This window comes from Flavobacterium panacis (assembly GCF_024649945.1).
In the GTDB taxonomy this organism is placed as follows: domain Bacteria; phylum Bacteroidota; class Bacteroidia; order Flavobacteriales; family Flavobacteriaceae; genus Flavobacterium; species Flavobacterium panacis.
In genome coordinates this window covers 173,015-230,013 of record NZ_JANKMS010000007.1, presented here as the reverse complement: position 1 = coordinate 230,013, position 56,999 = coordinate 173,015, and the positions used below count along the sequence as shown (strand labels likewise).

The window sequence follows — 56,999 nt, the reverse complement described above, 5'->3', positions numbered from 1 at the left end:
GTTCCGTCAAATGGAGCTCTGATTTCTGTGAATGATAAATGCAATTTTGCTAATGCTACTTCCGCTTTTGCAGACTGCAATTTTGCTTGAGCTGAACTCAATTCGTTTTTTGAAACGATATTTTTATCAGCCAAAAGTTTTGAATTTTGCAATTCGATTTCTACTGATTTTTGTTCAGCCTGTGCTTTTAATAATTCAGACTGATACATGTTTGGCATAATTCTGAACAACAACTGTCCTTTTTTCACAAACTGTCCTTCATCAACATAGATATTTTGCAAAAACCCTTTTTCCTGGGCACGGATTTCGATGTTTCGAACAGATCGAATCTGCGAAACGTATTCCTTCGTAAACGAAGTATCAATTTTTACTGGATTAGTTACAGTGAACTTTTCCTCTTCTTCTTTTTCTTCTTTTTTTTGTGTACAACTGGTTAAGCACACTAAGGCCATAAAGCCTGTGATCAAGATGATTCTTTTCATGATGTTTAAATGGAAATTAAGCGATTGAATGCTTGGAATACAAAGATTCCTTAAAGATGGAATGGAACATCAGTAAGCTTTAGCCTGACCTTAATTGTCATATAAGCGGAAGTAAGAAAAAAATATACATCAACAAGATATGCAGGATCGCAACTTAGGCAACCGATGTATATTTTAAAATCAAATTCTTAATACTCGTTGAGTAATGTATAAAGGATTTGAATGCCCTAAAGAAGGCGTAGAAATTTTAAAACGATTGATCTCATTTGCAGCAGATTGATCTGAAAGTGCTTGATACAAGTCATCTACAAGACTGTAAGAAACTGCAAAAAATTTATTCGTAAGTCCATCAACATCATCATTTCCTAGAAGGTCTTCTTCTATATCAACATCTGTAGCATCTTCAATAGTCGAAGATCCACGATCTTGATTGGTGAATTTAACTCGATGTTTCTTTTCAAGATTATGGTGTTGAGGTAAGCCAAAAGTATTTGCATTAAGATATTGACCTCCGCCTAGCAGAAGCATATTCATGAATACTAAAAATACTATTAACTTTCTCATTTGGGTGCGAAAGTAATAAAAGATTGGAATAAAAAAAATAAAATAAGAAAGTCTTAACATGGAATCGTAAACGAAAACGTTTTCACTTTAAAACAAATTTAAGAAGTGTAGATTTTAGAGAAACAAAAACAACCTAAAACACTCAAAAACAACAATTTAAAAACAAACCTGCATAATAACAAATTCATGTCCAGCTTTGGTAAAAGTTTCTCCAATAGCTTTCATTCCGAATTTTTCATAGAATGCTGTTTTCTCTTTTCGTGCATTGCACCAGATTTTCTGTACTCCTTTTTCTTTCGCAGTTTTAAAAATATGATTTAATAATGCCGAAGCAATTCCTCTACCTTGAAATGAATCTAAAGTGGCTAATTTTCTAAATTGCATTTCATCTCCTGTAATAAAACAAGAAACTATAGAAACTAACTGATTGTCTAGAAAAACGCCATAATGCAGTCCAAAATCATCTTCTTCCAGCTGAACAAATTCAAAAGGTTGATCAGGCCACATCACTTCATGTCGGATTTTCCAAGTGTCAGATGCCTTTATGTTTTTAATTTCCATGGTTGTTCTATTTTCAACTAGATCAAAAGTAATTCATTTATTATTGAATAGAAAAACAAAAAGATTCTGTTTATATTTTAAGTGTAGAAAAATTACAAAAAAATAAATCAGATAAATCATTCAATCCAAATTGCTTGTGATTGTTTTTATTCAACCCAATAAAATCTATTTTAAAAAAATCTGGTTATCATTCTTGCGTATATCTAGAAAAAAAGGGAATCCTCAGATTCCCTTTTCATTATATCTTAACATAATACGTTTCTAAATTATCGGTATTAATTTTCTCTACACCTTGTTCTGTTTGGACTGCGACATTGATCACATGTAAGACATCTGCTTTTTCGTTCAGACTACAATTCCAAATTGTTCCGTCTGAAAGTACAATTTCTGAAAATAAAGAGACTGCACTTTTCTGATCATTGTAAACTAAACTTTCTTTTTTTAAAATTTTCTTTTCTTTTGTTTTTTTATCTACTTCAAAAAAGAGAATTTCATTTTCACTAATTTCAATAAACTCATCCGCATTAGTTGGATTTTCATTATTTACAGCTGTACTTGACCAAACGGGCTGGCTACCAGATTTTTTCCAGACACCTACTGCTAGATCTAGAATTTCTTTTCTTAAAAATTCACGAAGCGTGTCTACTTTTTTAATCGATTCCTGACCGATTTCATTCTCAGGCTTAATATTAGCAGCCAGTGAAAATAAATCGATAGCTTTAACAAAATCAGCTTTTTTGTAATAGGAAACAGCTAATTCATATTTACTTTTTTGAAACGCGTTTTTTTGATCATCCTGTCCGAAGATCTGAAGAGTAATCAAAAAAACAATTAGGGGGAATGTTTTTTTCATTAATTAATTTTGATTTGTTACTTTACAAACCTAATTTTTTTTTGAATAAACTTTCTTACTTTTTTATATATTTTAAATTATTTAAAATCAATCAAAATAAAAAAACGTCTATTTTTCATTGGAAAAGAAACGTTTTTTTTATTCTATGAATGAAATATAGTTATTTAGCCTGCCACTGATTATTTTTTGGAGTTGCATCCATAAAAATACCTCCATCCAATTCTACTAGTTTGATTTTTTTGGTACTTTTTAAAACAATTTTAGCTGTCTTCTGATTCTTTTCCCAAATTGCAGGTGTTTGGTGCAATGTCACTTTTGAGTTGTCAGTATAGGTTATGATTACATCAAAAGGAATCGCAAAACCTCCAATGTTTTCAACAGTAATACTTTTATTATCAGTAGCAACATTTTTAACTGCAATATCTAAGTAGTTATTTGTAAAAAACCAATTATTGAAAAACCAATTTAGATTTTTTCCTGCTGAGGTATTAAAAGAATTAAAATAATCCCACGGAATTGGATGTTTTCCATTCCAGGTATCCATATAATCGTGTAATGCTTTTTTAAACAAATCATCTCCCAACATATCTTTTAATGCCAAATAAGAAAGAGAAGCTTTTCCGTAAGAGTTATTTCCGTAACCAGCGCCTGAAACCTGAGTTGACATTGTGATAATAGGCTGATCTTGTTCTGAAGATCGGTCTGTTATATATTTTTTCACTCTGAATTCCTGATAAAATTTATCTGCAGCTTCTTTACCACGTTCGTCAATTCCGATTAAATATTCAAAAGTAGTTGCCCAGCCTTCGTCCATAAAAGCGTAACGCGTTTCGTTAATTCCCATATAAAAAGGGAAATAAGTATGCGCTACTTCATGATCTTGTACCAATTGTGCAAAAACCGGATCTCCCATTTCAGAATCATTACACATCATTGGATATTCCATATCTGCAAAACCCTGAAAAGCAGTCATTTTAGAAAACGGATACGGAACGCCTGGCCAATTATTTGAGAACCAATCCAGGGCATATTGATTATTTTTTACCGAATTAACAAAATCTTTCCCCTTAACATCATAAGCCGCTTGAACACTGGCGCGGCGATTTGTTTTCTTATCTACAACAACGCTACTGGCATCCCATAAATAATGATCACTTAAACCAAAACATACATCTGAAATATTTTTAGCCTCAAACTTCCAAACATTCCAGTCGTATTGTTTGGTTACGATTCCGCTTTTCATTTCCTGTTCATTGGCAATATGCAGAATTTCATCTGTTGTATAAGATTTCTTTAAACGAGTAGCAAAATCGGGTTGCAAAACCTCATCTGGATTCAACAAATCTCCTGTTGCATAAACGACATAATTTTTAGGCGCTTTAACCGAAAAAACATAGTCATTAAAATCATTATAAAATTCTTGACGATCTGTATGTGGCAACATATCCCAGCCGTTATAATCATCGTATACCGAAACTCTTGGATAACTGTAAGCTACAAAAAAAGTAGTTTCGTCAATTTGCCCTTCTCTCCCACTTTCTTTAGATAAAGGATAATTCCATTGAATATTTAAAGTTACTTTAGAATGTGGTGCAATTGCTTTTTTCAATTTTACAGTTCCCACAGTTCCCCATTTTCTGGCATTTTCCTTATAGACTTCATTTTCTATTTTTAATGAAGTGATGGTTAGTCCTTCACTTAAAAAATCGTCGTTTACTTCACTCTCACGAGGAGATGATGGTTTATGAAGATTGTTGACAAAACGAATAGCAAGATTTCTTAGCGTATCTTTACTATTGTTTTCATAAATGATGGTTTCTGTTCCGCTTACTATTTTTGTAGCAGGATCAACCGTAATTTCCATATTGTATTTTCCGCGATTCTGCCAATAGTTTTTTCCTGGTTTTCCATCTTTAGAACGAGTTTCTTTTATATAAGCTTCTTTTATATTTCTTGGCATATAAAGCTCCTGAGCAAAGATATTTTGAGTAAAAAGAACAAATGCGAGTACTGCAAATTGCAATATTTTCTTTTCCATAAGTAGATCTTAGGTATTATAAATTAATTTTTGATAACGTATTAGTGGATTTTTATCTACAAATGTTACAAATTTAGTTATTAATTGTTAATTGTTGATGGTTAATAGTTTTTGGTTGGTGGTGAAATGTAAAATACAAAAACCGTATGCAGATAATATTTTTCCGCAAAAACAAAAACTTAGAACCTTAGCATCTTAGCAACTCAGCCCCTTTAAAAGAAAAAACCGTCTGTCACCAAAAGCAACAGACGGTATCTACAAATAATATATAACTTTTGATTACTACAAAATATAATCAGTATTAATAAAATTCGATTCTTTGCTATTAAGCAATTCCTGCAGAATCTCGTTATTATAATCGATATCTTTTGAAGCTACAAACGTACGGATTGAGAAAGAACGCAAAGCATCTGGAATACTCAAAGTTCCTACAGCAGAATCTTTACGACCTGTAAAAGGGAAAGCATCCGGTCCTCTTTGACAAGAACTGTTGAGGTTTACTCTGCAAACTAAGTTCACCAAAGCATCAATAAGCGGAGCTAAAGTTTTAATATCTTTACCAAACAAACTTACTTGTTGTCCGTAGTTTGATTCTGCCATATCTTTCAAAGGCTCTTTAATATCTTTGAATGAAAGAACAGGAACCACAGGTCCGAATTGTTCTTCATGATACACTCGCATTTCTTTGTTTACTGGATATAAAACTGCTGGAAAAATATAATTATCAGTATGTTTTCCTCCTTTTTCATTGATGATTTTAGCTCCTTTAGAAGTGGCATCATCAATTAATCCCTGAATATAAGCTGGTTTTTCAGATTCTGGAAGCGGTGTTAAAGAAACTCCTTTTTCCCACGGATTTCCAAAAACTAAACTATCTACTTTTTCAGCAAAACGTTTATTGAATTCTTCTTTGATAGATTCGTGAACATACAATACTTTTAAAGCCGTACAACGTTGTCCGTTAAAAGATAAACTTCCTGTAATACATTCCTGAATAGCCAAATCTAAATCGGCATCTGGAAGAATAATCGCTGGATTTTTAGCTTCTAAACCTAAAATCAAACGCAATCTATTTTTGTTCGGGTGCTGATCTTGTAAAGCAATCGCCGATTTACTGTTTCCAATTAATGCCAAAACATCAATTTTTCCAGATTTCATAATTGGCGAAGCTACTTCACGACCTCTTCCATAAACAATATTGATTACTCCTTTTGGGAAACTGCTTCTAAAAGCTTCTAACAATGGCGAAATACATAAAACACCATGTTTAGCAGGTTTGAAGATTACAGTATTTCCCATAATCAAAGCAGGAATCAATAATGAAAAAGTTTCATTAAGTGGATAGTTGTATGGTCCAAGACACAAAACAACTCCAAGAGGCCCACGACGAATCATGGCATTTACACCTTGCACTTTTTCAAAGTGTGAACTACGACCGTTTAATTCTTTGTAACTAGCAATTGTATCGTAGATATATTCTACTGTTCTGTCGAATTCTTTTTGTGAATCTCCTAATGATTTTCCAATTTCCCACATCAAGTATTTTACTACCTCTTCGCGGGTTTCTTTCATTTCTTTCACAAAATTTTCCATGCTTTTAATACGGTCGGCTACTTTCATAGTTGGCCATAAACCTTGCCCCATATCGTATGCATTGGTCGCAGCTTCGACAACTTCTGCGGCTTCTTTTTCTCCCATAAAAGGAATAGATCCTAATAAAGTCGGCGAATATTTTTCTGTTGAAGAAATAGTTGAAAACACAGGTGTGGTTTGCCCTGTCCATTGTTTCAATTCTCCATTTACAAGATAAGTATCTTGATTTATCAGCGTATTAATCTGATATTCTTCTGGTATAAAGCTCATAGTTTGGTTATTTAATGGTCTGGTAATTCTATTTTCAAAAGAAAAAAGAGGCTTTTTTATGCCTCTTCTTCTTTTATGGTTGTACTGTTTCGCCTTCCCAATCCAGGATTCCTCCTAGCAGATTGTAAGCATTTTGTATACCCAATTCGTTCATAATCTGGCAAGCTTTTGCACTTCTTGCTCCAGAACGACAGTATACATAGTAATTTTTATTTTTGTCTAATTCTTCGATTTCGTAAATGAACCCCTGCCCTTTATTGATATCAATATTTAAAGCATTCTCAATGTAGCCGTCATTAAATTCGTCCTCAGTTCTTACGTCAAGTATAACTGCATTTTCGTCAGCTTCTAACTGAGCAACCCAATCTTCTTGTGATAAATTCATAATAAAATGTGTTTTTGTAAAATTACGACGTTTCTATATATAAAAAACGTACCAAATGCGATTTCGATTATTATTCTCAGAAAACGTTTTAGAGAAAGTATTATAATCAGTGAATTACAAATTTAGTTACTATTTTTAAAAATTCAGTCTACAAAATCGGTAGAAAATAGGATTTTTTCATTTACGTAAAATACATCTTAAATCTAGGATTCTGACAATTAATACCAAATCAAACTATTATCTTTGTAAACAATTATAATTTTTAATTCGATTTCGACAAAAATATCCGTCACGAATTACATCAATTTTCAATAAATCGTTGTGGTTCGAGTCAAAAAAAACTATAAAATGCAAAATTCACTAAAAACCATCTTTCCCAATTTCTCTAACGACCTTATTGCAACTATAGAAGAAAACGGAAGTCTGCAGGATTTTGAAGCGGGAACTATTTTAATGCGTACCGGACAATACATTAAAAACACAGCTTTAATTACCAAAGGCAAAATCAAGATCTATCGTCAGGGCGAAGATGGAGGCGAGTTTCTATTGTATTATTTACAGCCAGGCCAAGCTTGCGCAATTTCTATGATTTGTACTGCAAAAAGTGAGAAAAGCCAAATCATGGCCAAAGTAGTTGAAGATGTATCTGTCATGATGATTCCGCTACAATCTATGGACAAATGGATGATGGAACACAGAAGCTGGTACGAATTTGTAATTGAAACTTACAGAAGCCGTTTTGAAGAAGTACTGGAAGTTGTAGATAATATTGCGTTCCGTTCAATGGATGAACGATTGGAATTTTATTTAAAAAGACATTCTGATGCCTGTGGTTGTTCCGAAGTAAATTTATCACATCAGGAAATCGCAACCGAATTAAATACTTCTCGTGAAGTTGTTTCAAGATTGTTAAAAAAAATGGAACAACGCGGTCTAGTAAAACTTAATCGAAACCAAATTGAACTCATAAATTTTTAACCATTAAGATAGTAAGGCAATTAAGTTGGATCGCTTACTATTTCTTAATTTTTAAAAAGCATCATTAAGACAGTATAGCGTAATTAACTTACTATCTTAATGGTAAAAATTATTTCGATTCTGTGATAAATGTTACTGTAGGATTCTAATTTCCGAAGCACCTTTGCATCAAAATAAATGCAATGGAATATTTAGGCTTTTTTGCTTCAATCATAATCGGAATCACACTTGGCTTAATTGGTGGAGGCGGTTCCATTTTAACTATTCCTATTTTAGTTTATTTATTTAAAGTAAATCCAGATCAGGCTACTTCTTATTCTTTATTTATTGTTGGATTAACGGCTTTGTTTGGTAGTTTTAGCCATTATAAAATGGGAAATCTAAAACTAAAATCGGCTTTGTATTTTGCTGTTCCGTCTGTTATTTCTATTCTGATTATTCGCGAAGTAATATTTCCGCAAATTGCTAAAACCTTATTTTGTGTAGCATCCTATACGGTATCAAAAGATTTTCTGATTATGGTAATCTTTTCGATATTAATGATTACTGCTGCCATTTCTATGATTAAAAAAAATCAGCCTGCAATAAAAACTACGGAAACGAACTATTTACAATTAAGCATCATTGGCTTTTTAGTTGGAATTGTAACGGGATTTCTTGGAGCTGGAGGCGGATTTCTGATTATTCCTGCATTACTTTTCTTTGCCAATTTGCCAATGAAACAAGCTGTTGGAACTTCATTATTAATTATCACTATTAATTCATCAATAGGTTTTGTCGGAGATTTATATATCGGAACGCCTATTAATTATACTTTTCTTTTAAGCGTCTCAGCTATGGCTCTAATCGGAATGTTGATTGGAAGCCAGCTTTCTAAAAAAATAGATGGCGCAAAGTTAAAACCACTTTTTGGGTGGTTTGTACTTGTAATGGGATTTTACATCATTACTAAAGAACTTTTCTTTTAGAATTTAATGTTCTCACAGATCGTGTTGATCTTTGTAGATTTTAAATATTTTGAATTTAGTTTTACTTGTAGAGTAATCTTTGTCAAAGTTTTACACTTTGACAAAGATGAAACTAAAATTGAGATTGTATTCCCTCAAATTTCTCCAAACCTAGTTTTGTAACGACTGAGCTCAATCTCTGTTATGTTCAAAAGTCTTTCTAGTAATTGGATTTTATCTTCATACAGCTCCTTCAAAACCGAAGTACTATCTGTATTAATCATTATACTTCCGTTGTTATTTCCAGTTATTTTACTGTTATTATTGTTGTAATTGGTAAAATATTTATCGTAATCGAAACTAATTATATCTTCTACAGTGACATCTAAAATTCTTCCTATTTCGCAGAGTTTTTCATAACTAAGGGAAGTTTTGCCTTTTTCAATTTTGCTGTAACCCGCCTGAGTTACGCCTAATCTTTCTGCCATGTATTCCTGAGTATAATTTTTTAACTCTCTAATGTTTCTAATCTTGTTTTTAATTGTTGCGGCCATAATTTTTTTGAATTGGGGTCATGCATAGTTAAAACAGCCAACTGCTAATTTTTTTTAGCAGCATAACTACACTTCTATTTTTGGGAAATCTAAAGCTACTTTATAATTGGGAATTTATGAAGTAACATGACGTTAATTTTTTTCTTTATTGATAAATAACCGTCTATCTAAATTGCTTTTGTAAAAAAATTCACAAAGAACAATATAAAACGTAAACATTTCTGACTTAAGCGGTTCTTTTAATTTTTCTCTCAAACTGAAGCTCTTGATAATGATCAATCTGTCTACGAATTACAAAACGATCTTTTACTTCGATTTTAGTTCTTATTTCCTTTTGATAAATATCTTTAACAATAATAAAATAAACAAACTCTTCGTCGTTTTTAAATCGAATTGAAATAATTAGAGTATAACATAAAAGTGTCGGAATGATATAATACAAATCCATTATATCAGAAAAAACCATGCAGTAATAAGCCACTGCGGTAACGGCAATAAAAGCACCGTTTTCAAGAAAATACTTTTTCTTTTTTTTTAGCAGACCAAGTTTCTTTATCTCATCAAAATGGTACTGCCAATTCTTAGATTTGTAACGAAATCTAATCTTGTCTGGAAAAATTGTTAAAGGCATAATAAATTGTAGGTAAAAATGATTTAAGCTCTCTTAGTAAAAATCAATTTCTAAAAATTCTTAGGGGGAGAAAATCTTAGATACGCAATATTAACGATTAACTCTTTTTTTTTCCTACAATAAAAATTATAGAATATAACTATTGGTTGTAATTAAATCCTAAATAAACAATTTTGCTAATAAAATGGGCTTATTAAGGACATTATATCTTTTGATTCTTTCAAAAATCAAAAGAAAAATCTGTTTATTAACTTTTTTATTGTCATTGTCTAATTTTAACTTTAAAATCTTTTTGATTCAAACAAAAATACATCTTTAAGTTTTGAATTTCCTTCAGCTTTAGCTCAAGGTAAACAAATCTACATAAAAAAAGCTTTAGCCAAACTACACTATTTTGGCTAAAGCCTAATTCTCTTGAACAAAAAACCTCCAGTTAAAACTGGAGGCAATTCATTTTCAAACTTATTAAATTCTAAATTTCAATTATTTGTATCTTACTATTTTCAAAATATTTTATTATTTCTAAATAATTATTCTCCTTTTTTTCATGAACATCTTCTATTTGTCCAGGATAAAAATCAATCCATCTATTATGATCCCTATACAACTTTGTCCTTCTAATAGAGTTAGAATTCTTCTGCTGACAGATGGAATAAAAACTTTTTGAATTTCAAGATTACTTTCATTAAACAAAGTAATAATCAATTTCAGATCTTCCAGATTATAACAAACATTTCCAACTAAAACATCCTTATTTAATTTGATTATTTCCTGAACTAAGTATTTAAATTTAATTTGATAGTTATCTACAAGCATATCATAATTACATTTTTCGATTATAGTATTAATACTAGCTTTGTAAAAACCAGAAAAATCATCAAAAACTTTGTCACCTATCTCTAAATCAATCGTTAAAAATACATTCATCACATTTAATTTAGATTCTTAATGCTCTCCATACCCAATATCATCCATTTTCCCACTGAAAACACGATATTGAATAATAAAGTAAATAATAACTAGAAACAACGCCACAAAAAACCAGCTTAAACCAGCATTTAATCCGTATTCGTGAGCTGCAGTATTATAAATAGTCAAAGACGGATTTACGCTATTGGTTGAAGGCAGAACATTCGGAAAAATTGAAACCGCTGTTGAAGCAAATCCTCCAACTAAAAACAAAGTCGAAAAAATAAACCCTTGACCGTCTTTTTTAAAGGAACGAACTTTAAATAATCCGGCAATTCCAACAAAAGTCATTAATGGAAAAAACCAAAGAATCGGATTTTCAACAAAATTGTGAAATGGTTTGGGCTCGATAAAATGCCAAATTCCTAATGAAATAAAAACCAAAACGAGCAAAACAAAATTCAGTTTAAAAACTACATTTTTCAACTTCGGATTTAGCGCCGAATTTGTTTTATAAATAATCCAGTTTGCGCCGTGAATCGTCAGCGCGACAACACTCACAATTCCTAAGAAAAGTGTAAACCAATCAATAATCCCCAATTCATTTGCCTGCGGACTAAAAGTTGGATTCCACAAAGGCAGAAAGAAAAAATGCGGTTCTTGTGTTGAAACACCATTTTGAACCATTCCGAGATTGACACCACGAACGATATTTCCTAAAGCAATTCCGAAAAACAAAGCCAAAAGTAAACTTGCAATTCCGAAAGCCTTATCCCAAATCGCTTCCCACATATGATTGTGTACTTGTCCGCGCATTTCTAATCCGATTGCACGAAAAATCAGAAGCCATAAAATCATAATCAAAGGCAGATAAAATCCGCTGAAAGAAGAAGCATACAAAGTAGGGAAAGCAAAAAACAAAACACCTCCTGCTGCAATCAACCAAACTTCATTAGCATCCCAAAACGGACCAATTGCATTTGTAATTGCTTTTTTATCTTTTTCTGTATCGGCAAAAAATAAATGAATAATTCCTGCACCAAAATCATAGCCGTCTAAAACCAGATAAACCGCTAGAATTCCCATTAAAACTACGTACCAAAAAAATTCCATATTTATATTTTTTCTGTTGAAAGTTCCACATGATGCGGTCCCTTATTGATAATTTTTCCAATCAAAAGCAAAAACAATACTCCAAGTAAAAGGTATAAACCGATAAAACCAAGTAATGTAAATAACGTATTTCCTGAAGAAACCGTTGGTGAAGCTCCTGATGCTGTTCGCAACAAATTATAAACCAACCAAGGTTGTCTTCCTAATTCTGCCGTGTACCAGCCAGTTGTATTCGCAATGTACGGAAACGGCATCATGAACATCAATGACCATAAAATCCATTTGGTTTCAAACAGTTTCCCTCTTATTAATTGAAAAAGAGCCAACATCATTAAACCAATAAAAACAGTTCCTAATCCAACCATAATATGATACGCGTAATACAAACCTGAAATATTAGTTGGATGCAAATCTTCTTCAAACTGATCTAAACCTTTAATTTCCTGATCCCAATTTCCGTAAGTCAGGAAACTCAAAATGTTAGGAACGGCAATTTTATTATCTAGCTTTTTATCTTTTACATCGGGTTGACCAATTAAGACAATTTCTGAGCCTCTTTTCTCTGTATGAAAAATCCCTTCCATTCCAGCAAAAGTTACAGGTTGGTATTTAACCACATTTTTAGCTAGCAAATCTCCTGTCGGAACTGCAACTACAATACTTGAAATCAATCCGAAGATTACTCCTGTTTTCAAGAACAGTTTCCCGAAAGAAACATTCTTTTTACTTAAAATATAAAAAGCTCCAATTCCGGCAACAACAAAAGAACTTGTTACCATAGAAGCCGCCTGATTGTGCAAATAAGAAGGCCAAAGCCACGGATTTAAAAATAAAGCCTGAAAATTATTCAGAACAAATTTTCCGTTTTCTAAAATTTCATAACCAACCGGATTCTGCATCCAAGAATGTGTTGCGATGATTAAAAATCCGCTGGCCCAAGAACCAATCATAATTAATAATCCGGTTACAAAATGCCATTTATGTCCGAGAAGTTTTTCTCCAAATAAAAATAATCCGAGGAAAGAAGATTCGAGGAAAAAAGAAAACATTCCTTCCATAGCCAGAGTTTGACCAATGATTCCTCCTGTTAATTCAGAGAACTTTGCCCAGTTGGTTCCAAACTGAAACTCCATCGGAATTCCGGTGACAACACCCATTGCAAAATTAAGGGCGAATATCTTCATCCAGAAATGGGTGGCATGATTGTAGTGTTCGTCTTGAGTTTTTAGATATTTCCACTTGAAGTAAACAATGATGAGCGAAAGTCCCATTGTAAGTTGTGGAAAAAGATAATGAAAAGTAATGGTGAACGCGAACTGCATTCGGTCATAAAAGAGCATTTCTTCCATAAGTGGTAATTTGTTTATGAAGTTCCACAAATTTAACCATTAGAACCCGAATTAACGCCCTTTAAAAAAAGTTTATCGCCTGATATTTGTTAAACTTTTCAACAATTAAAAGATAGAAATGAAACTAGTCATTTTTCTTTGATTTACGACCAGTTTGTCATTTCGACGAAGGAGAAATCTCCGTAAGAAGCTCTACAAAGATTGACGATTTACTTTGCGGAGTTACTTGCGGAGATTTCTCCTTCGTCGAAATGACAAGATTGTGGATAATAATCGTTTTATAGAGCAAAAAAACTACTTCTCTAAAATCCCTTTTTCAACACTTTCATTAATCAAACCTTCAGCATAATTCCAGATTGATTTCGAACCTTCTTTTATAACACTTTTCTTTTCGTAGACTTTATCATATTTCACTCCAAATTCCTTCCAAGTTCCGCCGTTGTTGGATGTATTTTGTAATAAAGGCTCTAAACGATCCATTGATTTTGCGAATTTAGCCTCTTTGGTTTCCCCTGCTTCAAATTCTTCCCAAATTGAAATAAATTCTTCGGCTTGATTTTTCGGCAATAAACCGAAAATTCTGTTTGCTGCTAATCGTTCTTCATCGGTATTCGAATGATTTTTTACGGTATCATAAATAAAAACATCTCCCGCATCAATTTCAACAATATCATGAATCAAGACCATTTTCACGACTTTCAAAACATCAATCGATTCATTGGAATGTTCGGCGAGAACAATGGCCATAAGAGCCAGATGCCAACTATGCTCTGCATCATTTTCGCATCTGTCACTATTAAACAGTTTTGTTTTGCGCTGAATGTATTTTACTTTATCAATTTCTTTTATAAAAGCGATCTGATCTAATAAATTTTGTGTGTTCATTTTATTTTTATTTTGAAATGACATTCGTCATATGCAAAATTAAAGCTTAAAGCGTAATTGCTCAACTTTAAATTTAATTTATCTCAATCAAATATGACAAACTCCACATTTTTTTACAAAAAAACCTAATTTCTGTAACATTAGTCACCCAATTTATTGAAAAACAAACTTACCTTTGTATCCCATCATTTTACAATACCCTATCATGAAAATAGAGCAAATTTACACCGGATGCCTTGCGCAAGGTGCATATTATATCACTTCAAATGGCGAAGCGGCCATTATTGATCCGCTTAGAGAAACGCAACCTTATTTAGATCGTTTGGAACGCGATGGCGTGAAATTGAAATATATTTTTGAAACGCATTTCCATGCTGATTTCGTTTCTGGACACGTTGATTTAAGTAAAGAAACTGGAGCACCAATCGTTTACGGACCAAATGCAGCTTGCGAATTTGACTGCATTTCTGCAAAAGACGGTCAGGAATTTAAACTTGGAAACATCACTATTAAAGTATTACACACTCCAGGTCATACAATGGAAAGTACTACTTTTTTATTAATCGATGAAAATGGAAAAGATCATGCGATTTTCTCTGGAGATACTTTATTCATTGGAGATGTTGGTCGCCCTGATTTAGCTCAAAAAGCAGCTGGAATGACACAAGATCAATTGGCTGGAATTTTATTTCATTCTTTAAGAGATAAAATTATGACGCTTGCTGATGATGTAATCGTTTATCCGGCTCACGGTGCGGGAAGCGCTTGCGGAAAAAACATGAGTAAAGAAACGGTTTCAACAATCGGAAACCAAAAAGCGACTAATTACGCATTACGTGCTAATATGACCGAAGAAGAATTCATCAAAGAAGTAACGGATGGATTATTGCCTCCTCCAGCCTATTTCAGTATGAACGTTGCCATGAACAAACAAGGTTACGAAAGTTTTGAAACTGTTTTACACAACGGAATGAAATCAATAAGTGCAAAAGAATTTGAAGCAATTGCAGAAGAAACTGGTGCTTTAATTTTAGATACAAGAAGCGCTGCCGATTTCAGCAAAGGATTTATTCCACAATCTATTAATATCGGAATCAATGGTGATTTTGCTCCTTGGGTTGGAACTTTAATTGCTAACGTAAAACAACCGATTATTTTGGTTACAACAGTTGGAATGGAAGAAGAAACCGTAACTCGTTTAAGCCGTGTTGGTTTTGATACCATTATTGGACATTTAGAAGGTGGATTTGAAGCTTGGCAAAAAGCTGGTTTCGAAACAGATTCTGTTAACCGAATTACAGCAGAACAATTTGCAAGCGAAGCAGACATTCAAAAAGACAAAATTATCGATATCCGTAAAGAGACGGAATATGCTGCAGAACATATAGAAGATGCTTACAGTAAACCTTTAGCCTATATTAATGACTGGGTAAAAGACATTAATCCAAATGAACATTTTTATTTGCATTGCGCAGGAGGTTATAGAAGTATGATTGCTGCTTCTATTCTTCAAGCAAGAGGTTTTAGAAATTTCTCTGAAGTTGAAGGTGGTTTTGGAGCAATTTCAAAAACGAATATCCCAAAATCTGATTTTGTTTGCCAGAGTAAGGTTTTGAAAGCATAAATATAAGTTTCACCATTAAGGCATTAAGTTAATTAAGTTGGAATGCTTAATTTTTCTTAACCCTTTTGAAAAGTTTCATTAAGTTAGATTGGCTTAATTTTCTTAATATCTTAATGGTTAAAAAACAAAACACTTAATTTTAATTATGAGCATATTAGAAATTATAAGAGAACCTTGGCCTTGGTACGTTGCAGGTCCGTTAATTGGATTAACTGTTCCAATTTTATTAATTATTGGAAATAAATCTTTTGGAATTAGTTCGTCATTGCGTCATATTTGTGCCGCTTGTATTCCTTCTAATATTTCGTTTTTCAAATACGATTGGAAGAAAGAAAGCTGGAATTTATTTTTCGTTTTAGGAATTTTCTTTGGTGGTGCTATTGCGGCCTATTTATTATCCAATCCAAATCCAGTGGAAATTGCTCCAGAACTTTCAGAACAATTAGCTGGTTATGGAATTACAGATCATACTGGTTTAGTTCCTGCGCAATTATTTTCTTGGGAAAGTCTATTGACGCTTCGCGGATTTATTATGATGGTTGTCGGTGGATTTTTAGTTGGTTTTGGAACTCGTTATGCAGGCGGATGCACCAGCGGACACGCGATAATGGGATTATCAAATTTACAATGGCCTTCATTGGTCGCTACAATCTGTTTTATGATTGGTGGTTTTGTAATGTCACTTCTGATTCTACCTTATATTCTTTCACTTTAAAATTTTAAAAATGAGTTTAGAAAATAAAAATATCGACGGCGAAGGAATCAATGCAAGTCAGAAAAAAGAAAATGCATTAGCAAATCTTAAATATTTAATCGTTGGAATCTTTTTCGGAATTGTATTCGTAAAAGCTGAAATCATCAGCTGGTTTCGCATTCAGGAAATGTTTCATCTTGAATCATTCCACATGTATGGCGTAATTGGTTGCGCAGTTGCTGTTGGATTAATTTCAGTTCAATTGATTAAAAAATTCAACATCAAAACTCTAGATGGCGAAAAAATCGAAATTCAGCCAAAGACTTTCAGTAAAGGACAAATCTACGGCGGACTGATGTTTGGTTTTGGATGGGCAATTACGGGAGCTTGTCCTGGTCCTCTTTTCGCTCAAATTGGTACTGGAGCAACTGTAATTGTTGTGACTTTGGTTAGTGCAATAGCCGGAACTTGGGTTTATGGTTTAATTAAAGATAAATTGCCACATTAATAAATTTGTTTCAAGTTTTATTTGTTTCAAGTTTCAGGTTGATATACTTTGAGCATAATTTAAACGCAAAGCACACAAAGACATACGCAAAGTTCGCAAAGTTTTATTTCAAAGCTTTGCGAACTTTGCGCTTTATAAAAGTCTTATTTGTAAAAAACCTTGCGCCCTTTGCGTTTAAATTATGTTCAAAGTTAATCAACTTGAAACCTGAAACTTTAAACAAAAAACAACTTGATTTTTTTCTTCATCAATTTTTAATTTCATTTCGTTAAGTTTGCTTTAAACAACATTTCCCAAAATAAACACCAAGAATAAAGAATGAATCGCTCCGAACAATTATCCAAACTACAAAACACCAAAAATTGGGACGTAATAATAATTGGCGGAGGAGCAAGCGGACTTGGAACTGCTGTGGATACTGCAAGTCGTGGTTACAAAACTGTTTTATTTGAAGCTGTAGATTTTGCAAAAGGAACTTCGAGCAGAAGTACCAAATTGGTTCATGGTGGTGTGCGTTATTTGGAACAGGGAAATGTGCATTTAGTGAGAGAAGCATTAAAAGAAAGAGGATTATTAGCTCAAAATGCTGCACATTTAGTCAAAAATCAATCTTTTGTTATTCCGAATTACCATTGGTTAAGCGGTTATATTTATACCATCGGATTAAAAGTTTACGATTTACTGTCGGGTTGTTTGAGTTTAGGAAGTTCCAAATATCTTTCAAAAAAAAGAACTATTGAACTGCTTCCAAACGTAGAAGAAAATGGTTTAGTAAATGGCGTAATCTATCATGATGGCCAATTTGATGATTCTCGTTTAGCACTTAATCTTGCTCAAACGGCTGTAGAAAACGGAGCTTGTCTTTTGAATTATGTAAAAGTTGTCAATTTATTGAAAGACGAAAAAAATCAAATTATTGGTGTTCAGGTTCAAGATCAAGAAAGCGGAATTAAATATAATGTAAAAGGTACGGCCGTAGTTAATGCCACAGGCGTTTTTACAAATGCGATCATGAAATTGAATGATAACGTTTATAAAAAATACATTGTTCCGAGTCAGGGAATTCATTTGGTATTTGATAAATCTTTCCTTCCAGGAGAAAACGCCTTAATGATTCCGAAAACAAAAGACGGAAGAGTTTTATTTGCGGTTCCGTGGCACAATCGTATTGTAGTTGGAACTACTGATACTTTAATCAAAAAACAAAGTTTAGAACCCATTGCCTTAGAAAGCGAAATTCAATTTGTTTTGGAAACTGCTCAACGTTTTCTAGCCAAGAAACCAACAAGAGCCGATGTACTTTCCGTTTTTGCAGGTTTGCGCCCGTTGGCGGCTCCGAAAGAAGAAGGCAAAAGCACTAAAGAAGTTTCTAGAAGTCATAAAATTATAGTTTCAGAAACTGGTTTGATTACGATTACTGGCGGAAAATGGACAACGTATCGAAAAATTGCAGAGGATATTATTGATAAAGCAATCAAAACTGGTAAGCTTCCTAAAAAAGATTGTAAAACAGAACATCTTTCCATCCATGGAAATCAACCAACTACTTCTTTAAATAGAGAAAATCACCTTTATATATATGGTTCTGATATTCCGAAAATAATGGAATTACAAGAAAGCGAACCTGAATTAAAAGAAAAACTTCACCCAAATCACGAATTTACAATGTCAGAAGTCGTTTGGGCTATTCGTTATGAAATGGCTAGAACAGTTGATGATATTTTGGCAAGACGTGTTAGACTATTATTTTTAGATGCAAGAGCTGCAATTGAAGTTTCGGAGAAAACAGCAAGAGTAATAGCCAAAGAATTAGGACACGATGAAGCTTGGATACAGGCAGAAATTACAAATTTCAAGCAAATTGCAAAGGGTTTTCTTCTACCAGAATTTCAATAAACCATAAATTCAGTTGATTTTGAGCCTTTTCTACTTTTTAATTGTCTTACAAAAAGTCATTCCCCGAATATTTAGAAATCAAAATTGCCACTCGACTTTAAAAAAACATTAATTAACAATATATCAATACGTTATATTCAAAAATTACTTTAATTTTAATATCAGAAAACTACTCTTTTAGTTCTTTCAAATAGCACGCTTAATCATATTAACAAAAAATTAACACAACACTTGTATATACAACTATTAAAAGTTCTACATTTGTATATACAAATTATACACTTACGACTATGACAATTGAAGAAGTTATTAAGAGTACGGTTAAGATGGATAATGCGAAAAAAGTTATTCTGAATATCATGTACACGCAAAATGTGATTCAGGATCATTTCAACGAGTTGATCAAACCGTATGATTTATCTGGAGAACAGTATAATGTGTTACGTATACTAAGAGGACAAAAAGGAAAGCCTGCTAATATGTGCGTGATACAAGAGCGAATGCTTGCTAAAACGAGCAATACAACACGTTTGGTAGACAAATTATTATTGAAGGATTTTGTTACACGAAATGTTTGTCCCGATAATCGAAGAAAAATTGAAGTTTCGATTACACAAAAAGGACTAGACGTTTTAAAAGAATTAGATCCAAAGATAGATGAGCATGAAAGCGCATTTGCAAATAATTTAAAACCAGAAGAATTAGTTTTCTTAAATCAATTATTAGAAAAATATAGAACCAACAAATAAAATAATAAATATTATGAGCAATTTCGTAGAAAATCAAAATTGGCGTTACGCAACCAAACAATTTGATGCTTCAAAAAAAATATCAGATGCAGATTTCAACACTTTAAAAGAAGCAGTTAGATTAAGCGCATCTTCTTACGGATTACAACCTTACAAAGTAATCATTGTTGAAAATCCAGCTTTAAGAGAAGAATTAAAAGCAGCAGCATGGGGACAAACTCAAATCACAGATGCTTCTCACCTATTTATTTTTGCCAACGACTTAAATCTTGATGCGACTTCTGTTGACAAATATATAGAAAACATCAGCGAAGTAAGAGGTGTTCCTGTTGATGCTTTAGGTGGATACAGCGACATGATGAAAGGTGTAATCGCAAATTTATCTGCAGAAGCAAAACACATCTGGACTGCAAAACAAACTTATTTAGCTTTAGGAAACTTATTAAATGCAGCTGCTGAATTAAAAATCGACGCAACTCCAATGGAAGGTTTTAATGCTGCAAAATTCAACGAAATCTTAGGTTTCGACAAATTAGGTTTAAATGCTTCAGTAATTGCAACAGTTGGTTACAGACACGAAGAGGACAAATCTCAACACAGTAAAAAAGTTAGAAAATCAAACGAAGAATTATTTATCACACTATAATTATTTATTAATCAAATTCAAATTTTAATTTTAAAAACATGAAAAATTTAAAAACAATTGCAATAGCATTATTCGTAGCAGTAGCTGGAATCTCAGTAAACGCTCAAACTAAAAAAATCGACGTAAAAGCATCTACTATTAAATGGGTAGGTAAAAAAGTAACTGGAGAGCACTCGGGAACTGTAAACTTTAAAGAAGGTTCTTTAGTTTTCAAAGGAAAAAAATTAGCTGGTGGTAGCTTCACTGTTGACATGACTTCATTAACTGCTACAGATTTAACTGGAGAATACCAAGGAAAATTAAACGGTCACTTAAAAGCTGACGATTTCTTCGGAACTGACAAATTCCCAACTTCAAAATTAGTTTTCAAAACTATCGGTGCAAAATCTGCTGACGTTTACACTGTAACTGCAGATTTAACGATCAAAGGAATTACTAAACCAGTAACTTTTGATATCACTGTAAAAGGAAACACTGCTACAACTGCTTTCAAAGTTGACAGAACTAAATACGATATTAAATACGGTTCAGGTAGCTTCTTCGACGGTTTAGGAGACAAAACTATCAATGACGAATTTGAATTAGCAGTAGCTTTAAAATTCTAATTTTTAGACTTACTAATTCATAAAATATACAAAACCCCGAAAGTTTAAAACTTTCGGGGTTTCTTTTTTTATATACTTTTCACAACCTTAACATTCTTAATAGTATAATAACGCTTTCGTAATAAGCATCGGGACTTTGATTAACATTCGGCTTCTATTTTTGGGGAAATTAAAAAAATCAAAAACTAGAAATTAAAATCATAGTTATGAAAACAAAATTACTTATTTCTTCTATTACATTCATTATCAGCTTTTTCGTACACGCCCAACAACAACCAAAAGGAATTACAGGAAATTCAAACTGGATGGCCAACTGGACCAACTTCAAACCATCTGCTAATGACTATAACGAAGCAACCAATATAATTGCCGGAACAATTGATAAAGATACTCGTTTACTAAAGCGTAATACTTACCATTTAGTTGGCGTTGTGTATGTTACTAATAATGCAACTTTAACTATTGAACCTGGAACTGTCATTAGAGGTGATGATAAAACCTGTGGAACTCTTGTCATTACTAGTGGCGCAAAAATTATAGCTGAAGGTCTTGAAACAGATCCAATTATTTTTACATCAGAAAAAGAAATAAACAACAGAAAACCAGGTGACTGGGGTGGAATTATCGTTTGTGGAAAAGCACCAATTAATACTTTAGGTGGTATTCATACTTTACCTTTTGACTTAGAGGCTAATTTAAATCATTATGGAGGTCAGGATCCAGAAGATAATTCTGGAATTTTAAAATATGTTAGAATTGAATATGCTGGAAGAAAATTAAGCGCTTCAAAAGAATTAAACGGACTTTCTCTTGCAGGTGTTGGAAGAAAAACAATCGTGAGTAATATCCAAATCAGTTTTTCAAACGATGACTCTTTCGAATGTTATGGTGGAGATTTGAATATGAGTAATTTAGTTTCATTTAGAACAACTGATGATGATTTTGATTTTACACAAGGTGCTCAAATTAACCTAACTAATAGTATTGCAGTACGTCACCCGTATTCTTCTGATATTTCAGGTTCTAGATGTTTTGAGGTTGACTCTTATGAAAAAGTTGCCAATACTGATATGACCAAAAAAATGACCAAAATCAATGCAAGCAATATTACTTTGGTTAATTTGGAAGAAAATAATCAAGGCTTAGTTAGAGAATCTATTTACGTTAAAGAAAATACCTTTTTCAACTTAACTAATAGCGTAGTTTCAGGATTTGAACCTTTTGTTTTACTAGAAGGAAATATTGGAAATGGAGAAGCTAATTTATCTAAAATCGCTTTTAAAAATGTAGTAGTGAATAACTGTAAAGGTGAAATTGAAAGCGAATCTGCAAGCAACACTCCTGGAATAAAAAACTATTATAATAATCCTGCAAACGGGATAGATTTTACCAAAATGAAGCTTAGTGAGCTGTTTACATTTCCAAATATTAAAGGAAATCCAGATTTTAGATTAAATATAAACAATACGATAGCGATTGGAAACTAAAGAGTTAGTATACTTGTATTGAATAAAATTTAACAAATTTCATAATTTCGAAAAGATTTTTTTTAAATTTTATATACTTCAATTCAAATTACATTTATATCTTTGTCACATCAAAATAAAGAAATGAGAACAATATTAAACAATACTTGGTGGTGGAGTAATTTACGTCAGACGTCGTGAACGAAGCTTCCTATGGTATTGTTAAAACTATAAATTTAAAGGGCTTGTCATCACGACAAGCCCTTTTTTTTGATCAAAACTGAAAAACAAATTAACGAACAACATAAAACTATATATTTTGAAACCTTTTATTCTTAATACACATTACAAACAAATTCTGGCAGATACGGTTACTCCAGTTAGTATTTATTTCAAAATCCGAGATAAATTTCCAAACAGTTTATTATTGGAAAGTAGTGATTATCACGGAAATGACAACAGTTTCTCTTATATCTGCTGTAACCCGATCGCTACAATTAAAATCGAAAATGAAGTAATTTCAAAAACTTTTCCAGACGGAACTTCTGAAAAAATTGCAATTGATAATTCGACGAATATTCCCCAGGTAATACAGGAATTTTCAAGTCAGTTTAAATCAGAAAAAAACGATTTTAAATTCATAAATAACGGTTTATTCGGATATATTTCTTACGATGCTGTTCGTTATTTCGAAAAAGTTTCAATTGCTAAAAAAGACAATGCTACTTCAATTCCAGATGTTTTTTATGCTGTTTACCAAAACATTATTGCCATTAATCACTTTAAAAACGAGGCTTATATTTTCTGCCACAGTTTAGACGGAAAAAACAATATTGCAGAAATCGAGCAATTATTACAATCAAGAAATATTGCTTCTTATAAATTTTCTAAAGAAGGTGAAGGTTTCTCAAACTTAACCGATGAAGAATTTAAAGCTAATGTAGCTTTAGCTAAAAAGCACTGCTACCGCGGAGACGTTTTCCAATTAGTACTTTCTCGTCGATTTACTCAAGGTTTCAAAGGTGACGAATTTAATGTGTATAGAGCTTTAAGAAGCATCAACCCTTCTCCGTATTTATTCTTTTTTGATTATGGAGATTTCAAAATATTCGGTTCTTCGCCAGAAGCACAAATTATCGTAAAAGATAGAAAAGCCGAAATTCACCCAATTGCTGGAACTTTCAAAAGAACTGGAAATGACGAACGTGACGCGCTTTTAGCAAAAGAACTTTCGGAAGATAAAAAAGAAAACAGCGAACACGTTATGTTGGTTGATTTAGCAAGAAATGATTTAAGTAGAAACGGACATGATGTAAACGTAGAAAAATATAGAGAAGTTCAGTTTTTCTCTCACGTAATTCACTTGGTTTCGAAAGTTACAGGACATTTACACGAAAAAGCCACTACGATGCAAGTTGTTGCAGATACTTTTCCAGCAGGAACTTTGAGTGGTGCGCCAAAACACAGAGCGATGCAATTAATTGAAGACTGCGAAAAAACAAATCGTAATTTTTACGGAGGTGCCATCGGAGTTATGGATTTTGACGGAAACTTTAATCACGCCATTATGATTCGAACTTTCCTTTCTAAAAACCATCAATTGCACTGTCAAGCTGGAGCTGGAATCGTAGCAAGTTCTGATGAAGAAAGCGAAATGCAGGAAGTTTATAATAAGTTAAGAGCATTGAATACTGCGCTGGAAATGGCAGAAAACATTTAGTCGCCAGTCACAGTTTTTAGTCACAGACTTGAAACCTGAAACTTGAAACAATTAACAAACAAACTATAAAACCATGAAAAGAGCAGTATCTATTTTAGTTTTAATAATTACGCTGACTTCTTGTAATTCAGAAAAGAAGAATCAGATTGAAGGAACCTGGCGTCTTATATCGGCTGAAACGACAGAGAAAGATTCTACGTTTTCGACTTTCAATTCAAAAACAAAAATGATTAAAATTATAAATGATACACATTTTGCTTTTTTGAACCATGATTTAAAAAACGGAAAAGATTCAACAGCAGCATTGTATTTTGCAGGAGGCGGAAAATATACTTTGAAAGACAGTATTTACACAGAAAATCTAGAGTATTTCAACAACCGCGATTGGGAAAACAGCAAATTTGAATTTGTAGTGAAAGTCCAAAACGACACTTTAATTCAAAAAGGAGTAGAAAAAGTAGAAAAATTAGGCGTAGATCGAGTTATCATCGAAAAATACGTTCGAGAGAAATAATAAAAAAATTAGTTGCCAGTCTCAGTCTAAGTTTTAAGTAAAAAACTCAGCATCTTAGAACCTTAGCAACTTAGCACCTTAAAAAAAAATGAAAAAGATTTTAGTTATAGACAATTACGATAGTTTCACTTACAACTTAGTGCACTATTTAGAAGATTTAAACTGCGAAGTTACCGTTTACAGAAACGACGAATTTGATATTGATGAAATTGCATCTTTCGAGAAGATATTACTTTCTCCAGGACCTGGAATTCCAGATGAAGCAGGTTTATTAAAAGCAGTAATCGAAAAATACAGTCCAACAAAAAGTATTTTGGGAGTTTGTTTAGGACAACAAGCAATCGCAGAAGTTTTTGGCGGAACACTTTCAAACCTTGATAAAGTATATCATGGCGTAGCGACAAACGTAAAAACACTAGTTTCAGACGAAATTTTGTTTGAAGGTTTAGGAAATGAATTCGAAGTAGGAAGATACCATTCTTGGGTCGTAGACGCTAACTTACCAGAAGATTTAGAAGCAACTTCTGTTGACGAAAATGGTCAAATTATGTCTTTAAGACACAAAAATTACGATGTAAGAGGCGTTCAATTTCACCCAGAAAGTGTTTTAACACCAAACGGGAAAAGGATTTTAGAGAATTGGATTAATAGCTAGTAATCAGTCTCAGTTTACAGTCACAGTCACAGTAAAAACTTAGAATCTTAGTATCTCAGAACCTTAGCAACTTTAAAAGAATGAAAACTATATTAAACAAATTAATCAACCACGAAGTGCTTACCAAAGAAGAAGCAAAAAACGTATTGATTAATATTTCAAGCGGTCAGTATAATCCAAGTCAGATTTCGGCATTTTTGACTGTTTTTATGATGCGAAGCATTACAATTGATGAACTTTCTGGCTTTCGCGAAGCTTTATTAGAATTATGTATTCGTGTTGATTTATCAGCCTACAACACTATCGATTTATGCGGAACGGGTGGTGACGGAAAAGACACTTTCAACATTTCGACTTTAGCCTCTTTTGTTTCAGCAGGAGCTGGAATAAAAGTCGCAAAGCATGGAAATTACGGAGTTTCGTCTATTTCTGGATCAAGCAACGTGATGGAGAAAATGGGAATTAAATTTAGCAACGATCCTGCATTTCTAGAAAAATGTATTGATCAGGCAGGAATCTGCGTGTTACACGCTCCCCTATTTCACCCAGCTATGAAAAATGTTGGCCCAATTAGAAAAGAATTGGCTGTAAAAACCTTCTTTAATATGTTGGGGCCAATGGTAAATCCTGCATTTCCGCAGAATCAATTGGTTGGTGTTTTCAACTTAGAATTGGCAAGAATGTATGCTTATTTGTATCAAAATACAGATACGAATTTCACGATTTTACATTCGCTTGACGGATATGATGAAATTTCGTTAACTGGTCCAACCAAAACGATTTCTAACCATATGGAAGGAATGTTGAATCCAGAAGATTTTGGTGTTCGTCTTTTATCTCAAACAGAAATTGAAGGCGGAAAAACTATTGAAGAATCAGCAGAAATTTTCACCAACATCATTTCAGGAAAAGGAAACGAAGCCCAAAATAATGTGGTTTGTGCCAATGCTGCAATGGCAATTTCAACCGTTACAAAATGTTCTCCAAAAGAAGGTTTTGAATTAGCAAAAGAAAGTTTGCTATCAGGAAAAGGACATCAGGCATTGAAAAAATTACAAGAATTAAGTAAATAAAAAACAAACACAAATTTCACGAATTAGCACTAATAAAATTTGCGCCTTTGTGACTTCGTGGCAAAACAACAACAATGAACATTTTAGATAAAATAATAATAGACAAAAAACAAGAAGTGATTTTGAAGAAATCGATTATTCCGATTTCTCAGTTGGAAGCTTCAGTATTTTTTGGAAAGCAGACTATTTCTCTTAGTCAAAAATTAAAAGAAAGTAATTCTGGAATTATCGCAGAGCACAAACGTCGTTCTCCTTCAAAATCAATCATCAACAATAACTTTACCGTTGAAGAAGTAGTAAAAGGTTACGAAAACGCTGGTGCTTGCGGAATCTCAGTTTTAACAGACGGAAAATATTTTGGCGGATCATTAGACGATTTACTTTTAGCAAGAGCTTCCGTAAATATTCCGCTTTTACGAAAAGAATTTATTGTAGACGAATACCAAATTTTAGAAGCAAAAGCACACGGAGCCGATTTGATTTTGTTAATCGCTGCAGTTTTAACTCGCGAAGAAATCAAATCTTTATCTGAATTTGCTAAAAAATTAGGTTTAGAAGTTTTGTTAGAAGTTCATAATCAAGAAGAATTAGAAAAATCAATCATGCCGACTTTAGACATGATTGGCGTAAACAACAGAAACCTAAAAACATTCGAAGTAAGCTTAGATTTCAGTAAAGAATTGGCATCACAAATTCCGAATGATTTTGTAAAAGTTTCAGAAAGCGGAATTTCATCAGTAGAAGCCATTCAAGAATTAAAGCCTTATGGATACAAAGGTTTTTTAATTGGAGAAAACTTCATGAAAACAGATAATGCAGGTGTTGCAGCAACAGAATTTATCAGCAAACTGTAAAAAGTTTGCCACGAATTTCACAAATTACACTAATTCAATTCGTGGAAATTAGTGCAATTCGTGGCAAAAAAAAACAAAAACTTAGTGTCTTAGCGCCTTCGCGGCAAAAACAAAATAAAAATGAAACTCAAAATATGCGGCATGAAATATCCAGAAAATATCCTCGAAGTAGGCGCACTCCTACCCGATTATATGGGATTTATTTTCTGGGAAAAGTCCGCTAGATATTGCAATGGGAATATTCCCGAACTGATAAAAACAATCAAAAAAGTAGGCGTTTTTGTCAATCAAAATCAAGAAGAAATTCTTGAAAAAGTTGAAAAATACAATTTACAAGCCGTTCAATTACACGGTACAGAATCAGTTGAATTTATATCAGAATTAAAAAAACAATTGTCAAAGAAAATCGAAATCATTAAAGTATTTTCAGCAGATGAAAATTTCGATTTTGAAGTTATAAAACCTTTTGAAGAAATTGCAGATTATTTTCTGTTTGACACAAAAGGAAAACTTCCAGGCGGAAACGGAACAACTTTCGACTGGACAATCTTAAAAAAATACAATTCTAAAAAACCTTTCTTTTTGAGTGGTGGAATCGGAATGAACGAGTTAAAAGCTATTGAAGAAATTTCAAAAACCAATTTACCTATTTATGCAGTCGATGTAAATAGTAAATTTGAAATCGAACCAGGCCTAAAAAATAAAAACCTATTTAGCAATTTCAAACGCAAGTTTGATGTTGCCAACTTTTAAAATTTAAATAAAATGAGTTTTAACGTTAACGAAAAAGGGTATTACGGAGAATTTGGAGGAGCTTATATTCCTGAAATGTTATATCCAAACGTAGAAGAATTACGTCAGAAATATTTAAGTATAATGGACGAACCAGATTTTAAAGCTGAGTTCAATCAATTGCTTAAAGATTATGTTGGACGCCCAAGTCCGTTGTATTTTGCAAAACGTTTGTCTGAAAAATACAATACCAAAGTGTATCTAAAAAGAGAAGACTTAAACCACACTGGAGCACATAAAGTAAACAATACCATTGGGCAAATTTTATTGGCGAAACGTTTAGGCAAAAAGAGAATTATTGCCGAAACTGGAGCTGGACAACATGGGGTAGCGACAGCAACGGTTTGTGCTTTAATGGGAATCGAATGTATCGTTTATATGGGCGAAATTGATATTGCTCGTCAAGCGCCAAACGTAGCTCGTATGAAAATGTTAGGCGCAGAAGTTCGTCCGGCACTTTCGGGTTCAAGAACATTAAAAGACGCTACAAACGAGGCAATTCGTGATTGGATTAATAATCCTGTTGACACACATTATATCATCGGATCGGCGATTGGACCACATCCTTATCCAGATATGGTAACGCGTTTCCAGAGTATCATTTCGGAAGAAATCAAATGGCAATTGAAAGAAAAAGAAGGACGTGAAAATCCTGATTATGTAGTCGCTTGTATCGGTGGAGGAAGTAATGCTGCGGGAACGTATTATCACTTTTTGCACGAGCCAGAAGTTGGAATTATCGCCGTTGAAGCTGCCGGAAAAGGTGTTGACAGCGGACACAGTGCTGCAACAAGTAAATTAGGAAAAGTTGGTGTTATTCACGGTTGTAAAACCCTTTTAATGCAAACTCCAGATGGACAAATTACAGAACCATATTCTATTTCAGCAGGTTTGGATTATCCTGGAGTTGGACCTTTACACGCACATTTAGCACAAAGTGGAAGAGGAGAATTTTTCTCTGTAACTGATGATGACGCTATGAATGCAGGTCTTCAATTAACCAAATTAGAAGGAATTATTCCAGCAATTGAAAGTGCTCACGCCTTTGCTGTTTTAGATCAGAAAAAATTTAAACCTACAGATATTGTGGTGATCAGTCTTTCTGGTCGAGGTGATAAAGATTTAGATAATTATATAGATTACTTTAAATTGTAATAAAAATTGTAATTTGGACGTTCGGATCAAGCAATCCAAAACGCTAACAAATTAAGAGAAAATCATAATTATGGAACTATTATTCTCATACGGAACAATAAGATCGAAACAAATTCAAATGCAGATTTTTAATAAAGTTTTAGTTGGATCTCCAGATCAAATACTAGGTTTTAAACTTAAAAGTCTACAAATAGAAGAAGAATTTGGAATGGCAGATTATGTTGTGGCTGTACCAAGCGAAAGTCTAGAAGACATTATACACGGTGTTGTATTTGAAATTTCTAATCCAGAATTGTTAAAAGTGGATCAGTTTGAATCTAATTCATACAAAAGAGTTCAGGTAAAACTTCAATCTGGAAGAACGGCTTGGGTTTACACCGAAAATAAGTAATCGAAAATATATTACGATAAAAAATACCTGATCGATTTTTAAAATCGATCAGGATAAAGATACATACTAATGAACAGAATAACTCAGAAATTACAAGAAGATAAAAAAATACTATCCATCTATTTTTCTGCAGGATATCCAAATTTAAATGATACCGTGCAGATGATTCAGGATCTAGAAAAGAATGGCGTCGACTTAATCGAAATTGGACTTCCATTCAGTGATCCTTTGGCAGATGGGCCAACAATTCAGGCGAGTTCAACTCAGGCACTTCATAACGGAATGACCACTCAAATTCTTTTTGATCAGCTGAAGAACATCCGCGAAAGCGTAAAAATTCCGTTAATTATTATGGGATATTTTAATCCGATGTTACAATATGGCGTTGAAGCTTTCTGCAAAAAATGTGCTGAAATTGGAATTGACGGTTTAATTATTCCAGATCTTCCTGTTGATGTTTACGCAGATGAATACAAAGCCATTTTCGAAAAATATGGTTTAATCAATGTATTTTTGATTACGCCACAAACTTCAGATGAAAGAATTCGTTTTATTGACAGCGTTTCAAACGGATTTATCTATATGGTAAGCTCTGCAAGTGTTACGGGATCTCAAAGCGGTTTTGGAAATGTTCAAGAAGAATATTTTGAAAGAATATCAAATTTGAATTTAAAAAATCCTCAAATTGTTGGTTTCGGAATTTCAAATAAAGAAACTTTCAATCAAGCAACTAAATATGCAAAAGGAGCTATTATTGGAAGTGCTTTTATTAAACATTTAAGTGAAAACGGAAGCAAGAAAATAGCTGAGTTTGTCGGGGAAATTCGATAATCAATTCATAGAAAATAATTGAATACGGTATTTAAAAATAAATTTAAATACCGTTTTTTATTTTAAGAATCTGTAAACATAACCTTTTCAAATATTTTATACCTTTGAATAAAATCAATTATTATGGATTTAGAAGCTCGTAAAATATCATTTGTGCAAGAATTTTTGAGATTGCAAAATGAAGAAATAGTCCATCAGCTCGAAAAATTGCTTCATGAGCAAAAAGTACAATTACTAGATCTGGAAATGAAACCTATGAGTTTAGATCAATTTAATACTGAAATTGATCAATCTATAAATGATGTTGCTCATGGTCGAATTACCTCCGGTAAAGATTTAAAATCGAGAATTCAAAAATGGGATTAACTGTTTACTGGACCCAATTTGCCGAAGATAAGTTCACAGATATTTTTGAATATTATAAATACAAAGCAGGAATAAAAGTCGCAAAAGCATTAATAAATGGTTTAGTAGACTCTTCACTTTCACTTGAGTATAATGCTTATGGCGGTCAAAAAGAAGAACTTTTATCAGAAAGAATTCAGGATTTTAGGTATTTAATTTTTAAAAATTATAAAATAATCTACTGGATTGATGAATACAAAAATGTTGTTTATGTCACCAACGTATTTGACACCAGACAAAATCCTATCAAAATAAAATTAGACAAATAAATTCGTTAAGAGCTGAAATACCAAGTATTTCAGCTTTTTTTTGTTCCAAATTATCGAAACCGTTTTATGTTAATATTATGTTAAAACAAAATTAAACAAGTGTTTAAATTAAACAAGTGTTTAATTTTGCATCCGATTAGAAACACTACTATGTCAAACATCGAATTAAACGATAAAAAAATTCAGATTCTTAACGTAGCTGAGACGCTGTTTTCTGAGAAAGGATTTGAGGGAACATCGATACGGGACATTTCCAAAGAGGCAAAAATTAATATTGCCATGGTTTCGTATTATTTTGGTTCAAAAGAAAAGCTTTTAGAAGCCTTGATCTTTCATAAAACTGTTGATTTAAAACTGCAACTCGAAAATTTATTAAAGGAAAATCTAGAACCCCTTGAAAAAGTCAATAAATTAATCGAAATTTACATTAACAGAATTTGCCTTAACAAAGGGATTTACAGGGTTTTACATTTTGAATTAAACAATAAAAAAAGAGAAAAAAGCCTTCAGGCGTTCACAGATCTTAAAAAGGGAAATTTAAAGTCTGTTGAAAGCATTATCAAACAAGGTCAAACTGAAGGTGTTTTCAGGAAAGACATTAATATCCAGCTGATTACTCCGACAATTATTGGAACCTTTTTTCACTTTCACATGAATCGCTCTTTCTTCGAAGAATTACTGGATTTAAAAACAGAAGAAATGTTTAACAATTACATTAAAAACGATCTTACAAAGCACATTCAACAAACTATAAAAGCGCTACTTGTTTATGAAAATTAGTCAATTAATGCTCTTTGGAGTATTCTTTATCGGGATATCTTCAATAGAAGCACAAGAAAAAACAAGTTTAACCTTAGACGAAGCCGTAAAAATGGCCTGGGAAAAGAGTAACGAAGTTACACTTGCCAACACTAAGGTAAACACCAAAAAACACGAGTTAACAGCCGTGAAAAACAATCAGTATCCAGATCTTAAAATTTCTGGACAATATCAGCGCCTTACAAAAGCTTCGATTGACATGCACAACGAAGGTGAAAACGCAGCTACTTTAGCTTCTCCAGATCGTGCAATGTTAGGAATGGCAAATTTAAGTTTACCCATTTTTGCAGGATTTAAAATTCAAAGCAGCATAGATGCTTATGACAGCATGTATGAAGCTGAAACTGCTACGGCTGCAAAAACTAAAGAGGATGTTGCTTTAAGAGTAATTACGTATTACACGGCTTTATACAAAGCTCAAAAAACTTTGGACGTTTTAAACGAAAACCAAAAAAGTGCTAAGCAGCGTGTAACTGATTTTACAGAATTAGAGAAAAACGGAATTATTCCGAGAAACGATTTGTTGAAAGCGCAATTATTAGTTTCAAAAACTCAATTATCTATTGATGAAGCTACTAACAACTTAAACAATATCAATTTTTATTTAACGACTTTACTTAAATTAGCTCCAGAAACAAAGCTTCAGGTTAACGAAGATGATTTCTTTAATTTAAAAACAAATAATGCTCCAACAACAGATGCATTGGCGCTTGAAAGTAGAAAAGATTTAGAGGCGATTCGTTTGCAATCTAAAGCTTCTGAAGCAAATATTCGAATTGCAAAAGCAGCTTATTATCCAACGCTTTCATTACTTGGAGGATACACTGCTTTAGATCTTAAAGACATTATTACTGTAAAATATGCAATGAATTTTGGTTTAGGTTTATCTTATGATTTATCTGGAATTCTAAAAAACAGCGCTCACGTAAAAGAAGCTGAAAGTAGAGCGTTGGAAGTAAAAAATACTGAGGCTATCATGACAGACCGTATTAAAGTTGAAGTTCAGAAATCTCTTGAAGACTATGATTTAGCAATCAACCAAAGTGTGGTTTACAATGAAGCACTTCAACAAGCGGCTGAAAATTACAGATTGGTAAAAGATAAGTTCGACAATGGTCTAGCTGACACTAATGATTTGGTTGAAGCAGATGTTGAACATTTAAGTGCCAAAATCAATACAGCTGTATCTAAGGCTACAATAATTCAAAAGTATTACGAATTACTTTCAGTATCAGGACAATTATCACAATCATTCAATCTTTCTAAAATATAATCGACAGCTCTCATGGAAAAGAAAAAGACAAATAAAAAATTCATCATCATACTAGCCGTTTTGGTTTTAGGGGGAGGAACTTACGGAATATCTAAATACTTACACGCTCAAGCACACGAAGAAACGGATGATGCTCAAATTGAGAAAAGAATGAATCCGATTATTCCGAGAGTTTCAGGATATATCAGCAAAGTTTTTGTGAAAGATAATGATTATGTAAAAAAAGGAGATACTCTGTTTACTATCGATAAAAGAGATTACCAATTAAAAATTGATGAAGCAAATGCTGCTTTATTAGGAGCTGAAGGTCAGTTTGAAGCTGCAAAAGCTGATATCGGAAGTGCTTATGCAAGTATTTCTGTTTCAGATGCTCAAATGAGATCTGCAAGCGGTTCTATCGAAAGCGCAAGAATTAGATTGAGACAGCTTACAAACGATTTTAACCGTTACAACAACTTGTACAAAACACATACTATTACAAAGCAACAATTCGAGCAGGCTCAGGCAGCAAAAGATGAGGCAGAAAACCAAGTACGTGTTTTAGAACAACAACAAAAAGCTACTTCTTACCAAAAATCAGTTATTCAGTCAAAATCTAAAGTTTCTGACAAACAAACAGAAGTTGCTGCTGCAAACATCAAAAAAGCAAAAACAATGCTTGACGTTGCACATTTAAACTTAAGCTACACAGTAGTTACAGCTGCAATTGATGGTCAGGTTTCTAAAGTTGATATTCAGCCAGGACAATTAGTTCAGCCAGGACAATCTTTATTCTACATCATCAACAATAGTGAAGCTTGGGTTGTAGCTAACTTTAAAGAAACACAGTTAAACAAAATGGTGATAGGACAAAAAGTAAGTCTAAAAGTAGATGCTTACCCAAACTATGAGTTTAAAGGAACTGTAACTTCATTTTCACCTGCTACAGGATCTCGTTTTTCATTATTACCTCCTGATAATGCAACAGGAAACTTCGTAAAAACAATTCAGAGATTACCAGTAAAAATTAGTATCGACCAATCAAACGATCCTGAAAAAGTAAAACTTTTAAGACCAGGTATGAACGTTGACGTTGATGTACATTTGAAATAATATAAATGGCAGCAGCAGTACAAGACGACGATTTAGTAGAATACGGTTTCAGACGTGTTATCATTACGATTACAGCAGTGCTTTGTGCACTGTTGGAAATTGTAGATACGACGATTGTAAACGTAGCGCTGACAGACATGCGCGGAAGTCTTGGAGCTACCTTGACCGATGTGGCATGGGTAATTACAGCATACGCAATTGCGAATGTTATTGTAATTCCGATGACGAGCTGGCTATCACAGCAATTTGGAAGACGTAATTATTTTGTGGCTTCCATTATAATATTTACAGTCTGCTCTTTTTTGTGTGGTAACGCCACTAATATTTGGGAACTTGTAGCCTTCCGATTCGTACAAGGTATGGGTGGTGGAGCGTTACTTGTAACAGCCCAAACGATTATTACAGAAAGTTATCCCGTGGCAAAACGTGGAATGGCACAGGCTATTTACGGAATGGGTGTAATTGTTGGTCCAACTCTTGGTCCGCCTTTGGGAGGTTATTTAGTAGATAACTATTCTTGGCCTTATATTTTCTATATCAATATTCCTTTAGGGATTATTGCTACTATTTTGGCATTAACTTTTGTTAGAAGTCCAAAATATGGAGAGAAACTAAAAGCCAATCAGGTTGACTGGTGGGGAATTATCTTATTAAGTACTTTTATTGGATCTTTACAATTCGTATTAGAACATGGACAGCAGGACGACTGGTTTAATGATTCGCTAATTGTAACATTAAGTGTTGTGACCGTTCTTGGATTGGTTTTATTTATCTGGAGAGAGCTTACTTATAAACATCCAATCGTAAATTTAAGTGTTTTAAAAGATGGAAATTTAAGAATTGGAACCATAATGTGTTTTATTCTTGGTTTTGGTTTATACGGATCAACATTGATTATCCCAATTTATACGCAGTCAATTTTAGGATGGACAGCAACTGATGCCGGTTTATTATTAATTCCGGGATCTATCACAACAGCCTTTATGATGCCGTTTGTGGGTAATATGATTCAGAAAGGTGTACCTCAGGGTTATATGGTTGGAGTAGGATTTTTAATTTTCTTCTTCTTTACTTTTATGATGTACAGCCGAATGACACCAGACACTGGTGTTGAACATATGTATTGGCCTTTAATTTTAAGAGGAATTGGTTTAGGATTACTTTTCGTTCCTATCACGACTCTTTCTCTTTCTACTTTAAAAGGAAAACAAATTGGTGAAGGAGCAGCATTTACCGGAATGATGCGTCAGTTAGGTGGTTCTTTTGGTATTGCAATTATTACCACTTTCATCACACGTTTCAGTCAGTCACATCGAGTGGATTTAATTAACAATTTAGATCCAGCAAAATTCGAAGTGCAGCAACGAATTGCAGGAATGCAACACGCTTTTATGGCAAAAGGATATAGCGCCGATGTAGCTTTGAAAAAAGCGTATCAGGCAATCGAAATGTCAGTCATGAAACAAAGTACTGTAATGGCTTATATGGATATCTTCCTGTATCTTGGAATTATGTTTTTATGCTGTATTCCGATTATCCTTTTCATTAAAAAAGGAAAAAACAAGGTTAATCCCGCAGATGCGATGCATTAATATTTTAATAATTATTTATAATACGAAAAAGCCGAGTTTACTTTCCTGTAACTCGGCTTTTTATTTGTTTTATTTTTTCTCTTGAATAATCCTGTATCTTTTATCTTCTATAAATAACTCTTTGGGTGTCATCTTATCATCAAACTCAAATAATAAGATACGATCTATTTCTTTTTGAGGTTTAATTTTTGTCGCAGCGCTTACAAAATATCCTTGAAAACTATGAAATCGATATAAACTATCTTGTTCAGTCGAAATATAAACATCCTCAAAATTGAAAACACAATTTTTGGTTCCCTCATTTTTCAGAGTTACTTTAAGTTTTACAAATTTCATTCCTTCCCGTGCCTCAATCAATGAAGCTCCAAGAGGACCATTTGCCTGCCCAGGAATAATGTAATCTTCTGATATTTTTTTAAATTTAATGGTTAAGCCTTCAACATTGCTTTGACTAAATAAATTGGAAACAAAAAGGATATTAATAAAAAAGATAAAATATAATTTCATTGAAAATTTAAAAATTTAGAAAACTCAAAAACCTATCTCGTAAAAACCAAATGATTCCCTTTCGAAAGATTGGCATCAAACTTATATCCTTCGTAGTCAAAACCTTTTAAATCCTCTATAGTTTCCGCATTGGTATCGATAATATAACGAACCATCATACCTCTCGCCTTTTTAGCAAAGAAACTGATCATTTTTAGTTTTCCATCTTTGTAATCTTTAAAATCTGGAGTAATTACTGGAACTTTCAAAGCTTTCACATCAACAGCAGAGAAATATTCATTACTCGCTAAATTCACGAATAATTCGTCTTTTTTTAATTCTTTGTTTAAAGCTTTTGTTACAGTTGGTTTCCAGAATTCATGAAGGTTTTTAGATTCTGCAACCGGCATTTTAGTTCCCATTTCTAAACGGTATGCCTGCATTAAATCTAAAGGTTTTAAAAGTCCATAAAGACCTGATAAAATTCGAAGTTTATCTTGTAAAACATCTAATTTATCCAACGGAATTGAATAAGCATCTAAACCTGTATAAACATCACCATCGAAAGTATAAACTGCCGGACGCGCATTTTCTGGTGTAAAAGGTGTTTTCCAATCCTGATTTCTTTTCCAGTTTAAATCGGCTAATTTGTCTGAAATAGACATTAATTCTGACAATTCAGCTGGCTTTTTTTGTTTTACTACTTTATGAACCACTCTCGCTTCTTTTAAGAATGAAGGTTCTGTATATTGAGATGTTGGTAATTCTTTTTCGAAATTCAATGATTTCGCTGGAGATATAACAATTTTCATTTGTACGTTTTTCTATGATCCAAAAATACAAATTGAAATTCTAAAAACAGATTATCATAATTGATTTGTTCTATGTGTGTATATTTTTTTTTCGCCACTAATTCACGAATTTTTTTTTTACAATCTTTGAGTTTAGTTTCGAATGAATTCGTGTAATTCATCGCACAAATTTATTCGAAATAATTAAAATTAATTCGTGAATTAGTGGCGGAAAATTTAGATCACGGCAAAAATCACAAATTTATTTTTTAAAATCTTTGAGTATAATTTCGGATGAATTCGTGTAATTCATCGCACGAATTTATTCGAAATGATTAAAATTAATTCGTGAATTCGTGGCGGAAAATTTAGATTAATCCGTATAGTTCCCCCTCCCCTGTTTTTTATTTTCATAAAATTCAATTGAAAAATTGTGAATTTATTCAAAAAAGTCAACGATAGATTATAAAAGGCATTTTGTATGTTGTAAATTTGCAACCATAAAATTCCAAAAACATTTTCAATACAAAATTGAAAGTTGTATTCTAAATAATAGCCACAGATTCACGAATTAACTTTTTAAAATTAATTAGAAAAATTCGTGAATTCGTGGCGGAAAAAATTTAGATCATGACAAAAATATTGTATCAGCAGGAAAGCTATCAGATAATGGGAATTTTATTTGATGTTCATAGAAATTTAGGTGGAGGTTTTTCTGAAATTGTATATAAAGATGCTTTAGAATATGAGTTCAAGAAAGCCAATATTCCATTTGAAAGAGAAAAAGAATATTTGGTAAACTATAAAGACATTATATTAGATCATAAGTTTTATGCTGATTTTGTTTTGTTTGATCAAATCATACTTGAAATAAAATCAAGTGATTTTTTGCATCCAAAATACATCTCACAATGTCTTAATTATCTAAAAGTTTCCAAAAATAAGTTAGCAATTTTAGCAAACTTTAATTCTACCTCACTTGAACATAAACGTATTATTTTATAAAAATTAGTGAATTCGTGGCTATACAAACAAACTATAAATCTGCTTTAAAAAACAAAATCTTCGATATCATTTCGAAAGCTTCTCAGGAATTGAACGTTGACTCGTATGTGATCGGCGGATTTGTTCGTGATTTGCTTTTAAATCGAGGTTCGAAAAAAGATATCGACGTTGTAGCAGTTGGAAGCGGCATTGAATTAGCGCTTAAAGTTTCTGATTTACTTCCAAACAAACCGAAAGTTCAGGTTTTCAAAAGTTATGGAACTGCAATGCTTCGCTTTGAAGATACAGATATTGAATTCGTAGGCGCAAGAAAAGAATCTTATAGCCGTGATAGCCGAAATCCGATTGTAGAAAACGGAACTTTGCAAGACGATCAAAATCGTCGTGATTTTACGATCAATGCTTTTGCCTTGTCTTTAAACCAAAATAATTTCGGAGATCTTTTAGATCCTTTTAATGGCTTAACAGATTTAGAAACTAAAACAATCAAAACGCCTTTGGATCCAGATATTACCTATTCTGATGACCCATTGAGAATGCTTCGTGCAATTCGTTTTGCGACTCAATTGAATTTTGAGATTGAAGAAAATTCATTGAATGCCATCACAAAAAATGCTGATCGTATTAAAATTATTTCTGGCGAAAGAATCGTTGACGAATTAAACAAAATCCTTTCTACACCAAAACCTTCAATAGGATTTTTACTTTTATACAAAACAGGACTTTTGGATATTATTTTACCTGAATTAACCGCTTTGAATCAGGTTGAAGAAATTGAAGGCCATACGCATAAAAATAACTTTTACCATACGTTGGAAGTTGTCGATAATATTTGTCCAAATACAGATGATGTTTGGTTGCGTTGGTCGGCATTATTGCATGATATTGGAAAAGCGCCAACCAAACGTTTCACTAAAAAACAAGGATGGACTTTTCACGGTCATGAATTTCTTGGCGGAAAAATGGCTAAGAAAATCTTCGAACGTCTACACATGCCTTTGAACCATAAAATGAAGTTTGTTCAGAAAATGGTTATCATGAGTTCGCGTCCGATTGTTTTGGCTCAGGATATTGTGACTGATAGTGCAGTTCGTCGTTTGGTTTTTGATGCGGGTGAAGATGTAGAAGATTTAATGACTTTATGTGAAGCCGACATCACAACCAAAAATCCTGCGAAATTCAAAAAGTATCATAAAAACTTCGAAGTTGTCCGCAAGAAAATTGTTGAAGTTGAAGAACGAGATCACGTTCGTAATTTCCAACCTCCAATTACTGGAGAAGAAATTATGGAAATGTTTGATTTGAAACCTTCGCGCGAAATCGGAATTTTAAAAGAAGCGGTAAAAGAAGCTATTTTAGAAGGAGATATTCCAAATGAATATCAAGCGGCTTATGATTTTGTGATTAAGAGAGCTGAGAAATTAAATCTAACGCTTAAGAAGTAATGGATACTATCGGCTTTATTTTATTACTGACTATCGTAATTATAATAGTTTTATCAAATATTCTTTTTTTTAAAAGACTCAAAAACAATCAGAAGCGTTTTAAATATATTCTTATATTTTTCTTTTTCTGCATTGTTTCAATTTTTGTTTCTGGCATTTTAACTTATGCATTTGAACAAAATTTATTGATAAATACTTTCAAAATTGAAATCAATCATGGTTATGCTAGTCGAATTATTAAATCAATTATAGCATTTACTTTAAATATTATAACAAACTATTATTTTGCTAAATTCTATTTAAAAAGAATTTCCAAAACAAAAAACAAAAACGAAATCGAATTAATCGGAAAAGAATGAAAAAAGAGAATAAATCAGTAATCATTTGGTTACTATCAGGTTGTGTTTTATTATTTTTAATGGTTGTCGTGGGCGGCATCACACGTTTAACTAATTCAGGTTTATCTATGACCGACTGGCATTTGGTAACCGATACGTTTCCACCTTTAACAGAAGCCAAATGGCAAGCTGCTTTTGACGAATACAAAAAATTTCCAGAATATCAGAAAATCAATATCCACAACGATTTTCAATTAGCAGATTATAAATTCATTTACTTCTGGGAATGGTTCCACCGTTTTATCGGTCGTATTATTGGTTTGGTTTTCTTTGTACCCTTTGTTTACTTTTTAGCTAAAAAGAAATTAGATACAGACACGATCAAAAAATGTATCGTGCTTTTGGCAATGGGAGGTTTCCAGGGATTCTTAGGATGGTTTATGGTAAGAAGCGGTTTAATTGATAATCCAGATGTGAGCCATTTTAGACTTTCACTACACTTAACTTTTGCCTTTATCACTTTTGCCTATACACTTTGGGTGGCATTGGATTTAATTTATCCCGAAAGAAATATCAATAAGATTTTACCACTTCGTAAAATTGCTCGTTTTGCTTTAGTTGCTTTATTAATCCAGATTATTTACGGCGGATTTGTAGCTGGTTTAAATGCAGGATTAATTCACAATCACTGGCCTTTAATGAGCGACGGAGAATTTATTCACGAATCGGTTTTTATTGAGCAGTCTTCTTTAATCAAAAATTTAATTGAAGGAAAAAGTGGGGTTCAGTTTGTACACAGAACTTTTGCTTATGTAGTAGTTGCGATTATTCTTTTCCTTTTCTTCAAAAGCAAAAAATATACGCTTACTAAAACTCAGGCGAATGGAATTAACTTATTAGTTATTTTTGTTTTCATTCAATTTTTACTTGGCGTTTTCACTTTATTATACAGCGTACCTTTGGCTTTAGGATTAATTCACCAAATTATGGCATTTTTCCTTTTGAGTGCGATGACATTTACTTTGCATCGTTTGAGTAAATAATCAATAGATTTTAGATACAAAAAAGGGGCGAAAATTTTTCGTCCCTTTTTTTATTATTATATTTTACATAAAACTCTTTCTTCTCACATCTTTTTTCTTTCTTCTAACAAAAAATTATCCCAACCATGTCTTAAAATCCTGCACTTTTTCGCGGCTTACAATAACCTCATCTTCTTTGTAACTTGGTAAAATCACTTTTAAACGGGAATTGGTATATACCTGAATTTCTTTAATTGCTTTTAATGGCACAATAAATTTTCTGCTTACGCGAAAGAAATCCTTCTTGTCTAATTCTTGTTCTAAAATCTCCAAAGTAGAATCGATTAAATAATCACGATTCTCGTAAGTATGAATATAAGTTCCTTTGTTTTCACTAAAAAAACATTCGATTTCTTCAGTTGTAATAACTTTTAAATGTTGTCCTATTTTAACCGTAAATCGCTTTTTATAGGTTTTCTCAAATGGATTGGAAAGCATTTGGCGAATTTGTTCAAAATCCAATTGCAAGTTAGAATTTCCTCCTGTTGATTGAGGAATTCTCGATTTATATTTAGAAACAGCAGTTTCCAGATCATCTTCGTCAATTGGTTTTAAAAGATAATCAATGCTATTCAATTTAAAAGCTTTTAATGCATATTCATCATAAGCCGTTGTAAAAATGATAGCACTTTTAATATCAATTTTTTCAAAAATTTCAAATGAAAGCCCATCAGACAATTGAATATCTAGAAAAATTAAATCGGGATGCGAATTATTCTCAAACCATTCGATAGATTCTTCAACAGAATGAAGCATGGTTTCTACCTTTACATCCAACTTTTCAAGTTTTCTTTGCAGTAATCTCGCTGCTGGTTTTTCGTCTTCTATAATTAAAGTGACCATTTATTAAATTATGATATTTGAAAAAATATTAGTTTAAAGTTATTCCCATTTATTTTTGTTTGAATTCTCTTTGTCCATATATTTTTGAATTTTTCTTTGTTCCCAATCTGAACTAAAAAACAAATCCGATCCAAAAACAGACAATCCGTGTGCTACTAAACCAATTCCCCAAAAGAATGCAGTCGAATACGTATGCCATTGAGACAAACCGCTAAAATCAACTCCTCCGTGTAAATTATCTCTAGTTAAACTCGATACAATAATGATCAAATTTACGATAATGTACACTTTCAAATGCGAGTAAAAACCCTTTATTTTTTTTACTTTTTTGTATGCTGCGTTGTAACTTTCGTCATTGCTATATTCACCTGAATGCTGGCTCGTGTATTCCTCGTACATATTTCTTCTAAAACGTCCCATAATATCTTTTATAAAATTATTTCCACTTATTTTTATTCTCTTTTTCCTTCTCCATAAATTCCTGGATCTTTCTTTCTTCCCACTCTTTGCCCATTCCCGGAAAAACTTCAAAAACTTTTAATCCGTGAAAAACTACTCCAACTCCCCACCATAATAATGGCCAGAAAAACCATAAATACTGTGGTGAAGTATATAAATTAATGAAAATCAAAATAGCATTTACTAATACGTAAGAAACCAAATTCCCATAAAAACCTTTAATATTTTCGACTTTCTTTTTAGCCTCGATATATCTTTCCTCTTCGCTTAACTTCCTTTCCATGATTATTCCCATTTTTGTTTTTTATATTTTTTTTCTAAGATGCTTCTCATTTTACGCTGTTCCCATTGTTGTCCAAAAATTTTATAAGAGGTAAACAAATCAATTGCTGAACCCAATATTACAGCCGACCAAATAATCATCACCACCCAATTGATATATTTTATTGGAATAAAATGAAGTGGCAGATTGGTATATTCTTTCAAAAGAAATACAATCATGACAATCGCATAAACCACTAAATGATTATAAAATGATTTCAGCTGATGTACTTTTTTGCTTGCTAATTCTTTCAGAATAGCTTGCTCCTGATCGTTACTCAAATTTGTCTTCATTGCTTTCAAATCTGCGTTTATCTTCTTTTTCTAAAAGTTCCTGGATTTTTTTGGCTTCCCATTTTTTATTAAAAAAAGGTGGAAATTCAAAAGCTTTTAATCCATGTAAAACTATCGCTATTCCCCATCCCATCACCGACCAAATCCACCAGAGATATTCTGGAGAAACCATATAATTAACCACAATTACAATCGGATTACACAAAACATAAACGGTAAGATGCTCGTAAAATCCTCTTAATTCTTTTACTTTTTTCTGAGCATCATAATAACGATCCGCTTCAGTAAAATCTTTTTCAGTCATTATTTCCATGTTTTTTGTTTATTATCTCTTTCTAAAATTTCTCGAATTTTTCGTTCTTCCCAATCTGAACTGTAACCGAAAACTTTAAAAGCATGCATAGCGACTCCAAATCCCCAACCTAAAGCAGAAAACCAAAACCATTGAAATCCTGGTGAGAATCTTAGATTAATAAAAACCAGAAACGGAATCACACAACAATATGAAATCACATTTCCATAAAAACCTTTTAATTCTTGTACTCTTTTTTTAGCTCTATAATAGGCTTTTGCTTCGTCGGTATATTCTGTACTCATTTCCATAACCGCAATTTGTTTCGTTAAAATTGGAATCTTCACCGTAAAATTCTTTTCATCTTGTTCAATCTGCACTTTTCGGTCGGTTATAATTCCATATCGATTTACAATATTCTGCAATCCAACACCTTGTCTGTCCTGCAAAACTTCTTTCTTCTGAAGATCATTTTGAATGGCTAAATAATCTCCGTCAATAAATATTCTAATGTGTAGCGGTTTTTGCTCGCTTACAATATTGTGTTTTACTGTATTCTCTAACAAAAGTTGCAAGGAAAGCGGCACCACTTTCGCTTCTGGATTGATGTTATCACTTGGTAATTCGTAAAACAAACTATTTTCGAAACGCATTTTCAGCAGATTCATGTAGGTTTTTGCGAATGACAATTCATCTTCAACAGAAACCAATTCTTTGTCTTTTTGTTCTAAAACATATCGATAAACTTTAGACAAAGAAGTCGTAAAACGTTGCGCATTATCCGGATTCTCTTCAATCAAAGAACTTAAAACATTCAAACTATTAAACAAGAAATGCGGATCAATCTGATTTTTTAAGCTTTCAAATTTTGCACTTGCCGTTCCTGCAATAATTTTTTGCTGTGTGATTTCAAATTTCGAAGCCTTTTTCCATTTAACCATGAAACTTCTGGCTTGCATGAAAGTCGAAACTCCAAGAGATAAAATGACATAAAAAAGGTGAACCCAAATCATTCTTGCTCCAAAAAACACCTCTAAAGTTACATCCTGCAAAACCACAAAAATGAAATAGTTGATGGCTAAAACGACAGGAACTGTGTATAAAACGGTTACTAAAATTCCGTAATAAACTCTAAGATTTGTTTGCTCCAGCCAATCCCATTTTCTATCTAACAGCACATTTAGAAAACCGTTACCAAAGCCTAATCCGAAGGAATAGAGACAGCTTATAAAAAAGGTTAAAAGAACATTCCTAACATTTAAGTCATCTCCTAAAGAAGCTGAAAATATTATAGCAAAGACCATTGAAATCTTTAGACAAACTATTGTTCCACTTTTTAGATCGGTAAATGTTCTTTCTTTCATTATAAACTGTTTAATATTGTTTTATTATTTACAAGTTTTTTGGATTTCCAAAGCTCTCTCTAATCCCCATTTTGGAGAAAAAGGTGTTGCTGGTTTAAAATTATTAAAAAGTTCAATAGATTTATCAACTTGCGCGCACAAAGGTTTTGTGTCAACTCCTGTCCATTTTGCACCTCCTAATTGATAATCTGCTTCGCCAAAAACCGCTCTCGGATTGTTCGGATCTAATGCTTTTGCTTTTGCATAAGCTTCCATTACTTTTCCAGAATATTTCATTCCGTTTGTCATTGGATCTGCTACAACATAACCTGTATAAATTAAAGCCTGCATTACATACAATTCGGAATTGGTTTGGTCTTTTATCAATTCTACATCTAAAGCATCTTGTGCTTTTGTCAATAACAAATCGATTTTTGTTTTGTCTTTTTCTGTAAATACTGCCGTAGTGTTAATCAAAGCAATATAATAATTTGGCAAATAACTGTTTTTCTCTGCTGCTGCAATTCGTTCAAATAATTGAGAAGCTTCTGTATTTTTTCCTTCTTTCCAAAGTCCGAAAGCTTTCGTCATTCCTTGTTCAAATTGTGTTTGAGCTGAAGCTATTACTACAACAAATAGTGCGATTAATGTGATGATCTTTTTCATTTTATAACTTATTTAATGGTTTTGTTTATAGGATTAGTTATTTTAGAATACAATTTCAATTTTAGAATCTTTGCTGACATCAAATTTAGCATCTTTATACGAAGGCGGTCCCATAAATCCCTTTGCATTGTTTGAAGCCGCATAATCTTCTGATGGAATTCCCATAGCATTTCTGTCCAATTTTCCGTTGTTGTTTTCATCGTGATAGGTTGAAATCGCATATTCACCAGCAGGAAGATTTTCCAATGTTACCACTGCTTTGTTATTTTTAATTTCAGAAGCAAGGCTTTTGTAAGTTGTTTTAAGAAACGTTCCGTCAGAATTATATAATCCAACTTTGACAACTCCTGTGTTGTTTTTTACACCTGAAACAGCAACAGTTAATTTCACATTTTGAGCAGACATTAAGCTACAGATAAATAAAATAGTTATGGTAATAATTTTGGTCATGATTTCTTTTTTTAAGTTACTAAGGTTCTGAGATTCTAAGGTTCTAAGTTTTTTGATTTTGATTGAAACTCTTTTTTTTTAAGGCTCAAAGATTCAGAGAGACAAAGTGATAAAGATTTGATTTTCTAATTATTAAACTTTGAACCTTTGTCACTTTCTATCTTTGTCTCTTCTAATTTATACTTCAAAAGTATATTGGTTTTTAGTCTTTTAAAATTAAATGATACTGAGTTGTTGATTTTTGATGATGAATTGTTTTTTTTAAAGAGACAAAGGTTCAGAGGGACAAAGTGACAAAGGTTTCTTTGCGAATTTCAGACAGCCTTTGTCCCTTTGTGCCTTTGCCACTTTGCTCCTTTTTTTAAAGATTCTTCAACTGATTCTCATTTTTATTCTGACTGATCGTCCAGAAGAAACCTACGAAGAAAAATCTGTCTGCAGTTGGGACTACGGCTTGTCTTTGATACACTCCACTTGGATCTGGGTTTCTGGCATAATCGTATCCGAAAACATTTTTTGTTCCTAAAATGTTCGAAACAGAGAAATAAAGGATTTTTTGTGTGGTTAGTAAATAGGCCCAGTTAAAACTCAAACTATTGTATGATTTTGTTTTTCCATTCATAAACTGCGTCTGATTTGGATCATTATATGGACGCCCTGAACTGAAACTGTTTGTAAAACCAATTTGTGATTTCCAATCTGTAATGAAATATTTTGTTACAACAGATAAATTATGATTAGCTACAAAACTTGGTGTTACCATACTTGGAAAGTTTTTATACTGTCTCTCTGAATCGATGTAAGAGTAAGAAATCCAATATTCTAAGTTCTTGTACAAATTACTATCTCTCCAAAGCAAATCGAATCCTTTTGCATAACCCGATCCGTTATTATTGAAAACTGAATTATACTGAATATCTCTTGTATCGTATTGAACCAAGTTGTTGTAATCTTTATAATACAACTCTGTTCTAAGCAATTGTCCTGGTTTTGAAAAAGTATAATTCAAAATATAATGCCTTGCTTTTTCGCTTTCAAACTGATGGTATTTTGAATATTTAATATAATCTACAACCGGGGTCTGTGTGAAATCTCCGTAAGCGAAAGAAAATTGACTACTTTTTGAAAGTTTATATCCTAATGAAGCTCTCGGAGCAATTTCGTTTTCATTTAACAAACTATTATTTGAATATCTTAAACCTACTTTTAAAGCCAGTTTGGTAGAAAATGAAATATCTCCTTCAGCATAAGATGCAAAAATATTAGAATCGTAACCGTTTTGGACAGCTGTAGTACTAGCAATATCTTCATTGTATTTCGTAATAAAATAATCAGATCCAAAAGACAATCTAAAATGATTGGATACTTTTTTTGACAATTTTAGTTTTAGCTGCGCTGCATTTTCCTGACTGTCAATTCCGGTAACATCATATTTCAATTTATTTTTACTATAACCGTAACTGATTCCTGATGTTAACTGCCATCCTGGTCCAATACTTCCTTTGTAAGATGAATTCAGATAGAAGTTATTATTGTTCATATCCGTTCTGATCGGATTTTCAAAATTGACATTTTTCTGATTTAAATCGAATCTTTCAGAATCGAAAGAAGCGTACAATTTGAAGATCCCATTTGTAAATTTATATCTGTAAACCGTTTCACCTCCTAAAGACTGATACGGATTGTTCCAATCTACATTTTGAGGAATAACCGCCTGATAAGGTGCCAGATTAACATACATCATATTGACACTCAAAGAACTTTTATTCCATTTTTGTGTGTTTCCTAAACTCAAACCAACTGTCATCAATCCGATATCAGTTTTTTCGTGATCTTCTTCGTCCTGAGTATTCAAAAGCAAAACACTTGATAATGCTTCACCGTATTCAGCAGAATAACCTCCTGTAGAAAAAGCGATTCCACTAAACAAGAAAGGAGAAAATCGGCTTCTTGTTGGCAAATTATTAGTCGTTGCACCGTATGGCTGAGCTACACGAATTCCGTCTACAAAAGTTTGCGTTTCGTTTGCTTCACCTCCACGTACAAACAAACGTCCGTCTTCACCTACGCTTTGTGTTCCAGGTAAAGTTTGTAAAGCGGCAACAATATTTCCTGCAGAGCCTGCTGTTGTAACAATATCTAAAGGTTTTAAAACCGACACTCTTGCTTTATCACCAGATTCTAAAGTTCCTGCTGTAATCACAACTGCATCTAAAGAATTCATGTTTTCTCGCAGTTTTATGGTTTGATTTTTATAATTGGTAACATCTATTTCAGTTTTGAATGTTTCGAAAATTAGAAAGCTAACCACTAAAAATTTATTTCCAGTTTCTGTAGTTTCAAAAGAAAACTCTCCCGTTTCAGAACTTGTCGCTCCGTCATAAGTTCCGTCAATATAAATGTTAGCTCCTACAACTGGTTTCCCTTTTGGATCTGTTACTTTCCCTGAAATAATATTCTGGGCAAAAGTAAAAGCACTTAACAATAATAAAATAAAAGTAATTCTGGTTTTCATGATTATTGGTTTTTGATGAAGCAAATGTATTTTAACAATTCCTGTTAAAAAATATATAATAACCCAATTGTAGAATTTTAAGGATGAGTTGTAAATGAACTTATTTGTATCTTAGCTAGCAATTCCAAAAAATTACCATCTATGTCAGAAAGTACTAGAATTTCAAATTTATATCAATCCATTTATAATGGAAATCCTTGGCTGGAAGTTAATCTAGCTAACACTTTACAAAATGTAACCGCTGAGCAAGCGTACAGAAAAATAAATCCAAACCTGAATACGATTTGGGAAATTGTGAATCATTTGATTCAATGGAGAAGAAACATTTTAGAGCGTATGCAGGGAGAAGTTATTGTTACGCCAGACCATAACTATTTTGTTCCTGTTCTAGATCCTTCTGAAGTGGCTTGGGAACAATCGCTGCAAACATTGGCAAAATCTCAAGATTCGTGGACTGCTTTTTTTGAAAGTTTTGACGATGCTGATTTAGCGAAAATTTACGTGAATAATGGTCATAGTTATTACGAACATCTTCACGGAATTATTCAGCATGATGTCTATCATTTAGGTCAGATTGTGATTTTGAAGAAATTGCTTTAATCGTATTTAAACACATAGAAACATAGATTTTTTATTTCTAGAAAAGAATATTTTAGAAAATCTAGATTTTACACATAGCTCTATGTGAATGTATGGAAATGAAATGCCTTCAACACGTTTTACAACTATGTTTCTATGTGTTAAAACAAAAAAAATATATGAAAACATCCATTTTTATTCTAGCATTTTCACTTTTTACAACAATCGGATTTTCTCAAGAAACCGAAGTAAAATATGATGAAGCATTAGCAAAATCACTTCACGCCGACGAATACGGAATGAAGAAATATGTTTTTTGCCTTTTAAAATCTGGAACCAATACAACAGCATCCAAAGAAGAAACCAAAAAATTATTTGAAGGTCATATGGCTAATATTGGAAAGCTAGCCAAAGAAGGAAAACTGGTCGTTGCCGGACCTTTTATGAAAAATGATAGAAATTATCGTGGCATTTATATTTTTAATGTTGAAACCATAGACGAAGCCAAAGCTCTTGTTGCAACTGATCCCGCGATAAAAGCCAATTTACTCGAAGCCGAATTAACTCCTTGGTATTGCACTGCCGCATTACAGGAAATTCCAAAAATACACGACAAAATCGCCAAGACGAAAATGTAATCACTTCTCTAATTCAATTCAATAAATAAATGAGCAACTTAGCCCTAAAAGTTTTAAAAATTATAGCATTTGTAATGCTGTTTTTTATAATAAGTTGTTCAAAAAAAAAGATTAGTGAAGTATCTGATGAAACCAATATTGTAGTAAAAAAAATAGAAAAAATTAATGTTGTAAAGGGATCTGCTGTAGGTTATGGAGGAATTAGACCCGAACAATATGATAATTTTGAAGAACTGAAGAAAATTGCTTCAAAAGAAGAATTGTTACTCTTAACTGACCATCCTAATGCTGCTGTAAGATGTTATTCATTTTGGGCTTTAGGTAATTATAAAAATTTTGATTTATTTTCATTAGTTAAAAATCATATCAACGATAATGCTTTAGTAAAAACTGAATTTGGTTGTATGATTTCTACTGAGAAAGTAGGAGATTTTTATATCAATCTTGTTAATCCAGAGTATGAAAATTCAGAAATCAGACAACTAGATAAAGATGAATTTTCAAAAATAGAAAAAATCTTAATCAATCAGAAAAACAGTCTCAATGCACTAAATAATGCAATTGAAAAGGCAATCCCAACAGAAGCTTTATATCCTAAATTACGTTCTCTAGTTATAAAAAATCATAATCAAAATGCTTTAGTTACTTTATCTAAATATAAAAATCCAAACGATATTGAACTAATTCTTAACAATAGAGACAAAGATTTAAACGATGATGGAGAAAGTGGTTATTTTTTTACTTACCGAGCCATCCAAAATTTTCCCGATCCGCATTTTTTTCCCTTTTTAGAAAAGAGATTATATGAAACTCTCGATAATGATCATTTCTCTAATGAATGGCTTGAAATGTATGATGCAATTGCTGCCTATAAAAATGCTGATGCATTGGAGTTATTAAAAATTCCTTTTACAAAAGTTCAGCATCAAAACATCAAAGAATATCATATCAAATTTGTGTATGAAGCAATTTTAGCAAATAAATCTCAGTTATATAATGATTTATTATGGAGAATTTGGCAGAACGAACACATTATTACTTTGGATGGTTTTAAATATCTTTTGCTACTAAATAGTACTAAGACTTTAGAGCTTGCTAAAAAGGAGCTAATGCCAAATTATCAAATTAAAAAGACAGAAAAAAAATCTCAGACTAACCCAAAAATGTTTACTGAGAATTTAGAAGAAACTTTACTAAATTTCATTCTCTTAAATGACAAGTCTTTTGCTTATAATGTTATCAAAGAAAAAATTGCAAATGCCTATGTTAATGATTTTGAAATTTATTGCTCAAAGATTTTAGAACTTCATGATTCTTCTTTTACAGGCAGTCTTTTTCAAAGATTAAAAAATGAAGATAATCCTCACGTTTATTTGCAAATTGTAGAAACATTAATTTCTTTTAAAAATAATGCTATCAATAAAAAAATATTAGAAGCAAGAAATTATAATAAAAATATGAATGAAGGCTGGGGAAGCGATTCTTTAGATGAAATTCTAAAAAAGAATAAGATTAAGTAATGAAAACAGAAAAAGAAAAAATGATCTCAAGCGAATATTATAACGCTTTTGATCCAGAATTAGTGAAAGGCCGTCGCGCCGCAAAAAATCTTTTACATAGTTTGAATGTAAAAGAATACAGAGTGACTAAAAAAGCAAAAGAAATCCTGAAAGAACTGATTCCAAATAAAGGAGAGGGATTTTACATCGAACCTCCTTTTCATTGCGATTATGGTTATAATATTTTCTGCGGGGACAACGTTTATTTCAATGTAAATTGTGTTGTTCTAGACTGTGCGCCAGTAAATATTGGCTCAAATGTTTTTATTGCGCCAAATGTTCAAATTTATACGGCTTCACATCCGCTTAACGCTGAATTAAGAAAAACACTTGAAAATGCTTATCCTGTAACCATTGGAGACGATTGTTGGATTGGAGGAAATTCGGTTATCTGCCCAGGCGTAACCATCGGAAAAGGTTGTGTTATTGGAGCTGGATCTGTGGTTACGAAAGATATTCCAGACAATTCGTTGGCAGTTGGAAATCCGGCAAAAGTTATTCGAAAATTAAATCAAGAACCTGAACAAGAAAAATAATGCTTACTCTTAATAAAGTCCATCATATTGCCATTTTATGTTCCGATTATGAAAAGTCGAAACACTTTTATACTCAGATCTTAGGTTTAACAATCATTAGAGAAATCTATCGCGAAGAACGCCAGTCGTATAAATTAGATTTGGCTTTGAATGGTTCTTATGTCGTGGAATTATTTTCCTTTCCAAATCCGCCGCAAAGACCTTCACGTCCAGAAGCAGTTGGTTTACGTCATTTAGCTTTTGAAGTAATTAATTTAGAAGAAACAATTGCTTTTTTGACTTCTAAAAACATTGAATCAGAACCCATTAGAATTGATGAAACGACCGAAAAACGTTTTACTTTTATTGCTGATCCTGATTTGCTTCCAATAGAATTCTATGAGAGATAATTAAGTCATTTTTTTAATCTCGCAAAGTCGCAGAGTCGCAAAGAATTTACTTAAAAAACTTTGCGACTCTGCGACTTTGCGAGCAATTTCTCTTCAATATTCCATTTAAATAGCTTGAAAGATTTTTCCTGTTTATATGAGATTTAACACACTAAAATGAAGATTTCCTAGAAAAAACCGAATTTCATGCTTAAATTTGTAACCCGCAGATAAAAAAATGCGGATCTTCAAATTTATAGTGATGAACAAAACGGCGCAAATCAAAAAAAATCATCAATTAATCAAACTCCGAAAATTAGTTATTGTTTCTATTTTAATTGGCTTCTTATCAGCCTTTCTCGGAATTTCACTTAAAAAAATAACCGAATATTACGAAGAAATCTTCTTCCATGAAGTATCGGTTCACCCAGTATTTTACATCGTATTTCCAGTTTTCGGATTATCGGTAATTTATTTTTTAAGACAATATCTTTTTAAGAAAAAAGAAAACAAAGGAATCAAAGAAGTTTTTGAAAGTACAGCATCAAAATCTAAAAATCTTCCTTCTTATAAAATTCCATCTCACTTCATCAACGGATTATTAACGGTTATTTTTGGAGGTTCAACAGGAATTGAAGTTTCTACAGTTGTCGCTACAGCAACCATTGGTTCTGTTGCCCACGAAAAAGAAAATGTTTTCCGTCAATACAAAACAGAATTAATCTGTGCGGGTGTTGCGGCAGGTGTTACGGCACTTTTCAGCAGTCCGATTGCAGGAATTTTATTTGCTTTCGAAGTGATTTCTAGAAAAGTTACTCGAGCATTTATCATATCAAATGTCATTGCAGTTTCTATCGCTTTTGGTTTATTGACCATTTTAAAAGAAGAACCATTGTTTGCAGTTTCAATCGCAACATGGAATTTAAAAGCAATTCCATACTTTATCCTTTTGGGAATTTTAGCTGGAATGAATTCAGTTTATTTAACAAAATGTGTACTATTCTTCAAATCACAATTTGGAAAAATTGACACACATTATTACAAAATCATTTTAGGATCAGCAGTTTTGAGTCTTTCTTTATTCTTTTTTCCACAATTATACGGAGAAGGTTATCATGCTATCAAAGGAGTTTTTGGAAATGCAGCTCAGGCTCAATTAACCATAACATTAGCCCTGACATTTATTGCCATTTTAATTCTAAAACCAATTGTTACTTCTATAACATTAGCTTCTGGTGGTGACGGAGGTGTTTTTGCACCAAGTTTATTTATTGGAGCATTCTTAGGATTACTATTAGCTTCTATTTTAAATAGCTTTTTTCATGTAAATGTAATTCCAGTTAATTTTATGATTATCGGAATGGCAGCAGTTCTTAGTGCAAGTATTCATGCTCCTTTTACAGCAATTTTCTTGGTTTGTGGCTTAACAAATGATTACACCTTGTTTTTCCCAATTTTGGTAGTTTGTTTGATCTCAAAATATACAGCAAAAACAATTTATCCGTATACTGTTTACAGTTATTCGCCAAGTTTAGTAAAATAATCTAATCTAGAAATCTACAGATTAGAGATTAAAAACATACTTCAAAGTATATTTAAAAGCATAACGAGAAAAATAAAATACCACAATAATGCCAACTGAAAAAATAAGAAGAAGCTACCGCAAAACACGTTATATTCTTTATAAAGAAACCTTAATTGATTCTAAAGAACATTTTTGGTCTTTTTTAGGTTCTTTTGTCGGAATCGGTATTTTGGCTTATGTACAATCGATACATTTTTCTGGCCCTGATGCAGTCTATTTAATTGGTTCTTTTGGAGCATCGAGTGTTTTGGTTTACGGAATTATTCAGAGTCCATTTTCTCAGCCTAGAAATCTGATTGGCGGTCACTTAGTTTCTGCTATTGTTGGTGTAACCGTTCATAAATTGGTTCCAGACATCATGTATATTGCCGCTCCTTTGGCAGTTTCTATCGCTATTATATTAATGCAGATTACCAAAACGCTTCACCCTCCAGGTGGCGCAACAGCTCTAATTGCTGTAATCGGAACTGAAAAAGTAAAAGCATTAGGTTATATGTATGTGCTTTCTCCGGTTTTAGTTGGTGTACTGATTTTGTTTCTAACGGCTTTGATTTTTAATAATATGACGCCAAGCAGAAGTTATCCAAGCAATTATCACAAACATTATCATAAGATTCGAAAAAGACTGGCAAGAAAGTAATTTCTTTTTTTATTGAAAGTCAAACTATTGAAAATTAACTTTCTAAAATCTTTTCAACAAATCACGATTCGTGATTCGTATTTCATTTTTTATATTTTACCTTTGACCTCTCAATAAAAACAAAGATTATGGTTTATAAATTTAGAGTAATTCTAGACGCCGAAGAAGATATTTTCAGAGACATTGCTATTCTTGAGGAAGATACACTTGAGGATTTACACAATGCCATCTTCAACGCTTTTGGCTTTGACGGATCAGAAGTGGCTTCATTTTATACTTGTGATGATACTTGGAATCAAGAAGATGAAATTCCGCTTTTTGATACTGGAGATGTTCCTGGCGAAATGAGAACCATGAACGATTATCCATTATCTAGTATTTTAGACAAAGAAAATACAAAGATTATCTACGTTTATGATTTCATCAGCATGTGGACTTTCTTAGTTGAATTGGCTGCTATCGAAGATGAACAAGTTGGCGTTACTTACCCAGAAACTTTGTTCTCTCATGGTGAAATGCCAGCAGACGCTATCGAAAAAAGCTTTGAAGCCGATGACATGCACGACGATATCTACGGAGAATTTGAAGACGATTTAGACGAAGACGATCTTGACATGTTCGAAGGCGATGACAGCTTCGAAGATTATGGATTTGAGGAGAATTGGAACTAGCGTTAAGTTGCTAAGTGCAAAGATTCTAAGATTCTGAGTTTTCCTTCTGCTTTTGAGGGATTTTTCTTATTTTTAAATTTAATTATTTAAAAATAAATGGATGAGTCATTTTAGAAAAATATTGGTTTGGCAGAAATCAATTTCCTTAGTTACAAAAATTTATAAAACAACTCGAACTTTTCCAAAAGAAGAAACTTTTGGATTAACTTCGCAAATACGTCGAAGTTCAGTATCAATTCCAAGTAACATTGCAGAAGGATCTGGAAGAGAAAGTAATAAAGATTTTTTACGATTTTTATACATTTCTCTTGGTTCTTTATTTGAAATGCAAACACAACTTGAAATTGCAAAAAACATCATTTACATAAACGAAGAAGAATTTAACCATTTATACGAGGATAGTCGAGAGATTGAAAGAATGTTAGCGTCATTAATTAAAAAAATAAAAGACACTATCTAAAAACTTAGAATCTTAGAAACTTAGAATCTCAGTAACTCAAAAGTATGATCAACTTATTCAACACCCACATCGACACGCTTTCGATACATCGCGTAGGAAACAAAAGCCGTAACGAAGCTATTTTTTTATCAGAGCAACCATTTAATTTAAATGATGAGATTGTTCCTTTGATAAAAGAATTCTTTTTTAAGCCTTTTAGAGAGAAAGAAGAAAACTATTATCAGTTTGCACACGAAGTGGACTTGGACTACAACGACATGTTTAAATATGCAACTGAGATTTTTAATAATCCGGCAAATGTGCATGAGATTTCTAAAAGAATCACAACACATTTATTTGAGCAATCCAACCATCCGCACATTAAAAATGGAGAGGTTTACGTAACGTATTTAACTGGTTTAAGTATTGACAACAATGTAGTTGATGCAATCGGAATTTTTAAAAGCGAATTACAGGCTGACTTTTTACAGTTTGAAGAAAATGGCAGTAACCTTGAAATGATCTTACAACAAGGAATCAACTTGAGTAAATTAGACAAAGGTTGCTTAATCTTCAACTTTAAAAAAGAAGAAGGCTACAAAATCTTAACTGTAGACAGTAACCGTTATGATGCGCGTTACTGGTTAGAGCACTTTTTATCTGTTGACGCTTTTGAAGATGAAAATTTCATCACTAAAAAATATTTAAAGTTCTGTCAAAACTTCGCAAAAGACGTGGTTTTGCCAGCAGAAGACAAGAAAGAGGAAGTAATGTTTATGAACCGATCTGTGAATTATTTCGCTAAAAATGATCAGTTTGAAGAACAGAATTTCTTGAATGAAGTAATTGATAATCCTGATTTGATCCCTGAATTTAAAAACTATAAAGTTGATAAAGGAGAAAAATACAGCATCGAAGATGTTACCTCATTCCCTATCGCCAACGCAGCAGTTTCTGACGCTAGAAAATCGATTAAAAACGTAATTAATTTGGATACTCACATTCAGATTAAAATGGATTTCATCAATCCTGAAAGTGCAGAAAAATTTGTTGAAAAAGGCTGGGATGAAGAAAAACAAATGTATTACTACTTAGTTTACTTCAACAAAGAAGAGAAAAGCTAAGAAGTTTTCATTTTCTATTACTTACTTAATACAGAAAACGGCAGTTACAAATGTAACTGCCGTTTTTTATTGTCATTATTTTGTCATTATAGGACAGAGAATACTGCTTTTACAATATCATCATAAACTTGTTTATTTCTTTCACCTGCACGAGCCAAAACCCGAATTCCAGAATAATTATTAAAGATGAATCGAGCCAAAACTTTCGCATCCAACTGCTTAGAAATATGTCCTGTCTCCTGCCCTTTTTTAACAGCATTTGTAAAAACTTCTTCCATGATCTGACTGTTGTTTTTTACAATCTTTGCAATCTCTTCGTCATGCATGGCCAGCTCAACAGAAGAATTAACCATAAAACAGCCTTTTGTAATTCGGTCTTCTAAACTCTCTATTACTGCCTGTTTAAAAATATCGCGTAACGTTTCTTTGACATTTTCAGATTTTTCTAAAAGATCTTTCACAACATCCTGAGCTTGTTCTTGATAACGTTGCAAAGATTTAGAAAACAATTTTTGTTTATCTCCAAAAGTATCATATAAGCTGGATCGACTTAATCCCAAATGCGTCACCAAATCCTGTGCAGAAGTTCCGTTGTAACCTTTGTGCCAGAAAATTTCAATTGCTTTGTCTAAAGCCTGATCTTCATTAAATTCTTTCGTTCTAGCCATTGCTTCAAAATTAAATTCATTTACAAAGATATTAAAAATACGGAACAATCGTTCCTGAATTAGTCAAAAAAATTATACAACTGCATTTACAGTAAGCCCACCGTCAACTACAATTTCAGTTCCAGTT

Annotated in this window: 64 protein-coding genes (2 of these 64 running past the window's edge); 38 read left to right on the top strand and 26 right to left on the bottom strand. The window is 32.5% G+C overall.

Annotated elements, in window-relative coordinates; translation table 11 throughout:
- From NQQ59_RS16080 to NQQ59_RS16050, 7 genes are all read right to left on the bottom strand, one after another.
- On the bottom strand, positions 1–482 hold the 5' end (the start) of the coding sequence (locus tag NQQ59_RS16080) for an efflux RND transporter periplasmic adaptor subunit (RefSeq protein ID WP_144218599.1). The gene continues 601 nt to the left of window position 1, outside the view; the window shows 482 of its 1,083 coding nt (coding positions 1–482); the start codon lies at positions 480–482; its stop codon lies beyond the left edge, outside the window.
- Positions 483–662: 180 nt separating this feature from the next.
- The gene (locus NQQ59_RS16075; protein ID WP_144218597.1) at positions 663–1,046 is read right to left on the bottom strand and encodes a hypothetical protein; all 384 of its coding nucleotides are present in this window, start codon (positions 1,044–1,046) and stop codon (positions 663–665) included.
- A gap of 156 nt (positions 1,047–1,202) precedes the next feature.
- Positions 1,203–1,607 (bottom strand): GNAT family N-acetyltransferase, encoded by a 405-nt coding sequence (locus tag NQQ59_RS16070; RefSeq protein ID WP_144218595.1) that lies wholly within the window; start codon positions 1,605–1,607, stop codon positions 1,203–1,205.
- Between the two features lie 238 nt (positions 1,608–1,845).
- A complete protein-coding gene (locus tag NQQ59_RS16065) occupies positions 1,846–2,460 on the bottom strand; it encodes a tetratricopeptide repeat protein (protein WP_144218593.1) in 615 nt (204 codons plus the stop codon).
- 160 nt (positions 2,461–2,620) lie between these two features.
- The gene (locus NQQ59_RS16060; protein ID WP_144218591.1) at positions 2,621–4,498 is read right to left on the bottom strand and encodes a M1 family metallopeptidase; all 1,878 of its coding nucleotides are present in this window, start codon (positions 4,496–4,498) and stop codon (positions 2,621–2,623) included.
- Between the two features lie 282 nt (positions 4,499–4,780).
- A complete protein-coding gene (locus NQQ59_RS16055) occupies positions 4,781–6,361 on the bottom strand; it encodes an NADP-dependent glyceraldehyde-3-phosphate dehydrogenase (RefSeq protein ID WP_144218589.1) in 1,581 nt (526 codons plus the stop codon).
- Between the two features lie 73 nt (positions 6,362–6,434).
- Positions 6,435–6,746 carry a rhodanese-like domain-containing protein gene (locus NQQ59_RS16050; protein ID WP_091491996.1) on the bottom strand — a complete coding sequence of 104 codons (312 nt, stop codon included), beginning with the start codon at positions 6,744–6,746 and terminating at the stop codon, positions 6,435–6,437.
- Between the two features lie 348 nt (positions 6,747–7,094).
- Here NQQ59_RS16050 and NQQ59_RS16045 point away from each other — a divergent pair, with 348 nt between their 5' ends.
- Both NQQ59_RS16045 and NQQ59_RS16040 read left to right on the top strand, forming a co-directional pair.
- Entirely contained in the window at positions 7,095–7,724 is a 630-nt protein-coding gene (locus tag NQQ59_RS16045) for a Crp/Fnr family transcriptional regulator (protein WP_144218587.1), read from the top strand.
- Between the two features lie 182 nt (positions 7,725–7,906).
- Positions 7,907–8,692, top strand: a complete 786-nt coding sequence (locus tag NQQ59_RS16040; RefSeq protein WP_144218585.1) for a sulfite exporter TauE/SafE family protein — start codon at positions 7,907–7,909, stop codon at positions 8,690–8,692.
- A 134-nt stretch (positions 8,693–8,826) separates the two neighbouring features.
- Here NQQ59_RS16040 and NQQ59_RS16035 read toward each other — a convergent pair whose 3' ends face one another.
- The 6 genes from NQQ59_RS16035 to NQQ59_RS16010 form a co-directional block, all read right to left on the bottom strand.
- Complete coding sequence (locus NQQ59_RS16035; RefSeq protein ID WP_144218583.1) at positions 8,827–9,225, bottom strand: helix-turn-helix transcriptional regulator; 399 nt, start codon at positions 9,223–9,225, stop codon at positions 8,827–8,829.
- A gap of 226 nt (positions 9,226–9,451) precedes the next feature.
- Positions 9,452–9,856, bottom strand: coding sequence for a hypothetical protein (locus NQQ59_RS16030; protein WP_144218581.1), 405 nt, complete (start codon positions 9,854–9,856; stop codon positions 9,452–9,454).
- Between the two features lie 558 nt (positions 9,857–10,414).
- A complete protein-coding gene (locus NQQ59_RS16025) occupies positions 10,415–10,783 on the bottom strand; it encodes a hypothetical protein (RefSeq protein ID WP_144218579.1) in 369 nt (122 codons plus the stop codon).
- 18 nt (positions 10,784–10,801) lie between these two features.
- Positions 10,802–11,878 (bottom strand): cytochrome d ubiquinol oxidase subunit II, encoded by a 1,077-nt coding sequence (gene cydB, locus NQQ59_RS16020; RefSeq protein WP_144218577.1) that lies wholly within the window; start codon positions 11,876–11,878, stop codon positions 10,802–10,804.
- 2 nt (positions 11,879–11,880) lie between these two features.
- Positions 11,881–13,227 carry a cytochrome ubiquinol oxidase subunit I gene (locus NQQ59_RS16015; RefSeq protein WP_144218575.1) on the bottom strand — a complete coding sequence of 449 codons (1,347 nt, stop codon included), beginning with the start codon at positions 13,225–13,227 and terminating at the stop codon, positions 11,881–11,883.
- Positions 13,228–13,521: 294 nt separating this feature from the next.
- Complete coding sequence (locus NQQ59_RS16010; protein WP_144218573.1) at positions 13,522–14,112, bottom strand: HD domain-containing protein; 591 nt, start codon at positions 14,110–14,112, stop codon at positions 13,522–13,524.
- Between the two features lie 205 nt (positions 14,113–14,317).
- Here NQQ59_RS16010 and NQQ59_RS16005 point away from each other — a divergent pair, with 205 nt between their 5' ends.
- The 23 genes from NQQ59_RS16005 (at position 14,318) to NQQ59_RS15895 (ending at position 35,735) form a co-directional block, all read left to right on the top strand.
- Positions 14,318–15,736, top strand: a complete 1,419-nt coding sequence (locus NQQ59_RS16005; RefSeq protein WP_144218571.1) for an MBL fold metallo-hydrolase — start codon at positions 14,318–14,320, stop codon at positions 15,734–15,736.
- Between the two features lie 145 nt (positions 15,737–15,881).
- The gene (locus NQQ59_RS16000; protein ID WP_307777150.1) at positions 15,882–16,451 is read left to right on the top strand and encodes a YeeE/YedE family protein; all 570 of its coding nucleotides are present in this window, start codon (positions 15,882–15,884) and stop codon (positions 16,449–16,451) included.
- Positions 16,452–16,461: 10 nt separating this feature from the next.
- On the top strand, positions 16,462–16,938 hold the full coding sequence (locus NQQ59_RS15995) for a DUF6691 family protein (RefSeq protein ID WP_144218568.1): 477 nt from the start codon (positions 16,462–16,464) through the stop codon (positions 16,936–16,938).
- Positions 16,939–17,256: 318 nt separating this feature from the next.
- Positions 17,257–18,834, top strand: coding sequence for a glycerol-3-phosphate dehydrogenase/oxidase (locus NQQ59_RS15990; protein WP_144218566.1), 1,578 nt, complete (start codon positions 17,257–17,259; stop codon positions 18,832–18,834).
- Between the two features lie 290 nt (positions 18,835–19,124).
- Positions 19,125–19,583: a MarR family winged helix-turn-helix transcriptional regulator gene (locus NQQ59_RS15985; protein ID WP_144218563.1), complete on the top strand. Its 459-nt coding sequence runs from the start codon at positions 19,125–19,127 to the stop codon at positions 19,581–19,583.
- Positions 19,584–19,596: 13 nt separating this feature from the next.
- The gene (locus NQQ59_RS15980) at positions 19,597–20,229 is read left to right on the top strand and encodes an NAD(P)H-dependent oxidoreductase (RefSeq protein ID WP_144218561.1); all 633 of its coding nucleotides are present in this window, start codon (positions 19,597–19,599) and stop codon (positions 20,227–20,229) included.
- Between the two features lie 38 nt (positions 20,230–20,267).
- Complete coding sequence (locus NQQ59_RS15975; protein ID WP_144218559.1) at positions 20,268–20,834, top strand: YceI family protein; 567 nt, start codon at positions 20,268–20,270, stop codon at positions 20,832–20,834.
- A gap of 206 nt (positions 20,835–21,040) precedes the next feature.
- Positions 21,041–22,321, top strand: a complete 1,281-nt coding sequence (locus NQQ59_RS15970) for a hypothetical protein (RefSeq protein ID WP_144218557.1) — start codon at positions 21,041–21,043, stop codon at positions 22,319–22,321.
- Between the two features lie 298 nt (positions 22,322–22,619).
- Positions 22,620–24,020: an anthranilate synthase component I family protein gene (locus tag NQQ59_RS15965; protein WP_144218555.1), complete on the top strand. Its 1,401-nt coding sequence runs from the start codon at positions 22,620–22,622 to the stop codon at positions 24,018–24,020.
- A gap of 73 nt (positions 24,021–24,093) precedes the next feature.
- Positions 24,094–24,534: a hypothetical protein gene (locus NQQ59_RS15960; protein ID WP_144218553.1), complete on the top strand. Its 441-nt coding sequence runs from the start codon at positions 24,094–24,096 to the stop codon at positions 24,532–24,534.
- Between the two features lie 88 nt (positions 24,535–24,622).
- Entirely contained in the window at positions 24,623–25,189 is a 567-nt protein-coding gene (locus tag NQQ59_RS15955) for an anthranilate synthase component II (protein ID WP_144218551.1), read from the top strand.
- Between the two features lie 80 nt (positions 25,190–25,269).
- Entirely contained in the window at positions 25,270–26,262 is a 993-nt protein-coding gene (gene trpD / locus NQQ59_RS15950; protein ID WP_144218549.1) for an anthranilate phosphoribosyltransferase, read from the top strand.
- 74 nt (positions 26,263–26,336) lie between these two features.
- Positions 26,337–27,116: an indole-3-glycerol phosphate synthase TrpC gene (gene trpC / locus NQQ59_RS15945; protein ID WP_144218547.1), complete on the top strand. Its 780-nt coding sequence runs from the start codon at positions 26,337–26,339 to the stop codon at positions 27,114–27,116.
- Positions 27,117–27,236: 120 nt separating this feature from the next.
- Positions 27,237–27,869, top strand: coding sequence for a phosphoribosylanthranilate isomerase (locus NQQ59_RS15940; RefSeq protein WP_144218545.1), 633 nt, complete (start codon positions 27,237–27,239; stop codon positions 27,867–27,869).
- Between the two features lie 12 nt (positions 27,870–27,881).
- A complete protein-coding gene (gene trpB, locus NQQ59_RS15935) occupies positions 27,882–29,063 on the top strand; it encodes a tryptophan synthase subunit beta (protein WP_144218543.1) in 1,182 nt (393 codons plus the stop codon).
- Positions 29,064–29,133: 70 nt separating this feature from the next.
- Positions 29,134–29,454 carry a gamma-glutamylcyclotransferase family protein gene (locus NQQ59_RS15930; protein WP_144218541.1) on the top strand — a complete coding sequence of 107 codons (321 nt, stop codon included), beginning with the start codon at positions 29,134–29,136 and terminating at the stop codon, positions 29,452–29,454.
- Positions 29,455–29,523: 69 nt separating this feature from the next.
- On the top strand, positions 29,524–30,285 hold the full coding sequence (gene trpA, locus NQQ59_RS15925; RefSeq protein WP_144218539.1) for a tryptophan synthase subunit alpha: 762 nt from the start codon (positions 29,524–29,526) through the stop codon (positions 30,283–30,285).
- 123 nt (positions 30,286–30,408) lie between these two features.
- Positions 30,409–30,651, top strand: a complete 243-nt coding sequence (locus NQQ59_RS15920; RefSeq protein ID WP_144218537.1) for a hypothetical protein — start codon at positions 30,409–30,411, stop codon at positions 30,649–30,651.
- Positions 30,642–30,959 (top strand): type II toxin-antitoxin system RelE/ParE family toxin, encoded by a 318-nt coding sequence (locus NQQ59_RS15915; RefSeq protein ID WP_144218535.1) that lies wholly within the window; start codon positions 30,642–30,644, stop codon positions 30,957–30,959. Before NQQ59_RS15920 ends, NQQ59_RS15915 begins: the two co-directional genes overlap by 10 nt.
- A 150-nt stretch (positions 30,960–31,109) precedes the next feature.
- The gene (locus tag NQQ59_RS15910) at positions 31,110–31,739 is read left to right on the top strand and encodes a TetR/AcrR family transcriptional regulator (protein ID WP_144218533.1); all 630 of its coding nucleotides are present in this window, start codon (positions 31,110–31,112) and stop codon (positions 31,737–31,739) included.
- On the top strand, positions 31,729–33,051 hold the full coding sequence (locus NQQ59_RS15905) for a TolC family protein (RefSeq protein WP_144218531.1): 1,323 nt from the start codon (positions 31,729–31,731) through the stop codon (positions 33,049–33,051). Before NQQ59_RS15910 ends, NQQ59_RS15905 begins: the two co-directional genes overlap by 11 nt.
- Before the next feature lie 12 nt (positions 33,052–33,063).
- The gene (locus tag NQQ59_RS15900; RefSeq protein ID WP_144218529.1) at positions 33,064–34,143 is read left to right on the top strand and encodes an HlyD family secretion protein; all 1,080 of its coding nucleotides are present in this window, start codon (positions 33,064–33,066) and stop codon (positions 34,141–34,143) included.
- 5 nt (positions 34,144–34,148) lie between these two features.
- Positions 34,149–35,735, top strand: a complete 1,587-nt coding sequence (locus NQQ59_RS15895) for an MDR family MFS transporter (RefSeq protein WP_144218527.1) — start codon at positions 34,149–34,151, stop codon at positions 35,733–35,735.
- A gap of 69 nt (positions 35,736–35,804) precedes the next feature.
- Here the strand turns inward: NQQ59_RS15895 and NQQ59_RS15890 are convergent, their stop codons facing one another.
- Together NQQ59_RS15890 and yaaA are read right to left on the bottom strand one after the other, a co-directional pair.
- Positions 35,805–36,242 carry a hypothetical protein gene (locus NQQ59_RS15890; RefSeq protein ID WP_144218525.1) on the bottom strand — a complete coding sequence of 146 codons (438 nt, stop codon included), beginning with the start codon at positions 36,240–36,242 and terminating at the stop codon, positions 35,805–35,807.
- Positions 36,243–36,274: 32 nt separating this feature from the next.
- On the bottom strand, positions 36,275–37,033 hold the full coding sequence (yaaA, locus tag NQQ59_RS15885; protein WP_144218523.1) for a peroxide stress protein YaaA: 759 nt from the start codon (positions 37,031–37,033) through the stop codon (positions 36,275–36,277).
- A 609-nt stretch (positions 37,034–37,642) separates the two neighbouring features.
- On the opposite strand from yaaA, the gene NQQ59_RS15880 reads away from it, so the two are divergent.
- From NQQ59_RS15880 to NQQ59_RS15870, 3 genes are all read left to right on the top strand, one after another.
- Positions 37,643–38,017, top strand: coding sequence for a GxxExxY protein (locus NQQ59_RS15880; protein ID WP_144218521.1), 375 nt, complete (start codon positions 37,643–37,645; stop codon positions 38,015–38,017).
- A gap of 14 nt (positions 38,018–38,031) precedes the next feature.
- On the top strand, positions 38,032–39,462 hold the full coding sequence (locus NQQ59_RS15875; protein WP_186296631.1) for a CCA tRNA nucleotidyltransferase: 1,431 nt from the start codon (positions 38,032–38,034) through the stop codon (positions 39,460–39,462).
- A 355-nt stretch (positions 39,463–39,817) separates the two neighbouring features.
- Positions 39,818–40,843: a COX15/CtaA family protein gene (locus tag NQQ59_RS15870; protein ID WP_144218519.1), complete on the top strand. Its 1,026-nt coding sequence runs from the start codon at positions 39,818–39,820 to the stop codon at positions 40,841–40,843.
- 114 nt (positions 40,844–40,957) lie between these two features.
- Here NQQ59_RS15870 and NQQ59_RS15865 read toward each other — a convergent pair whose 3' ends face one another.
- The 9 genes from NQQ59_RS15865 to NQQ59_RS15825 all read right to left on the bottom strand — a co-directional run bounded on the left by NQQ59_RS15865 (position 40,958) and on the right by NQQ59_RS15825 (position 48,065).
- On the bottom strand, positions 40,958–41,725 hold the full coding sequence (locus NQQ59_RS15865) for a LytR/AlgR family response regulator transcription factor (protein ID WP_144218517.1): 768 nt from the start codon (positions 41,723–41,725) through the stop codon (positions 40,958–40,960).
- Between the two features lie 39 nt (positions 41,726–41,764).
- On the bottom strand, positions 41,765–42,145 hold the full coding sequence (locus tag NQQ59_RS15860; protein ID WP_144218515.1) for a 2TM domain-containing protein: 381 nt from the start codon (positions 42,143–42,145) through the stop codon (positions 41,765–41,767).
- A 16-nt stretch (positions 42,146–42,161) separates the two neighbouring features.
- Entirely contained in the window at positions 42,162–42,479 is a 318-nt protein-coding gene (locus NQQ59_RS15855; protein WP_144218513.1) for a 2TM domain-containing protein, read from the bottom strand.
- Complete coding sequence (locus NQQ59_RS15850; protein ID WP_144218511.1) at positions 42,470–42,799, bottom strand: 2TM domain-containing protein; 330 nt, start codon at positions 42,797–42,799, stop codon at positions 42,470–42,472. Before NQQ59_RS15850 ends, NQQ59_RS15855 begins: the two co-directional genes overlap by 10 nt.
- Positions 42,780–43,103: a 2TM domain-containing protein gene (locus NQQ59_RS15845; RefSeq protein WP_144218509.1), complete on the bottom strand. Its 324-nt coding sequence runs from the start codon at positions 43,101–43,103 to the stop codon at positions 42,780–42,782. Before NQQ59_RS15845 ends, NQQ59_RS15850 begins: the two co-directional genes overlap by 20 nt.
- On the bottom strand, positions 43,103–44,455 hold the full coding sequence (locus tag NQQ59_RS15840) for a 2TM domain-containing protein (protein WP_144218507.1): 1,353 nt from the start codon (positions 44,453–44,455) through the stop codon (positions 43,103–43,105). The genes NQQ59_RS15845 and NQQ59_RS15840 overlap by 1 nt, the downstream gene beginning before the upstream one ends.
- 24 nt (positions 44,456–44,479) lie before the next feature.
- Complete coding sequence (locus NQQ59_RS15835) at positions 44,480–45,100, bottom strand: hypothetical protein (RefSeq protein WP_144218505.1); 621 nt, start codon at positions 45,098–45,100, stop codon at positions 44,480–44,482.
- 42 nt (positions 45,101–45,142) lie between these two features.
- Entirely contained in the window at positions 45,143–45,550 is a 408-nt protein-coding gene (locus tag NQQ59_RS15830; protein WP_186296630.1) for a DUF2141 domain-containing protein, read from the bottom strand.
- Positions 45,551–45,911: 361 nt separating this feature from the next.
- A complete protein-coding gene (locus NQQ59_RS15825) occupies positions 45,912–48,065 on the bottom strand; it encodes a TonB-dependent receptor (RefSeq protein WP_144218503.1) in 2,154 nt (717 codons plus the stop codon).
- Between the two features lie 141 nt (positions 48,066–48,206).
- Between NQQ59_RS15825 and NQQ59_RS15820 the strand changes: the two genes are divergently transcribed.
- The 10 genes from NQQ59_RS15820 to NQQ59_RS15775 all read left to right on the top strand — a co-directional run bounded on the left by NQQ59_RS15820 (position 48,207) and on the right by NQQ59_RS15775 (position 56,204).
- The gene (locus NQQ59_RS15820) at positions 48,207–48,665 is read left to right on the top strand and encodes a DinB family protein (RefSeq protein WP_144218501.1); all 459 of its coding nucleotides are present in this window, start codon (positions 48,207–48,209) and stop codon (positions 48,663–48,665) included.
- 158 nt (positions 48,666–48,823) lie between these two features.
- Positions 48,824–49,282, top strand: coding sequence for a YciI family protein (locus NQQ59_RS15815; RefSeq protein WP_144218499.1), 459 nt, complete (start codon positions 48,824–48,826; stop codon positions 49,280–49,282).
- A gap of 29 nt (positions 49,283–49,311) precedes the next feature.
- Positions 49,312–50,802 carry a hypothetical protein gene (locus NQQ59_RS15810; RefSeq protein ID WP_144218497.1) on the top strand — a complete coding sequence of 497 codons (1,491 nt, stop codon included), beginning with the start codon at positions 49,312–49,314 and terminating at the stop codon, positions 50,800–50,802.
- The gene (locus NQQ59_RS15805) at positions 50,802–51,377 is read left to right on the top strand and encodes a sugar O-acetyltransferase (RefSeq protein ID WP_144218495.1); all 576 of its coding nucleotides are present in this window, start codon (positions 50,802–50,804) and stop codon (positions 51,375–51,377) included. The genes NQQ59_RS15810 and NQQ59_RS15805 overlap by 1 nt, the downstream gene beginning before the upstream one ends.
- Positions 51,377–51,766, top strand: a complete 390-nt coding sequence (gloA2, locus tag NQQ59_RS15800) for an SMU1112c/YaeR family gloxylase I-like metalloprotein (protein WP_095931000.1) — start codon at positions 51,377–51,379, stop codon at positions 51,764–51,766. The genes NQQ59_RS15805 and gloA2 overlap by 1 nt, the downstream gene beginning before the upstream one ends.
- A gap of 241 nt (positions 51,767–52,007) precedes the next feature.
- Positions 52,008–53,288 carry a chloride channel protein gene (locus NQQ59_RS15795; protein ID WP_144218493.1) on the top strand — a complete coding sequence of 427 codons (1,281 nt, stop codon included), beginning with the start codon at positions 52,008–52,010 and terminating at the stop codon, positions 53,286–53,288.
- A gap of 88 nt (positions 53,289–53,376) precedes the next feature.
- Positions 53,377–53,970: an HPP family protein gene (locus NQQ59_RS15790; protein ID WP_144218491.1), complete on the top strand. Its 594-nt coding sequence runs from the start codon at positions 53,377–53,379 to the stop codon at positions 53,968–53,970.
- 128 nt (positions 53,971–54,098) lie between these two features.
- A complete protein-coding gene (locus tag NQQ59_RS15785) occupies positions 54,099–54,641 on the top strand; it encodes an IS1096 element passenger TnpR family protein (protein WP_144218489.1) in 543 nt (180 codons plus the stop codon).
- A gap of 100 nt (positions 54,642–54,741) precedes the next feature.
- On the top strand, positions 54,742–55,101 hold the full coding sequence (locus tag NQQ59_RS15780) for a four helix bundle protein (protein WP_144218487.1): 360 nt from the start codon (positions 54,742–54,744) through the stop codon (positions 55,099–55,101).
- Between the two features lie 44 nt (positions 55,102–55,145).
- Entirely contained in the window at positions 55,146–56,204 is a 1,059-nt protein-coding gene (locus NQQ59_RS15775; protein ID WP_144218485.1) for a nucleoid-associated protein, read from the top strand.
- Positions 56,205–56,290: 86 nt separating this feature from the next.
- Here the strand turns inward: NQQ59_RS15775 and NQQ59_RS15770 are convergent, their stop codons facing one another.
- Together NQQ59_RS15770 and NQQ59_RS15765 are read right to left on the bottom strand one after the other, a co-directional pair.
- Entirely contained in the window at positions 56,291–56,872 is a 582-nt protein-coding gene (locus tag NQQ59_RS15770; protein ID WP_144218483.1) for a TetR/AcrR family transcriptional regulator, read from the bottom strand.
- Positions 56,873–56,944: 72 nt separating this feature from the next.
- A protein-coding gene (locus NQQ59_RS15765) for a glucose 1-dehydrogenase (protein ID WP_144218481.1) crosses the window boundary here: on the bottom strand, positions 56,945–56,999 show its end. Its footprint extends 698 nt past the window's final position; only the last 55 of its 753 coding nucleotides appear in the window; its start codon lies off the right edge, out of view; its stop codon occupies positions 56,945–56,947.

What these genes read in the sequence shown, in the direction of transcription:
- NQQ59_RS16075 (WP_144218597.1), bottom strand. Translation starts at nt 1,046, where the DNA reads ATGAGAAAGTTAATAGTATTTTTAGTATTCATGAATATGCTTCTGCTA.
- NQQ59_RS16070 (WP_144218595.1), bottom strand. Translation starts at nt 1,607, where the DNA reads ATGGAAATTAAAAACATAAAGGCATCTGACACTTGGAAAATCCGACAT.
- NQQ59_RS16065 (WP_144218593.1), bottom strand. Translation starts at nt 2,460, where the DNA reads ATGAAAAAAACATTCCCCCTAATTGTTTTTTTGATTACTCTTCAGATC.
- NQQ59_RS16060 (WP_144218591.1), bottom strand. Translation starts at nt 4,498, where the DNA reads ATGGAAAAGAAAATATTGCAATTTGCAGTACTCGCATTTGTTCTTTTT.
- NQQ59_RS16055 (WP_144218589.1), bottom strand. Translation starts at nt 6,361, where the DNA reads ATGAGCTTTATACCAGAAGAATATCAGATTAATACGCTGATAAATCAA.
- NQQ59_RS16050 (WP_091491996.1), bottom strand. Translation starts at nt 6,746, where the DNA reads ATGAATTTATCACAAGAAGATTGGGTTGCTCAGTTAGAAGCTGACGAA.
- NQQ59_RS16045 (WP_144218587.1), top strand. Translation starts at nt 7,095, where the DNA reads ATGCAAAATTCACTAAAAACCATCTTTCCCAATTTCTCTAACGACCTT.
- NQQ59_RS16040 (WP_144218585.1), top strand. Translation starts at nt 7,907, where the DNA reads ATGGAATATTTAGGCTTTTTTGCTTCAATCATAATCGGAATCACACTT.
- NQQ59_RS16035 (WP_144218583.1), bottom strand. Translation starts at nt 9,225, where the DNA reads ATGGCCGCAACAATTAAAAACAAGATTAGAAACATTAGAGAGTTAAAA.
- NQQ59_RS16030 (WP_144218581.1), bottom strand. Translation starts at nt 9,856, where the DNA reads ATGCCTTTAACAATTTTTCCAGACAAGATTAGATTTCGTTACAAATCT.
- NQQ59_RS16025 (WP_144218579.1), bottom strand. Translation starts at nt 10,783, where the DNA reads ATGAATGTATTTTTAACGATTGATTTAGAGATAGGTGACAAAGTTTTT.
- cydB (WP_144218577.1), bottom strand. Translation starts at nt 11,878, where the DNA reads ATGGAATTTTTTTGGTACGTAGTTTTAATGGGAATTCTAGCGGTTTAT.
- NQQ59_RS16015 (WP_144218575.1), bottom strand. Translation starts at nt 13,227, where the DNA reads ATGGAAGAAATGCTCTTTTATGACCGAATGCAGTTCGCGTTCACCATT.
- NQQ59_RS16010 (WP_144218573.1), bottom strand. Translation starts at nt 14,112, where the DNA reads ATGAACACACAAAATTTATTAGATCAGATCGCTTTTATAAAAGAAATT.
- NQQ59_RS16005 (WP_144218571.1), top strand. Translation starts at nt 14,318, where the DNA reads ATGAAAATAGAGCAAATTTACACCGGATGCCTTGCGCAAGGTGCATAT.
- NQQ59_RS16000 (WP_307777150.1), top strand. Translation starts at nt 15,882, where the DNA reads ATGAGCATATTAGAAATTATAAGAGAACCTTGGCCTTGGTACGTTGCA.
- NQQ59_RS15995 (WP_144218568.1), top strand. Translation starts at nt 16,462, where the DNA reads ATGAGTTTAGAAAATAAAAATATCGACGGCGAAGGAATCAATGCAAGT.
- NQQ59_RS15990 (WP_144218566.1), top strand. Translation starts at nt 17,257, where the DNA reads ATGAATCGCTCCGAACAATTATCCAAACTACAAAACACCAAAAATTGG.
- NQQ59_RS15985 (WP_144218563.1), top strand. Translation starts at nt 19,125, where the DNA reads ATGACAATTGAAGAAGTTATTAAGAGTACGGTTAAGATGGATAATGCG.
- NQQ59_RS15980 (WP_144218561.1), top strand. Translation starts at nt 19,597, where the DNA reads ATGAGCAATTTCGTAGAAAATCAAAATTGGCGTTACGCAACCAAACAA.
- NQQ59_RS15975 (WP_144218559.1), top strand. Translation starts at nt 20,268, where the DNA reads ATGAAAAATTTAAAAACAATTGCAATAGCATTATTCGTAGCAGTAGCT.
- NQQ59_RS15970 (WP_144218557.1), top strand. Translation starts at nt 21,041, where the DNA reads ATGAAAACAAAATTACTTATTTCTTCTATTACATTCATTATCAGCTTT.
- NQQ59_RS15960 (WP_144218553.1), top strand. Translation starts at nt 24,094, where the DNA reads ATGAAAAGAGCAGTATCTATTTTAGTTTTAATAATTACGCTGACTTCT.
- NQQ59_RS15955 (WP_144218551.1), top strand. Translation starts at nt 24,623, where the DNA reads ATGAAAAAGATTTTAGTTATAGACAATTACGATAGTTTCACTTACAAC.
- trpD (WP_144218549.1), top strand. Translation starts at nt 25,270, where the DNA reads ATGAAAACTATATTAAACAAATTAATCAACCACGAAGTGCTTACCAAA.
- trpC (WP_144218547.1), top strand. Translation starts at nt 26,337, where the DNA reads ATGAACATTTTAGATAAAATAATAATAGACAAAAAACAAGAAGTGATT.
- NQQ59_RS15940 (WP_144218545.1), top strand. Translation starts at nt 27,237, where the DNA reads ATGAAACTCAAAATATGCGGCATGAAATATCCAGAAAATATCCTCGAA.
- trpB (WP_144218543.1), top strand. Translation starts at nt 27,882, where the DNA reads ATGAGTTTTAACGTTAACGAAAAAGGGTATTACGGAGAATTTGGAGGA.
- NQQ59_RS15930 (WP_144218541.1), top strand. Translation starts at nt 29,134, where the DNA reads ATGGAACTATTATTCTCATACGGAACAATAAGATCGAAACAAATTCAA.
- trpA (WP_144218539.1), top strand. Translation starts at nt 29,524, where the DNA reads ATGAACAGAATAACTCAGAAATTACAAGAAGATAAAAAAATACTATCC.
- NQQ59_RS15920 (WP_144218537.1), top strand. Translation starts at nt 30,409, where the DNA reads ATGGATTTAGAAGCTCGTAAAATATCATTTGTGCAAGAATTTTTGAGA.
- NQQ59_RS15915 (WP_144218535.1), top strand. Translation starts at nt 30,642, where the DNA reads ATGGGATTAACTGTTTACTGGACCCAATTTGCCGAAGATAAGTTCACA.
- NQQ59_RS15910 (WP_144218533.1), top strand. Translation starts at nt 31,110, where the DNA reads ATGTCAAACATCGAATTAAACGATAAAAAAATTCAGATTCTTAACGTA.
- NQQ59_RS15905 (WP_144218531.1), top strand. Translation starts at nt 31,729, where the DNA reads ATGAAAATTAGTCAATTAATGCTCTTTGGAGTATTCTTTATCGGGATA.
- NQQ59_RS15900 (WP_144218529.1), top strand. Translation starts at nt 33,064, where the DNA reads ATGGAAAAGAAAAAGACAAATAAAAAATTCATCATCATACTAGCCGTT.
- NQQ59_RS15895 (WP_144218527.1), top strand. Translation starts at nt 34,149, where the DNA reads ATGGCAGCAGCAGTACAAGACGACGATTTAGTAGAATACGGTTTCAGA.
- NQQ59_RS15890 (WP_144218525.1), bottom strand. Translation starts at nt 36,242, where the DNA reads ATGAAATTATATTTTATCTTTTTTATTAATATCCTTTTTGTTTCCAAT.
- yaaA (WP_144218523.1), bottom strand. Translation starts at nt 37,033, where the DNA reads ATGAAAATTGTTATATCTCCAGCGAAATCATTGAATTTCGAAAAAGAA.
- NQQ59_RS15880 (WP_144218521.1), top strand. Translation starts at nt 37,643, where the DNA reads ATGACAAAAATATTGTATCAGCAGGAAAGCTATCAGATAATGGGAATT.
- NQQ59_RS15870 (WP_144218519.1), top strand. Translation starts at nt 39,818, where the DNA reads ATGAAAAAAGAGAATAAATCAGTAATCATTTGGTTACTATCAGGTTGT.
- NQQ59_RS15865 (WP_144218517.1), bottom strand. Translation starts at nt 41,725, where the DNA reads ATGGTCACTTTAATTATAGAAGACGAAAAACCAGCAGCGAGATTACTG.
- NQQ59_RS15860 (WP_144218515.1), bottom strand. Translation starts at nt 42,145, where the DNA reads ATGGGACGTTTTAGAAGAAATATGTACGAGGAATACACGAGCCAGCAT.
- NQQ59_RS15855 (WP_144218513.1), bottom strand. Translation starts at nt 42,479, where the DNA reads ATGGGAATAATCATGGAAAGGAAGTTAAGCGAAGAGGAAAGATATATC.
- NQQ59_RS15850 (WP_144218511.1), bottom strand. Translation starts at nt 42,799, where the DNA reads ATGAAGACAAATTTGAGTAACGATCAGGAGCAAGCTATTCTGAAAGAA.
- NQQ59_RS15845 (WP_144218509.1), bottom strand. Translation starts at nt 43,103, where the DNA reads ATGACTGAAAAAGATTTTACTGAAGCGGATCGTTATTATGATGCTCAG.
- NQQ59_RS15840 (WP_144218507.1), bottom strand. Translation starts at nt 44,455, where the DNA reads ATGAAAGAAAGAACATTTACCGATCTAAAAAGTGGAACAATAGTTTGT.
- NQQ59_RS15835 (WP_144218505.1), bottom strand. Translation starts at nt 45,100, where the DNA reads ATGAAAAAGATCATCACATTAATCGCACTATTTGTTGTAGTAATAGCT.
- NQQ59_RS15830 (WP_186296630.1), bottom strand. Translation starts at nt 45,550, where the DNA reads ATGACCAAAATTATTACCATAACTATTTTATTTATCTGTAGCTTAATG.
- NQQ59_RS15825 (WP_144218503.1), bottom strand. Translation starts at nt 48,065, where the DNA reads ATGAAAACCAGAATTACTTTTATTTTATTATTGTTAAGTGCTTTTACT.
- NQQ59_RS15820 (WP_144218501.1), top strand. Translation starts at nt 48,207, where the DNA reads ATGTCAGAAAGTACTAGAATTTCAAATTTATATCAATCCATTTATAAT.
- NQQ59_RS15815 (WP_144218499.1), top strand. Translation starts at nt 48,824, where the DNA reads ATGAAAACATCCATTTTTATTCTAGCATTTTCACTTTTTACAACAATC.
- NQQ59_RS15810 (WP_144218497.1), top strand. Translation starts at nt 49,312, where the DNA reads ATGAGCAACTTAGCCCTAAAAGTTTTAAAAATTATAGCATTTGTAATG.
- NQQ59_RS15805 (WP_144218495.1), top strand. Translation starts at nt 50,802, where the DNA reads ATGAAAACAGAAAAAGAAAAAATGATCTCAAGCGAATATTATAACGCT.
- gloA2 (WP_095931000.1), top strand. Translation starts at nt 51,377, where the DNA reads ATGCTTACTCTTAATAAAGTCCATCATATTGCCATTTTATGTTCCGAT.
- NQQ59_RS15795 (WP_144218493.1), top strand. Translation starts at nt 52,008, where the DNA reads ATGAACAAAACGGCGCAAATCAAAAAAAATCATCAATTAATCAAACTC.
- NQQ59_RS15790 (WP_144218491.1), top strand. Translation starts at nt 53,377, where the DNA reads ATGCCAACTGAAAAAATAAGAAGAAGCTACCGCAAAACACGTTATATT.
- NQQ59_RS15785 (WP_144218489.1), top strand. Translation starts at nt 54,099, where the DNA reads ATGGTTTATAAATTTAGAGTAATTCTAGACGCCGAAGAAGATATTTTC.
- NQQ59_RS15780 (WP_144218487.1), top strand. Translation starts at nt 54,742, where the DNA reads ATGAGTCATTTTAGAAAAATATTGGTTTGGCAGAAATCAATTTCCTTA.
- NQQ59_RS15775 (WP_144218485.1), top strand. Translation starts at nt 55,146, where the DNA reads ATGATCAACTTATTCAACACCCACATCGACACGCTTTCGATACATCGC.
- NQQ59_RS15770 (WP_144218483.1), bottom strand. Translation starts at nt 56,872, where the DNA reads ATGGCTAGAACGAAAGAATTTAATGAAGATCAGGCTTTAGACAAAGCA.